Source organism: Bartonella sp. AC62GZZY, from assembly GCF_042196525.1.
Lineage (GTDB): Bacteria > Pseudomonadota > Alphaproteobacteria > Rhizobiales > Rhizobiaceae > Bartonella.
On record NZ_JBHIQN010000002.1, the window covers coordinates 283,141 to 333,872 of the forward strand.

The window sequence follows — 50,732 nt, forward strand, 5'->3', positions numbered from 1 at the left end:
GTACGCAAACTCCTGTAGATCAAGCACCTGGTTCAGAAATGCCCATGGGGCAGGGTCTAGGTACGCAAACTCCTGTAAATCAAGCACCTGGTTCAGAAATGCCCACGGGGCAGGGTCTAGGTACGCAAACTCCTGTAGATCAAGCACCTGGTTCAGAAATGCCCATGGGGCAAGATCAAAATACGCAGCAGTTTCCTGTGGAGTAGTTGTTAGAAATATCTACGGAGCTGATGCGGCATGTATCAGCTCCGTAGAAGAAATTCGTAGGATATAAAGCAGGAGATAAGTACAAGATATCAGTGGAATGAGTATTATTATTTTGAATATACTTTTAATTTAAAAGAGAAAGTCTGTGGGGTATTTAGTCAATCTTTAATTTTTGAGACAAATAGCTATCTGTAGAATATACAAAAAGTGATGTTTGTAAAATTTTACTACAAAGAAAGAGAATGTGCGCAACAAGTTTTTATATTGTGTGAGATAAAAAAGCTATGAAGCAGTAATATTTTTAGATTTAAAGAATTTATATTAAAGATAGCATTAAAATTATTTGTAATAATAATATGCAATTGAAATCAAAAATTTAGAGAATAATTAGAAAATTTAATGAAAACCGTTGCAATGACAGTTATAGGTGCTGGTTCTTTTGGTACTGCATTAGCGATAGCTCTTGCCCGTAATGGTCATAATGTTTTACTTTGGGGATATAGTCCTCAACATATCAAAGAATTACAGGAACAACGTTGTAATCAAGTATATTTACCCGATATTCAATTTCCTGAAAATTTATTACTTGAAGCTTCCCTTGAAATTGCAATAACGGCAAGTCACAATATATTAATCGCTGTTCCAAGCCATGTATTTCATCAAGTCTTGTATAATATTCAGCCTTATTTAGATCAGCATTCACGCGTTATTTGGGCTACAAAAGGTTTAGAACATGGGACTGGACGTTTCTTACAAGAGGTTGCTCGTGAGATTTTAGGTGAAAAAATTCCTTTAGCTGTTTTTTCTGGACCAACTTTTGCTCAAGAACTAGCTATTGGTTGGCCTACTGCAATGACGATAGCAGCTTCTGATGTTGAGTTTGGTAAAGAATTGCAGCAACTTTTTCATTGTGACAAAAGTTTTAGAGTTTATAAAAGTTCAGATATGATTGGTGTTCAATTAGGGGGGGCAGTCAAAAATGTTATTGCTATTGGTGCAGGAATATCAGATGGCATAGGTTTTGGGGCAAATGCACGAATAGCTCTTATCACACGAGGACTAGCTGAAATCAGTCGTTTAGGGGGGGCTATGGGTGCTGAGCTTGCCACATTTATGGGAATGACAGGCTTAGGTGATCTGGTTTTGACATGTACTGATAATCAGTCGCGTAATCGCCGTTTTGGAATACTTCTTGGTAAAGGAATAGATATAAAAGAAGCAGAAAAACAAATTGGTCAGGTTGTGGAAGGATACTTAAATACCAAGGAAGTACATACGTTGGCGCAGCGTATTGGGGTAGAAATGCCCATTGTAGAACAAATTTATCAAATTCTCTATTGTGGTAAAAACATAACTGAAGCGGCAAACACATTACTAGGCCGCGCCCTCAAGGACGAAATACAATGATATCCTGTTTATTAATAATTCCAATCGTAAAAAATAGAAACATGCTATGATAGACATATAAAATAGATTGTATTAATGGTTGTATAAGGCAGTCATATTCCAGCAAATTATAGATTCATATCATTCGATTCTTTATGAAACATGGCTGAAATATAAAAGTTTTTGCTTTTGTCTAAGAGCTATCTCTTTTAAGATAAATTATCGTTTCCACTTACACATGTTTATGTAATGTAATGAACAAGATACTTTTATTGTCTCTTAAATTCATCTCACAATGATATTTGCAAACAGAATAATACAAGACTCATTAGGTAGAAGCATCTTATTTATGTAACGTATAAGCTAAGAATATTGGGGAAGGGATATTGTGAATCTCTGTTTTTGTAATTTTTTAAAACAAGAAGACAATCTAATTTGGGAAGAAGATGAAATTTTAAAGCTGAAAATCAGTTCCCATTTCTACAATCATTTTTAAATTCAGTTTTATGCTATCTTAAAGCAATATCTTTTAAATAATGGAGATTATCTCACACCTTTATTTTCTCATTTTCTAATGAAAGCATTTCTCTGATGTATCAGGTAAAATAGAACGCCAAAAAAACACGATTGCTGTTGCATACTCACGTGCTTGTTTTAAAGAGACCTCTCTTAAAATTCCCAAGTCCAATTTGCGACGGTGACCGTGAATAGTGTAACGATAAAGCTATTGTGCGCATCCCCATCTTTACGTTTATGAAGGAGGAAGACGAGCATCATTACACCTCCCAATGTTGAGACAGCTCTTGGCACTTGAAGCTGTTCAGTAGAGATATTTAAGCCTTTTATTCTCTCACATGTCAATTTTGTTTTTTATATGCAAGAAATGATTTTTGGAATTATAACTTTGAAAGTCTAAAAAAATATTATTGTACTTGTTTGTGGCTGTCATTTAAGCTGAAAAATAATGTGATTATAAAGATAAAAAATTGATTTATATGAATAATTCATTTTATTTTTGTATTGAGTTAATTAAAAATATGTGTTTGCTTGTCACAAGCGGGTTAGTATGTGGATAAAAATTATTAAAAATACTTCTAATGAATCATCTCAAGTGTCAAGGGTTGTTTCAACATTAGAACATGGCAAGTAAAATGACAGTGTCAGTTTGTCATCTGTATAAACATTAAAATGGTGGTGAAAAAAGGATTTTATGTACTTCACAGGGATTTTTATATGTTTTACAGGTACCATTGTGAAATGGAATGGCGTGCATTGAGAGATATCTTTAAAAAAAATGCATGAAAGAGCAACAGCTATAGTATTTTTAGGCGTTCTATTTTAACTGATACATTAGAGAAATGCTTTCATTAAAGAATGAGAAAAATAAAGGTGTGAGGTAAAGCGTAACCTCCATTATTAAAAAAACATTGATGTAGATGCTTTTAAAATCGTAAAGTCTCATTAAAGAATAATAGTAAGATTAATGATTGATTTCTTTACGCCTTCATATTCTTCCTAAATTAGATTGTATTTGCGTTTCAAGAATAAATCAAACGGTAGGAATATTTTTTTCAATTTGCTATACAAAAGCTGAAACTAAGGGTTTTAATAATTCTCTAATCTCTGTTTCAAACTGGGGTGGCATGAGGGTTGGATATTGATTTATAAACAATGGCAAAAGCGTATGCTTTAGTAAGGTAAATAACGTCATAAAATACACACTTTATCAACCATGGATTGAAGAAATATTCCGACTTTTATAAAATATTTTGCGAAACAAGGCATAGTACATCTGGTTTTGTGTTCACTTATTCTTACAAACATTTGCACATATGCCTTACGTCATATTATTATAAGTCAATACACTTTATATAGCTGAGAACGTACTCAATACCCGACTAAAGCACTATGTACATGATTGATTTTATTTTTTAGTGCAATGAAATAAAAATTATCCTTCTTGGGAATCGTCACTTTTTTTTAGTTCTTCAAGTATTGGCATAGACATGATGTTATAGCCTGAATCAACATAATGGATTTCACCTGTAACGCCTGATGATAAATCAGAGAGTAGATAAAGAGCAGATTTTCCAATTTCATGAATATTCACGGTACGACGTAATGGGGCATTACGGCGTTGATGTGAAAATATTGCCCGTGCAGCTGCAATACCATTACCTGCTAAGGTTCTAACAGGACCAGCGGAAATTGCATTGACGCGGATATTTTGAGGACCAAAGTCCGCTGCTAAATAACGCACCATAGCTTCTAAAGCTGCTTTAGCAACACCCATGATGTTATAATTAGGCACAACTTGCTGTGAAGCACCATAGGTAAGAGTTAAAAGTGTTCCTCCATTGGGCATAAGTTTACCCGCGCGCTGGGCAATTTCAGTAAAGGAATAAGCTGAAATAACCATCGTGCGTTGAAAGTTTTCACGTGTTGTGACATCAACGTAACGCCCTTTTAGCTGATTTTTATCTGAAAAACCAATGGCATGGACAATAAAATCAATTGTTTTCCATTCTTTTTCAAGTTGCTCAAAGACGTAATCAATATTTTCACTTTTCTCAACGTCACACTCTAGCACTAATTTGCAGCCAAGTTTATCTGCTAGGGGATGAACACGTTTTCCAAAAGCATTTCCTTGATAAGTCAACGCTAATTCAGCTCCTGCTTGTGCGAGCTGACAGGCAATGCCCCAAGCAATTGAATGGTCATTCGCAATTCCCATAATAAGGCCGCGTTTGCCCTCCATCAAACCTTTCATATTATTCTCCGTAAGACCGTACTTTTTTCAATTACTAAGAACTTTTGTTTATACATAACGTTGGAAAACAAGCGTTGCATTGGTACCGCCAAAGCCAAAAGTATTTGACAATACGGTATTCAGTTGTTGATGATCACGTCGTTCACGAACGATAGGCATATCAGCAAAAGCTGGATCAAGTTCTTCAATATGGGCACTTTCACAAATAAAATTATGATTCATCATTAACAATGTATAGATTGCTTCGTGAACACCTGCTGCTCCCAGGGAATGTCCTGTTAGAGATTTGGTAGCGGAAATAGGGGGGCATTGATCACCAGCTCCAAAGACACGACGGATAGCTTTTATCTCAGGAGGGTCACCAACAGGAGTTGCTGTCGCATGGGGATTGATATAATCAATTTTATTATTGACTGTTGCAAGGGCCATGCGCATGCATCGTTCTGCTCCCTCTCCTGATGGGGCAACCATATCATGTCCATCGGATGTTGCACCGTATCCAACGATTTCTCCGTAGATTTTTGCACCACGTGCTTTAGCAAGTTCTAAATCTTCAAGAACTAAAACGCCAGCCCCTCCAGCAATGACAAAACCATCACGATTAACATCATAAGCGCGTGAAGCTTTGTGAGGGGTGTCATTATATCTGCTGGACATAGCGCCCATGGCATCGAATAAAACAGAGAGTGTCCAATCCAAATCTTCGCAGCCACCAGCAAAGATGCGCTTCTGTTTACCATATTGAATTATTTCGTAAGCATTACCAATACAATGATTGGAGGTAGCACAAGCTGAAGAGATTGAATAATTGATCCCTTTTATTTTAAAGAAAGTTGCTAATGTTGCAGATGCTGTAGAACTCATCGCTTTAGGGACAACAAAAGGTCCAATACGTTTTGGACCTTTTTGGCGTGTAATGTCAGCAGCTTCTACGATTGAATGTGTTGAAGCACCTCCAGAACCCATAATAATACCCGTGTGTTCGTTCGATACTTCATGCGGTTCTAGACCTGCATCAGCAATTGCTTGATCCATAGCGATGTGATTCCATGCTGTTCCACGCCCATGAAAACGGAGAGCACGTCGATCTACGAGTTCTTCTATATTAATATCAGGTTTGCCATAAACTCTGCTACGAAAGCCTAATTCAGCATATTGAGGTGCGTAAGAAATTCCGGATTTTGCTTCACGTAAACTAGTTAAAACAGCTCCAGGATTATTTCCAATTGCGGAGACAATTCCCATTCCGGTTACAACAACTCGACGCATTCATACCTCCTCGTTCCATACAGAATAGTGAAAAGTTTTTTCTGATGGAAACAATGTTCAATCTTCTTTGAATAAAGCAACGCGTAAATCGTTTGCCTTATAAATAGTCTCTCCATCTGCTTTTAGCCACCCATCAGCTATTCCTAAGACTAAATTTCCACGTCGAATACGCTTAAAATCTATTTCATATTCAAGAATTTTGGTTTGTGGAGTTACCATCCCTGATAACTTTACTTCACCTGTTGATATCGCTCTCCCTTTTCCTGGTTCGTTTAGCCAACCAAGAAAAAAACCTGTTAATTGCCACATACCATCCAGTCCGAGACATCCTGGCATAACGGGATCGCCTATAAAGTGACAATTAAAGAACCACATGTCTGGTGTAATGTCAAATTCGGCGCGAACCATTCCTTTATCGTATTTACCTCCAGTTTCACTAATTTGAGTGATTCGATGAATCATCAACATTGGCGGTGCTGGCAATTGCGCATTACCTCTACCAAACATTTCGCCGCGAGCGCAGCTTAGAAGCTCTTCATACGTGTAGCGAGACTTTTGTTCAGCCATTGTTACTCCATTTATTTGCATATATCTTTAATTTCTGCGCTTTTCCCAACCTACTTTTAGAGCAAATTTTAAAGAGAGGGAAATGGTTTTATATCATTTTTAATGACAAAAGCCTTTTTTTATGTATTCTACATAGGTAATTATTTAAAAATGGAATACAAGATTACACCATACTATTCCCATTTTTTTGTATTTTGATCTTATTTAGCAGGAATATATTTGAGTTTGTAATATGTCAGTGAGTGCAGACAATTTAGATATGAATGAAGAGCAACAGTCCACAAAAGAGTGTAGAAAAGTTGTGCAATATTATTCCATTTCTATGTTAGAAAAACGTTTGCGTCAAAATGGTCTGCGTCCAACACGTCAGCGGTTGGAACTTGCACATATGATTTTTTCTCAAGGAAATCGTCATATTACTGCTGAAGAGCTCTATGAGGAAGCGGTGAGGGCAGGTGTACCTGTGTCTTTAGCAACGGTTTATAATACACTTCATCAATTTACGGAAGCGGGATTATTACGGATTATTGCCGTAGAAGGCTCAAAAACTTGGTTTGATACCAATACCTCTGATCACTACCATTTTTATATAGAAGGCGAAAATCGTATTCTTGATATTCCTTATAATTTGGAAGAAGCTCCCATTATTAGAAATTTGCCTAAGCCACCAGAAGGTATGGAAATTTCACATGTTGATTTAATCGTGCGATTGAAACCAAAAAATCAATCTTGTGATAGGCAGTGAGGATATTCAATGAGGAATAAAAATTAAACTTGTTGAGTTTGAGCATTCACCAGCCTTTTACTTTTTCATCAGGATAGATTCCCCATAACTGGGGTTGTTGAAGCCATCCGCGTGTATTATTAATGTTTAGTTCGCACCATTGTCCATCACATTGGCGGATATTACCAATGACGTTAGGTTCTACTTCCGCCACAAGTTCTGCGTTGTCGGTGGGTTTTTTTCGTAGCATCAGCCTTTTTGTTTTATCTTTTTGCCATGGAATAGTTATAGCAGTTCGCTTTCCCGATAAAAGCGATTGATACACCCACCCCTCATCGCCTTCTGCATCACGAATTTTGCGCCATTGATCATATTCTTGGATGATTTCAATAGGTAACCCCTTCTTTTGGTAGGTAAAAATGATAGAATAGTTGCTTCCTGGTCCGACGCGTACATTAACACGGGTAGGTTTAATCGAAGCAAATCGCGGAAGTGGTAAACCACTGGGCCCTAAATTTTGATTAAATGTTTGTGCATGCAACAAATGAGGTGAAACTAATACAATGACTGTTGCTATTAAGATACATGATGCGAGTATTGAAACGCGAAACCAACGAGAACTTTGCACACCGAACTCCTTTATTTCATCATATATTGGAAATTTAAAATCTGAAAGATAAGACTGGAAACTGATAAAAAGTATGACACACTGCTCGTTAAAGAGATCTAAACGATGAAAAAATTGCTACAAAAATATCAAAATAAGGAAAACAAAAGGTTTGTATTTCTTAGTGCTTATCTTGTTTATGAGGGGGTAGATATAAATAAACATTGGATTTTTATGTAGCTGTGCGCGTGATAAAACAGTAAAGTGTACAGGAAATTAGGGCTAAAGTATTGCATCTCTTTTCTAAGTTTGTTTCTCGAAGTAAAAGTGCATGTATGCATATTATGAACAAAGAGCTGTTCAGTAAAGGGATTATTGTGTGGCTTGAAAAGAGTTTTGAATGAACAAAATAATACGGTAAATAAAAACAGTTAAGCGTAAAAATATGAGCAGCATTGTAGAGTAGATTGATATATGAAGGGCTAACAGGATACTTTTTCGTGATAATCCACTTTATAAAATTTGCTACATTATAATTTTATGCCATGATAATGCTTATTCGTATGGTAGATAAGCTGGCTCCATCGTTCTATTTACCAGCTTTCAATGTTATGCAGTTCCTATTATTTATGGTGTTCATAAGAAGCCTTTTTGTTTTTTCTTAAATAGCTTTTATTCTATTTGCATACGAATCCCGCTTATGATGTACAAGAAGATAATCTTGATTGATTCAATATGAGAGGGTGTATGATGAGAGCTTTACGGTATTCATAGTTATTATTTAAATTGTAAAAATATTTTCATAAAAAATGATAAGATAAGGCACATATTCACACATATTAAAATCACAGTGGTTTCTTTGTTTATTGTCAATTTTCTTTTATACTGAGTTAGAGAAAAAGAAAATTAAATGAAATATTCAGGGGAAGGTTTGCTCGATACGCTATGAGGTGAATAACATAATTGATGAGGGGAAGAAATTTATCAAGAAAAACCAAGCTGTAATGCAGTGGTTAAAATTCTTCCCTTTGTAAAGGGATAAAATCAAGAGATATCGAAAATTATGGAATCATTTCGTTATATAAGTGAAGGGAACGAGGATTATGTATTTGATATCATATCTCTACACATACATAATCGCATATTGCAATAGTGATTTGTGCTTTGCAATATAATCTAGAATTTTCGAAAGATACAGAATATTTTAATAGAAAAAAAGAAAACCAGCACGTGAGCGGTACATAAGAAAGAGCTATTTAAGAGATGAAAAACTACAGCAAAATGCCATTACAAAATATCCAGTACTCTCTCCTTAATTTTGTACAGCAATAAGTCGATTTAAAGAACCGAACTGCAGTTTGTTATGCAGTGCTTGAAATGCCGAAGAGTGAAATAAAAATCACTATATTTATAGACCCAAAACACCCATTATGCTCAGATAATTCTAAATACTATAACACACGCCTTATGAGAAAAATTCATTTACAACATCCTATAAGTACAAAATTTCTGATAGCCTATTTACACTACAATTCATGCCATTTTGATAACGCATACACAAAAGCATATTACTTCACCGCAACAGTTCGTCCGTTACTAACAAAACCCTCTCTTTGCGCACGCTTACGAGCGAGCTTACGTGTACGACGAATAGCCTCAGCTTTTTCACGAGCACGCCTCTCAGATGGCTTCTCATAATAACTACGCATTTTCATTTCACGGAAGATACCTTCACGCTGCATCTTTTTCTTCAACGCGCGGAGCGCTTGATCAACATTATTATCACGAACGAGTACTTGCACTATTTATCCTGCTTTTTTCAGTGTCACAAATAATAGGAAAACCTACGTCCTTTTAAAGGCATATCCAAAAGGACAAAAACTTATATCATATAAATAAGACATTTGTCTATATCGCTTTTAAAAATTCTATTTTTTTTGTAATAAAATGCTTTTTATAATGAATGATAGAGTTCATGATTATAAACTCATGAAAGTCCTTGTATTTGATCATTTTCATCAATATGAATTTTTTCAGCCGTGGGATAATGGGGTAGTCCAGGCATGGTCATAACATCTCCGCAAATGACAACGATAAAGCCGGCTCCCGCACAGAGACGAACTTCTCGTACGGGAATTTCAAAATCAACAGGCGCACCATATTGCTTGGGATCAGCAGAAAAAGAATAAGGTGTTTTTGCCATACAAATAGGGTAGGCGCCAAAACCTTCTTTTTCCCAAGATTCAAGTTGTTTGAGAATAGGGGCTGAGATAATGGCGCCACGCCCACCGTATAGCTTTGTTATAATACAATTAATTTTTTGAACGAGGGGAATATCATCTTGATAGAGAATCTTAAAATGAGATTTTTTTTCTTCAATCAAGGTAACGAGTTCTTGTGCAAGTTCTATAGCGCCTTTCCCACCTTGTTCCCAATGCTTACAGATAATAGCTTTGTGTCCAGTTGTTGCAACTATTTTCTGTAATGTTTTTATTTCGGCATCGCGATCGCTGTCAAAATGATTGATAGCCACAACACAAGGAATACCGTAGTGCTTCATATTTTTTATATGTCGTAAAAGATTAGCTGCTCCTTTTTCTAAAGCGGTGATATTTTCTTCTGTCAGGTTATTTTTATCCACACCACCATTCATTTTTAATGCACGAATAGTTGCGACGATCACGGTAGCATTTGGTACAATACCTGCTTGCCGACATTTGATGTCGAAAAACTTTTCTGCTCCAAGATCGGCTCCAAATCCTGCTTCTGTGACAACATAATCAGCGAGTTTTAAAGCAGTTTTTGTTGCTATAACTGAGTTGCAGCCATGAGCAATATTAGCAAAAGGTCCTCCATGAACGAGAACAGGGTTATTTTCAATTGTCTGTACGAGATTGGGTTGTATAGCATCTTTTAGAAGAACTGCCATTGCACCTTCTGCATTAAGATCAGCAACGGTGATGGGCGTTTTATCATAACGATAAGCAACAATAATTTTCTTGAGTCTTTGTGTAAGGTTTTCTAAATTTTCAGAGAGACAAAGAAGCGCCATAATTTCTGATGCAACAGTAATATCAAAACCTGTTTGGCGTGGAAAACCATTTGTTATGCCCCCTAATGAAATGACAATATCGCGCAATGCACGATCATTCATATCAAGAACGCGTTTCCAAACAATGCGACGTGGATCAATGTTTAGAGTATTTCCCCAATAAAGATGATTATCTATCATTGCGGCAAGAAGATTATGAGCAGCTGTAATAGCATGAAAATCACCGGTAAAATGTAAATTAAGGTCATCCATTGGAATGACTTGCGCATAACCACCACCAGCAGCACCGCCTTTTACACCAAAACAGGGACCTAAAGATGGTTCTCTCAAGGTAGCTATTGTTTTTTTACCAATAAGATTAAGAGCATCACTTAGTCCAACTGTTGTTGTTGTTTTGCCTTCTCCGGCAGGTGTGGGATTGATAGCTGTGACAAGGATAAGTTTACCATCTGGATTTTTATTAAGCGATTTTATGTATTCAGAAGAAATTTTAGCTTTATCATGGCCATAGGGAATGAGATTTTCATGTGAGATACCAATTTTTTGTGCAATTTCAATAATATGTTGCTTTTTAGCAGTGCGAGCAATTTCAATATCAGTTTTAGGCATGGAAAAATTCTTTAAATTCAGCTTTTATTAATGTTTGAAATCTGTACCCATGGATTAATTAGAAAAATTCATAGAGAACGGAAAAATATTAAGATATCATAGAAATCGATGATATGCCATGCAAGAGATAATGCTAAAGAAGCACAAGAAGAGTTTTATTGTTTTTTAGGAAAAAGAATCTTTTTGCTTTTAAGCAGTAAAAATACGTTTAATTCAATTAAAAATATTGCGAAAAGAAGCTTTGGTTTGCAACAAATGCTGATGATATTAATGGATACCATAAGTGTTTCATAGTAGTATGTTCGAGAAGTAGTTTATTTATTCTTTCCAACAACACACTGAAAAAGCTTCACATGGTGGTAAACCGGAATTTATGGCGGCACATCTGAAATCCCTCTTAAGATGGGACTGCTAGGAATAAAATATCTAGAAACATTCAGTTATGGAACAATTAGAAATAAGCACGTAAAAATTACCTAACTGAGTAGAGAGTATAATCCGGAAGAGACCAAAAACAAGCGCATAGATTGAAAAAAGAAAACAACAACATACGCTACTCATGTAATCGCTACGATTATAAGCTAATAAAAGCACCTTAGAGCTGAATTGAAGGACTCATAACATTTTATTCTAGCAAAATGGCTAAAGAAACGCCCCACAACAGAATGAAATAACAAAATACAAAATAATAGATCACAAAATAAAGAATTTAAAAAGTCTGACTTTATAAGTAAGATATTGATAGATGATAAGTAAGATATTGATAGATGGCGCACCCGAAGAGATTCGAACTCCTGACCCCCAGATTCGTAGTCTGGTGCTCTATCCAGCTGAGCTACGGGTGCATACATTTCAATTTTTTACATTGTCTAAGACAAAGGGTTCCTAATCGTTTCATTAAAGAAATGCAAGTGAAACTTGAGTCGTCATAAAAAAAATCTCTTTTTTTTATGTATATTTTAAAAAAGGATATAATATATTATGGCTTCAGTTGGTTTTGATATGAACATTTTTTTGTCATGACCATACAAAGCAATATGAACGATAGTTAACTTGACGTTTTAATCTATGAAAGATAGTCAAGCAGAGATGAGATGTGTTTTTTGCGGTGGGGTAAGATATATACACCCGCTGTTGGGTTTTTGTGTAAAACGCCGATATTACTGTTGAAAACTATTTCAGATGAACATGACACAGCAAGGGCGGATGTATGGCGTTATTAAAAAAGATCTTTCCATTAGTGTTTTTAATCGTTGTTTTAACGGTTACTTATTGGGTTGGAAAAAAGAGTGCAGACCAACCCATTTCTATGGTGGATAAAACAAGAGTATCGTATAAAGATTCAAATGGAAAAATGAGAAAACCACCGGTAAAGGTTGTCGTTGATCTTGTAAAAAATCAAGATTTTTATGAACAACTTAACGTTCTAGGGAGTGGACAAGCACTTGCAGAAGTCGAGCTCACCCCTTTATCTCCAGGTGTTATTGATAAGCTTTTTGTGTCAGCTGGTACAAAAGTACAAGTAGGTGATGTGATTGCAAAGCTTGATTCTAAAAAAGAGGAAATAGCGGCTGCAAAAGCAAAAGTACAACGTGATAATAATGCGTTAACGCTTTCGCGCATTCTTAAATTACGTGCTAGCAATACAGCAACAGAAGTTCAAGAAATTACAGCACGCTTAGAGTTGGATAATGCAAATTTAGTTTTGCGTAATGCTGAATTAGATCTCGATCGGCGAACAATTCGTGCACCGATTCCTGGAGTTGTTGGTATTTTGCCTGTTGATGCGGGGAATAACGTGACCCTTAATACTGTAATAGGCCGTATTGAGAATAGAGAACGTATTTTGGTCGACATATGGGCTCCTGAACGATATGTGTCGCGCATTCATAAAGGAGATGAGGTAACGGCAACATTAACTGCGCAGCCAGACAAATCTTTTGTTGGTCATATTTATGCGATTGATAATATCGTTGATCCAGAAAGTCGCACACTTCATGCTCAGGTTGAAATTAATAATGAAAAAGATACGCTTATGTCTGGTATGTCTTTTTCTGTTGCCTTGCAATTTCATAGTGGTTCTTTCCCTGTCGTTAATCCTCTTGCGGTTCAATGGAACAGTAAAGGGTCATTCGTTTGGCGTGTGAGAGAAGGGAAAGTAGAGGCTATACCCGTATCAATTATTCAGCATAAAGCAGATCAAGTTTTCGTAAAAGCACCCCTAGAAAATGGTGATCAAGTTGTCATTCAAGGAGTACAAATGCTTTATCCAGGAAGTAAAGTAACGATTGATGATCCAAAGTCTCATCAACAGCAATTACCAGCAGTTTACGGAACGGATATACAATGAGCCAAGAATTGAGCACAAAACAGCCGATGTCACAGGTCGAGCAAGGTGGTCTCATTACCTTATTTATTCGCAGACCGGTTTTTACTTTTGTTTTAAATGCTATGATCATCATTGCAGGATTTGCAGCATGGTTAAATGTTGATGTAAGAGAATTACCTGATGTTGATACTCCCGTAACAACGATTGTGACGGTGTTTTCTGGTGCGTCGGCAGAAACAATTGATCGTGAAGTTACAAAAATTATAGAAGATGCTGTTTCTCGTGTTTCAGGTGTTAAGACGATTTCTTCAACGTCTTCTTTTGGGCGCTCCCGTGTGCAGATTAATTTTAATGTTGGTGTTGATTTGAATGTTGCAGCATCTGATATTCGTGATGCCCTGTCTCGCATTACGTATACTTTACCGAAAGATGCGGATTCGCCTTTGATTATTAAAGCAGATTCCAATGCTGCTGCCATGATGTATTTGGTTGTGACGTCACCAACAATGAGTGTTGATGATTTAACCACGATTGTAGACGATCAGATTGTTGATGCAATTTCCGCTGTTGATGGTGTTGGTGATGTACAGGTTGATAGCGCTCGCACAAAGATTTTTCAGATTGATATAGATCAAGCAAAACTTGCAAGTTATGGATTAACCGTAGCAGATGTTTCTCGTGTTCTTGCTGATATGACAACGGATGTGCCAGTAGGATCATTACGCAATTCTACGCAAAATTTAGTTGTGCGTGCTACTGCACGTTTAACAACACCAGAATCTTTTGAACAAGTTGTTTTAAAACCTCATGTACATCTTGGTGATGTTGCGCATGTCACTTTATCGCCGGATATAGAAAAGGTTATTCTCCGTATCAATGGAAAGACAGGTATTGGATTAGGAATTGTGCGTAAAGCACAATCCAACACTCTTAATATTTCTGAAGGAGTGAGAACCGTTGTTGATAATCTCAAAAGTATTGTTCCTTCTTCTGTACATATAGACGTTATTAATGACGATGCAGTTTTTATTAAAAGCGCTCTTCATGAGGTTGAAGTTGCGTTGGTTATTGCTATTTTGAGTGTTATCTTGGTCATTTTTCTTTTTCTCAGAGACATTCGTGTAACGCTGATACCTGCTGTATCTCTTCCTGTCGCTTTGATTGGTACCATTGCAGCTATTTATCTTGTAGGATTTTCATTAAATATTCTCACATTTTTAGGACTTGTTTTAGCAACAGGGCTTGTTGTGGATGATGCTATTGTTGTTCTTGAGAATATTGTTCGGTGGCGCAACATGGGTTTAGGGTCTAGGGCTGCGGCGGTGATAGGAACACGTGAAGTATTTTTTGCTGTTTTAGCAACAACATTGACTTTAGTGGCTGTGTTTGTTCCTATTTCCTTTCTTCCTGGGCAAGTTGGAGGTCTTTTTAGAGAATTTGGTTTTGTTTTGGCAATTTCTATTTTGCTTTCTTCAGTTGTTGCCTTAACGCTTTGTCCCATGTTGGCTTCGCGTTTTCTCAAAGAACATATTGAGGAGAAAGAGGAAGAGTCCCATCATTTTGCTTTTTTATATAAATTAGGTACTTTTTTTCATAAGGCATATACTTACAGTTTGCATAAGTGTTTAGAAAAGCCTTGGGCTGTTGTTTTTGCTTCACTTATTTTTGCGGGTCTTTGTGTTGGAGGCTATACGAAGCTACAACAGGAATTAACGCCAGCAGAAGACAGAGCTGTGATCTTTTTGGTTATTAATGGACCACAAGGTATTTCAACACAATATTTGAACGAGCAAGTAGAGCAAATTGAAGCAAGTCTACAGCCATTACGTGATGCAGGGGAGATTGCTAACAGTTACTCTATTGCGGGTGCTGGTGGTTCACCCAATACTGCTTTTTTGATTTTATTGCTTTCGTCTTGGGATAAACGTTTACGGAGTCAGCAAGAAATCGTGAAAGATATTAATGAAAAGGTTAAACAGTTTCCCGCAGTTTTTGTGTTTGCTGCGCAGGGAAATTCTCTGGGTGTGAGAGGAACTGGGCAAGGATTACAATTTGCAATTCTTGGCAATGATTATGCAACATTACAACCCATTGCTGATAAGCTGGTGAGTACTTTACAAGATGATCCGCGTTTTATTCGCCCACGTCTTACTGTTGATGCAACACAACCGCAATTTTTCATTGAAATCAATCGAAAAAAAGCCTCCGATTTAGGGATTGATATCACCAATTTGGGCGATACATTACAAGCAATGTTGGATGGTAAAAAGATTGGTTCCATTAACGTGGATGATCATTCTTACGATGTTAAATTGATGTCGCGTAAAAATTCTATGAAGAGTCCTAGTGATTTAGAAAACATTTTTTTAAAGACCAAAGACAATCGTTATGTTCCTTTATCGGTTATTGCACGTTTACATGAAAAAGCTATCTCGCCCCAATTAAAACGGGAAAAACGCATGAGTGCTGTTATTTTAAGCGCAAATCTTGCTCCAGGTATTGCTTTAGGGGAAGCTTACCAAACGGTACAGAAAATTGCATCTCCTTTGTTATCGAAAGGAACCTATGTAGTTCCCTTAGGGGAAGCTGAAACGCTTAATGAAACATCCTCCGGTTTTATGATTGTTTTTGGCATTGCCTTTTTGATTATTTTATTGATTTTGGCTGCTCAGTTTGAAAGCTTTATTTCAGGATTTATTATCATGGCCACTGTCCCATTAGGGATTGGTTGTGCTGTAATTGCTATGCTATTGAGTGGTGTGAGTCTTAATATTTACAGCCAAATTGGATTAATTTTGTTAATTGGCGTTATGGCGAAAAATGGTATTCTTATTGTTGAATTTGCAGATCAATTACGTGATCAGGGAAGAAGCGTGCGTGAAGCCGTAGAAGAAGCAGCAAACATTCGCCTTCGTCCAGTTTGCATGACAATGATTTGTGCCATTTTAGGAGGTATTCCTTTGGTTTTAGCCAAAGGTGCTGGCGCAGAGGCGCGTATAGCTTTAGGTTGGGTTATCGTTGGTGGTTTAGGTTTAGCAACTATTTTTACGCTTTATGTTACACCGGTTGTTTATCTTTTTTTAGGGCGTTTTATAAGACCAAAAGCAGAAGAAGCTATATTATTAACAAAAGAACTCAATAAAGTTAAATGATGTATCGAGTGGAAAAGATTTAAAAGTTTATTCTTGTAAAAATATCATCTTCAAATCTTATTTTTTACTTTTATATTCCTTAGTTTTTATGTGAACAGTAAAGATAGGGAGCAATAAAGGAGATGCTTTCTGCTTTGTTATTGTTTGGGCATAGATTTCATTGTCAATAACTGTATAGGATAAGCTTATGGGAGATAGCTTTTCGATTCGAAATGAAAAGGCTTTTGAAGCCGCATTAAATGCTTTAAGGAGCCATGCCGCAAAGGATGGGGTCTATGATATTCGTCGACATTTTTTAGCAGATGAACAGCGTTTTTCCCATTTTTCTCTCAGACTTGATGATCTTCTTTTCGATTTTTCAAAATGTGGGGTAACATTTAAAACATTGCAACTTTTAGATGATTTAGCTGTTGCAGCAGATGTGTTAGGACGGCGTGATGCAATGTTTTCTGGTCAAGCGATTAATACAACTGAAAAACGCTCGGTTCTTCATATTGCATTACGTTTACCTGCTGACGAAATTTTCATGTTGGATGGCCATGATCTTATTCGCGATATTCAAGATGTTCTTGAAGACATGGAAAGATTTTCTGAAAAGGTACGTGATGGAAGCTATCAGGGAAGCAATGGAGAGAGAATAAGTGATATTGTAAACATTGGTATTGGTGGATCTGATCTTGGTCCTGCAATGGTTACATATGCTTTAAAACCTTATCATGATGGTCCACGTTGTCATTTTGTTTCTAACGCTGACAGTGCTCATATTTCTGATACTCTCTCTATTTTGAATCCAGCAACAACGCTGTTTGTCATTGCTTCTAAAACTTTTACAACGGCTGAAACAATGGTAAATGCTCAAGTTGCACGTCAGTGGATTTGTTCACATTTAGGAGAAGAAGCCATTTGCACGCATTTTGTTGCTGTTTCGAGTGCGCTTGATAAAGTGGCAGAATTTGGCATAGATTCGACAAGAGTTTTTAAATTTTGGAATTGGGTTGGAGGGCGTTATTCAATTTGGTCAGCCATTGGGCTTGTTGTGATGTTTGCAATAGGTGGTCGAAATTTTCGCCAATTTCTCAATGGTGCTTTGCAAATGGACCAACATTTTAAAACCATGCCTTTGCATAAAAATATTCCTATTCGTTTTGCTCTTTTAGGGTTTTGGCATCGTGTTATTTGTGGTTATTCATCACGCTCTATTATTCCCTATGCGCAGCGTTTAATACATTTTCCAGCTTATTTACAACAGCTTGATATGGAATCAAATGGTAAGCAAGTCTCGCTGGATGGAAAACCATTAAGTTTTTCAAGTGGTCCAATTGTTTGGGGTGATTCAGGCACAAATAGTCAACATGCTTTTTTTCAGCTTCTGCATCAAGGAACAGATGTTATTCCTGTAGAATTTATTTTATTTATAAAAGGGCATGAGAAAAATTTACATTCTATGTATGAGATGTTGCTAGCAAACTGTTTAGCACAGTCAAAAGCCTTGATGAAGGGGCGTAGTATTGAAGATGCTCAGCATATCTTGATAAAAAATGGAGTTGATGAACGTGAAGCAGGTTATTTAGCTCTTCATAGAAGTTTTAAAGGAAACCGTCCCAGCATTACGCTGGTTCAGGATTTATTAACACCTTTTGCACTCGGTCGTCTTATTGCGCTTTATGAACATCGTACTTTTGTTGAAGGGATTTTAATGAATATTAATTCATTTGATCAATGGGGTGTTGAACTTGGTAAAGAATTAGCAAATGAGTTACTACCAATTCTTCGTGGAGAAAGTAAAGCGGATAATCGTGATAGTTCAACATTAGGGTTGCTAGCACATATTCAAGTAAGACGTGCAAAATAAATATAATTTTACAGTAGTTTTTGTACTAACTAAGCAAAAGTAGAATGAGAAAGAAATATGAGATAATTCTTTAATTTTACTATGCGTTCTCTTATTATCTGGATTAGATTTATGTAACAGAAAATCAAAAAAGTGCAAAAATTGTAAAAATGAGAATTTATTCGCAAAAACGATAAAGACCTTTGAGAGGTCTTTGAAGACCCTTTGAGAACACCTTTAAAACTCTTTGAAAAAAAATGAATTGGTACAAAACCTAGTGGCAAAATATACAAAACCCGCTGGCAAGCTACAATCGCTTTATAAACTGTGGCGGAGAGAGAGGGATTTGAACCCCCGATAGAGTTGCCTCTATGCCGCATTTCGAGTGCGGTGCTTTCAACCACTCAGCCATCTCTCCATAATAAAGTGAAACAAAAATCGGTATTATTTGAGTGTATAAGAGGTAGATAACCTTCAATTGTTTTTGGTACAACCTTTTTTTCTTTTTTATGGGACTTTATTGACAGAGAATAGAAATTCCTTCATATATACAAAATATAAGCGTGGGGAAATCTGCGCATATTTGTGTTGAAGAAGGTTTTATCCTTCTTTGAGATCTATTACGACTGATAAAAAGCAGCCTATTTTCCCTTATTTCAAGGCAGAAATTAAATAAGAGCTGGAGTGAACGGAAGGATAAAAAATGTTCGCAGTCATTAAAACTGGTGGTAAGCAATACCGCATTGTTGCTAATCAAGTGGTAAAAGTTGAAAAAGTTAGTGGAAATGCGGGTGATGTAGTTGAATTCAATGACATATTAATGGTTGGGCAAGAAGGTAATGCGGTTATTGGTACCCCTGTCGTTGCTGATGCATTGGTGACAGCTGAGATTTTAGAACAGGCACGTGGGCGCAAGGTTATCGCATTTAAGAAGCGCCGTCGTCAAAATTCTAAACGCACGCGTGGCCATCGTCAAGAGTTTACGAGGCTTCGTGTTTTAGAAATTTTAATGGGTGGTTCAAAACCTAAAAAAGTTGCTGAGAAACCTATAAAAGAAGAAACTACACCAAAAGAAACAAAAGCTTCTGCTTCTGTTGAGAAGACGGCTAAAAAAACGGTTGAAAAAAAGACTGCGTCGCAGAAGAAAGTATCTGTAGCATCAAAGAGTAAGAAAGATTAAAGGAGAGCGTCTATGGCACATAAAAAAGCTGGTGGTTCCTCGCGTAATGGTCGTGATTCAGAATCGAAACGTCTAGGCGTTAAAAAATTTGGTGGTGAAACCGTTATTGCCGGAAATATTATTATTCGCCAGCGTGGTACACGTTGGCATCCTGGAAACAATGTCGGCATTGGAAAAGACCATACGCTTTTTGCATTATCAAATGGAAAGGTTTCTTTTCAACGCAAAGCGGGTAATCGTTCCTATGTTTCAGTCATTCCTATGGTGGAGGCAGCAGAGTAATCTGTAACACTCTCTAGCCATAAACAGGATTTCATTGAATTGTAGTTGTGGTTTTATAAGTATTAAAAGGGAAAGATGAATCTCATCTTTCCCTTTTTGCGTTGGTACTATAATAAATGTAGAAGATAAAAGGTAGAATTGGGGAAATTACTTTTCTCAATGAGGGAAAAAGTTTGTGCGTTGTTATGTTAGTATTTAGTTCTGAACATATTGATATTATGATAGAATTTGTTGATAAGTTTCTGTATAATAATAGTGAGGAGAGATTTTCTTTTTATGTATAAAGAAGTGTCGAGTAATTTCTTATAAGAGAAGCAGTTTGTTTTCAGAAAATTATGAGAAATTTAATGAGAGCATTCTTTATGTAATCATTTTGATAAAGATGGGTCTTTTTATCGGCATTGTGGTATTGATGAGTTGTCATACTGTTTTTAGGTGGTAGTGTGGATAGGTGGGGCTATTCATTTAAAAAGACATAAGGATAAAAAAATCCATAAGAAGGCAGTCAAAACTACTTTGAAAGTGACGTGTATTAAGGAATTTTCGGTAAATCGAGAGTGAAATTATATTTTTAAGGAGGACGGTGTTTAAAGATATAAAAATAACTAACGTGCAATCAGCGCCCTTCAAGAATATTTTTTCTGATTTCACTATTATTGTGTATTGTTGAAAATAAACAAGCATAAAAGCTAGGGTTAAGGCAATAACTGCTTTTCATTTTTTACTTTATTTATCTTATTTGTAGAGTTTTTCTTGATTTTAGTAGTTGGTGATGGTGCTTGAGGGTGTCGTACTTTGCAAATGTGCGACAGAGGGCATTGTGTATTTGCGATATTGATTGAAGTAAAGGTGTAGCTTAAAATATATAAATATTATATATCGAGAGTTTGATATCATAAGATGGGCAGTACGGAATTTTAAAGATGATAAGTTGCATGGAGCAATTTGTAATTATGTAATGAATTTATAAAGAGGGATAATAGGTTAAATAAACTTTGAGGAATCAATTAAAATATTAGCTGAAGTTACGGATGATTGGGAAGGATGCTTTCTTGTAGGGAGAATAATGGAAAGTTATGTTGAATAACTTAGGATAATGAGAACGTTTTGAAAGCATAGTTTTTCAGGTGATTGGTGCTGTAAAAAACGGTTTTTTTGTCTTTGTAAAGTAAAAGAGTAAGAGGCAGACTTGCTTATGATGATTTTAAGCACTTGGCTAGATAATAATATCCAATTGTTTTATCGGTTACATTGAGGTATTTAAGCACCTCACTTAGCTATATTCCGTAAAATATAAATAAAGCTGTGGTGGTATTTATAGCTTGTATTTTGGGAAATGCAGCTTTGAAAAGGAATTTATCAGAGATATTGGTGTTCAAATGTGAGGCAATTTGAATTCATGATGAGATATGAGAAAGCAGAAGCAATGAATGTAGATTTTACTGATGGTGAAATCTTGTCTATAAGATCTGTAAAACTTGCAGCTGCTTTTGATCATAAAAATGATGCAATTTATGCTGCTGCTGAATTGCTTGTGCAGGTTGGTGCCGTTGATAAATGTTATCTGGCAAGTATGCTGGCACGTGAAGAAACAACCAATACTTGGCTTGGAAATGGTATAGCCATTCCTCATGGTATGGCTGAAAATCGTGATTTAATTATCAAGGATGCTGTTGCTGTTATACAGGTTCCTGCTGGTGTTGAGTGGCAGGATGGCAAGAAAGCATATTTGGTTATTGCCATTGCAGCGTGTCCAGATCGCTATAGAGAAATTTGTAAAAAATTGACGTCTCTTTTATTTGATAAAAAACAGCTTGAAGTACTTGCAACAACTATGGACAAACAGCAAATTGTTACAACTTTGTTTGACAAAAATATGAAGATAGAAAAAACTTTTATTGGTGACCTTTCGGTGTGTCAGGAATGGATTTTAGATTATCCAAGTGGTCTTCATGCACGACCAGCTTCTCTTTGGGTTGATTTTGCGAAAAAGGCTCAAAGCTCTATCAGAGTTCGCCATGGTCAATATACCGTTGAAATGAAAAATTTAGTTGGTTTATTGCAATTAGGAGCAAAAAACGGTGATGTTCTGATTTTTTCTACAGATGCTGCAGAAGGAGCACAACTTCTCAATGATGCCATTGCTATTGCAAAAAAAGTGAGTATTAGCGAAAAATGTCTGATGAGAGCAATGGAATCTCAAACAAAGGCTTTTCATGGTTGGTATCCACGCTCTATGCAAAAAGGCATTTCTGGTGTTGGAGCGAGTTCAGGATTAGCATTTGGTAAGATTTTTGTTTTAAAGCAAAATGATATTTCCATAATAGATCAGCCAATTGATTTTGCAGCTGGTGCAGCATGTCTTGAAAATGCTCTTACAAAAACAAAACATAAAATGGCATCTGTGATTTCTGATATTACAGTGCGTATGGGAGCAGATTCTGCTGCGATTTTTTCTGCGCAAATGGTTTTGCTTGAAGATGAAAATTTAATAGCTCAAGCTTGTCGTTTTATAGCGGAAGGTCATGGTGTCGCTTGGTCTTGGGATAGAGCGGTTCATCAATTTTCAGATATGTTTTTTAAGGTAGATAATCCTTTGTTAGCAGCACGTGCTGTTAATTTAGTTGATGTTGGTCGACGTGTTTTAGGTGAAATCAATCCATCCTATAGATCGTTCTTTTTAAATGATATTCCACATGGTGTAATTCTGGTTACAAATGACCTTTCTCCTTCTGATGTAGCACAACTTGATTGTACAAGGGTAAAAGGATTAGCAACAGCATGGGGAGGTCCGTTATCTCATACAGCTATTTTGGCGCGTACTCTTGGTATTCCAATGGTTGTTGCTGCAGGTGATGATATTTTAGCAATTCAGTCTGATATTCAGGCTATTATTGATGGCGATAACGGGTTTATTTACCTTGATCCTACGCTTGAAGACGTTGAAGATGCTCAAAGGCATATTGATACTGTTGCGCAAAAACGTGTCAGTGAAATAAGTGCGTGTAGATTACCAGCGCAAACGACAGATGGTCAAAGAATTCGTATCATGGCTAATGTCAACTACGCAAATCAGGTTCCTGTTGCGCTTGATTTGGGGGCTGAAGGTGTTGGACTTATGCGCACGGAATTTTTGTTTTTAGAGAATCCATATATTCCGGATGAAGAGCTACAATTTAATATATATCGGGCGATGATTACAGCTGTAGGAGATAAGCCATTAATTATTCGTGCACTTGATATTGGTGGAGATAAACAGGTTACGCATTTACATTTATCTAAAGAGGACAATCCTTTTTTAGGTGTTCGAGGAACGCGGCTTTTGTTACGTCGACGTGATCTTTTGGTGCCTCAATTACGTGCTTTATATCGAGCAGCAAAAGAGGGTGGAGATCTATGGATTGTGTTTCCGATGGTCATGTCTGTTTCAGAGATTGTTGCTCTAAAAAAGATTGCAGAGGAAATCCGCAACGATATTGATGCACCAAAATTAAAACTTGGTATTATGATCGAAGTTCCAGCAGCGGCCATTATGGCAGATGTATTGAGCGCCCATGTTGATTTTTTTTCAATTGGAACCAATGACCTAACACAGTATACAATGGCTGTTGATCGGCAAAATCCGTACCTTGTGTCTGAAGCTGATAGCCTTGATCCAGCAGTTTTGCGTATGATTTATCAGACTATTCAGGGAGCTGCACAAAATAAGTGTTGGGTTAGTGTATGTGGTGGTATGGCTGGAGATCCTTTTGGTGCAATGATTTTGACTGGATTGGGAATTAATGAGCTTTCTATGATATCTTGCGATATTTCTCCAGTAAAGGCGTATTTACAGACTCATAGTTTTGAAGATATGAAAATTTTAGCACAAAAAGCATTACAATGTGAAACTGCACGAGCTGTACGTGCTCTAAGCAAGGATATAAGGTGATAAAGAACATTAAGGGGAAAGAACGAGCTCATTTTGCAGACTAATCAGATTTTTAGTGCTGTAAAACATTATCCTTTAGGACGATTATAGGCAGCATATTAATTTATAATGGTAATTTATCGTTTTACATAATGAGAACCCTGAATATTGTAGGGTTTTCTCGTTTTAAATTTCTCTATATTAAATTAATAAAAATTATTCTTTTATACATTACAAAGAGGAGTAATGTATAGATAAAAACACTCTAAGAAAGAATAAATTCCTTTTATGCATTCTCTCAAATAGCAATAGATATTGTAACATTAGGCGATAAATAGCGTGATGTTACTTGGCTTTTCCTTTTTATTTAAGGAAAGATGATGCTATCCAATAGATTTTATACCATTCATAGACACCGTATGAGTTAGATGTGACAAGCTTTAAGAGATGTTTTTTAACAAACGTGTGGATGAGAAAGAAAATAGTATTTTTAGAGTATTCTGTTTTGTGATGAGACCATATCACTCTTAAAGAATGCGATAATTAAAAGTATGAAGTAATACGTAACCTCTTTTAAATAATTGAGATTACTTTAGATATTTTGAAAACTGTAAAGCTGAATTTAAAAGTATATGGTAAAAATGAAAACAGGTTTGCATTTTTATGATTTTGTATTTGATCAAAACGAGACTATTTTTTCATTTTAGAAAATAAGATATATTCATACATATTAAATTAAAAATGCAAAGTTTTTTGTCTGAATTTTATTTTCTTTAGTATCAACTAAATATAGAAGTGTGAAATTGAGTAGAGGATTTAGAGTAGGGCTTATTATGGATCCTATGAAAGAGAAAACTGATACCGTCACACTATTTTACAGCTCTCAATGTTGCAAAAATTCGTGCTATTTAAGAAAATGCATAAGAGCCACTTATCCTCTCTTAAAATGTTCTCCCCCCACATACCATCCCTTCCTATTAAGCAAGTGATTTTAATTAATTCAATATGAAAGGGGTTATGGTGAGAAAAAATTACGATATTCGAGGTTTTTATGATGTGTAAACGATGGTTCATCATTATAAATCAATATGTTATATATTGTCTGAAACATAAAAGTGATTAGCTGGTAGATCTCATTTCAAGAGAGAGTTGTTTGTAATCAAAGTTATAGTGATTAAGGATTTTCATCCTTGGAGGCAAGAAGGAGGTCGAGAATGATTTTATTGAAATGAAATTTATTATCTGAATAAACAATTTTAATATTAGGGATATAAGAAGTTCATATCGTTATTATTCTATTTATTATTAGGGTAATCAATGCTGTGAAGCGAGAAATATTTAATTATTTGGTTGCGTAAAACCATGGACTGTATGCCAATTTTAAGAGAAGTATTTTTTTGTGAAGCAGAAAGTGCGTAAATGAGCATGAAAGTTTATAACTGGTGACAATCTTTTTATTCCCATTATTGTATTCTACAAACCTATCCACGAAAAAAGTTTTTTCTTAAAAAGAAGAGATGTGCTTGTTATTCAACAGATAAAAGCTCTTATTTTAATAAATGAATTTGTTTTTTGGGTTTTGAATGTATAGTTTAGACTTGCACGTTATTTCTTTCTGGGTATAGTGCAAACTTCTGGAGAGGTGGCCGAGTGGTTGAAGGCGCACGCCTGGAACGCGTGTATATGGGAAACCATATCGAGGGTTCGAATCCCTCTCTCTCCGCCATTAATTTAAAACGAACTTTCATATGCTTGATATGACATAGTTTAAAAAGCTCAGCATTTGCAGGATTTTTTATTGTTTGAAATTGACTAGTTCGCGCCGATCTATGCCTGTCATTATGTACACTTAGAAATTACTATTGAATTTTCATCAATTTTATAATTTCTAAGCTCCTCTTCTCTCGATCTTTAGATAACCTGATCTAGCATAAACGATCTCTTCAAATATCATTAAAGGATTTTTGCCATTATCACTAACTTCTGGTAGAGCTTTTAGAATTAATGGTGATCATAGTGCTATTTGCAATTTTGTTGATTAACGGGCTAAATGCGTTTTATCCACATCAGAGATAACGAATACCTCAGCTTTTTTCACGCAATGTGCTCATTTAAAATTAATGTCATGAATATTTGTACAAAATTTTTATCTATACGATAATCAAAAAAAGGCTGACGTAATATAATAATTGAACATCATTCATGCGGCACTTTCTTTTATCTCTAAGCTTTGTATGTAAATAGATAGTCCGTGCAAAATAAATAAAGGGGCGCAAAAGCCTATAAATACACACAGGACGTATAATATAGAAAATGAAAAAAATTTTCCTGCATATAAAAGCACAATAGAGAATAAAGCTGTTATAATGCGCACACTGGCATCGCCTGCTAAAATAACCTCGGCTAAATTTTCACTAGGTGTGATAGCTTGTCCAATTGTTATTCCCGATACCCTAAAATAAAATTGCCCAATACCTAATAAAAACCCCATAATATAAAGGGAATATTGAGTAAAATTTAAATATAAAACAAAAGAGATTGCGATCACGGCAAAAGCCGGTGCCCCCCATACAAAAAAACGAATTAAAGATGGAAATTTCCGTAAATAATAAGATGAGATAAGACCATTGATCACAAAACCCAGTGCTGACAAAGCAAAAATAGAATTTTGAATAGCTGTAAATTTTATGTTATCTGATGTTATAGAAGCAAGAGCAAGTGGCAATAAAACAATAGGCCCCGTATAGAGAGAATTATTCAAAATACGATTAATCGTTAAAAACCGCAACGCAGAAATCCGCCAAAGGCATCTAAAACCAACTCCATAAGCCTTTTGAGATGGCTTTTTTAATAGCTCTTTTACTCTGTTTAGGTGTTGTATAGACTTTATACGAAACCATAAGCTGGCATTCAAAAGATAGATAAATACAATAAAGGCTATGGCTATTTTGTGCCCCAAATGCGCAATTATAAAATATATAAGCAACGGGGATATAATAACAAAAAACTGACAGCAACTAGTATAAAATGCAAAAATTCCAGCTTTTTGTTTGGGAGCTGGAACCAGCAGATTCAAGGCACTATTGTTATTTGGATTATCAGCCCCCATCAAGAGAGAAAGTAAAAAAAATACAAATAAAATAAGTACCGGATTGTTCATAAATAATAAGAAAGACAATAAACAAGCGCAAATAATTTGACTATAAAACCCAATTATAAAGCCTTGATAGTGCGCCAACACATTTCCCAAACATAAACCAGCAATTCCAATTGCGATTAAATTAACGACATTTAAAGTAGCAGACGCTTTTCCCGTTGTATCTTGGAATTGTAACAAAGAAAGGCCAATAGATAATACACCACTAGCACAAAAACTCGTCAAACAACCAATCACAATCATAAGAAAAACAGAATTACGCAATAGCCTCTTCCCTCTTAAATAGAGACTCAAGCCATTTTACGATTTTCTCCATTATCGAATATGGTTCGGGACTAAATTCCAGTTTTTCGTAAAATTTTAGTCTAAATGCGTTATAGACACTTATTTTTCGCAAGTCATCTGTCAGCATGAATTCTATACTTGGTAACGTTGTACGCATAGATTGAGACAAATAATAGGAAATTACTTTCCAATACATATAGGTACGCTCTCTTGCCAAATAATTTTCCAAGGCATATTTCAAGTGACAACCACTTAAAATATATTTCGGACAATGGTGCAACGGATAATAAATACAAATAGCACCGGCTTCATGTACGGTACAAGAAGAAATATTAATATTTTATCATTTCATAATATTATAAAAATATTCAGTGAGCAGATCTTCCAAATTTAGTCTAGTCACAACAAGATTGGTTGCTAATTTTTGAGCAACATGAGACAAAACCAATCTTACTGTTAAAGTTCCAATAACCTTTAAGTCAGATTCTGAATAAGCTTTTTTAAAATTCTCCACCTCTATGTTTCTGTGACATATAATAACGAGCTCATCTCGTCTGAATGAACAAGATGTAATTCTAAACCAATATTATCACAAAGTTTTGAGCTCTTGAATTCTCCGTATCCTAATCTGGTATTCTTAAATCATTATAGGAACTGAGAATTTTTAAGTATTCCAACTTTTATTAAACTTTGTAACAATCTATAGGAATCTTCCCTTCACTGAATTCAACAATTATTTTCTCACCACTACAAGAACAAAAAATTATCTTTGAATTTGCTTACTTTTAGAAAGAAAAATGAGCAATACTCTTCCTTAACTAAAAGAAACACGCTCTATACCTTTTTCTTTATGATTATCAAAAAACTATTCCGTTACAATTAACCATCAATCATTAGGATAAATATTCTGCGTTTAGCCTAATAAACTGTTATAATCAATGTTTCTCTCTGTTCTAAAAATCAGCGCTTTTCATTCTAGAGATACTCGTAATTGCTGTAAAATCTTTCCAAAAAAAGCCCCCTTAAACATTGCTATTAACACGATCATCCTGAGAAGTTTTATACATACACACTACATTATACGGAATGCTATGTATTTTAAAACTTACTCAACTAACCAATATTTTCTAATGGGCAAAATAAATCACGAAATTTGTGTGCTGTCACAATTAGAAAAACAATCATATATCTCCCTCTATAATTCAAGAGAATTTCATCGACCTTGTGAATATGTCAATCGCGTATTTTTTTGGAAAATCCCTTTGTATCTTTATAGAGCCTTGTTTTGGCAGCATAATTTTTAATATATCATAAATATTTTTATTTAATTTAATTTTAGAAAACTTAGTCATTATCGTGTTTCATTAAATGATATGAGTAAGGTAGGGATTCAATAGTGTTGTTTTGCAGAAAATATTGCGTCCATTCTCTATTTTGGGGTTCGCCATATTTTCCTAAAAAAGGAGATTTTGTGATAATATCAAAAGGTTCAAGCTTTTTTCCTATAACGAGAATGCATTTTGTTCTGTAGAGAGAAGATCAGAAAAAACACTTAAGCTGGAAAGTTAACATAAATATAGAACTTACTTAATTCTGTTTATATAAGACGGGGTATTGCAAACTATGAATATAGGTTCGCTATGAAAGCAGAACTCCCATAGACGATTGTACATATTTTTTGTATATACTTAGGTCATTCTCGGTTGTCAAAATCTCGCAAATTTTTAAGCATAGATCAGAATTTTTCTCTATAAACTTCGATACTTTGTATGGGGCTGGCTCCTCGAATGCAATAAAAGATGTGTTCTTTCCAAAACTTTTATAATTATCGCAATAAGTTATCAGGTCTTCCATCATATTTTTTGAGGTTAGCTTGTTGTAGAACCCAAATCTAAGCATATTTTTTGAGTATCCATTTACACCAAATAGGCAGAAAAGGCCTAATTGTGTTATTCATGGTTGCATTGAATTCTTTAAAAATGACTTGCTTCCATTTTTAATATTTGTCTATATTTTCAATTATTTGCGCTTCTGAATCCATGTTTTCCTCCCCATTGCTGTATTTTATAGAAATTGCTACGAATGATCCTCTCCAAAGCTGATAATTCATCATCACTGTGTCCCCAAATTGCTATAATAGCTGGGCAGGTATTTAAATCGATGGTTAGGGGGAGGGGCTCGTTTTCTTTAAAAAAGAGCATAAAATGAACCACATTTTCCCAGGAATAAAGCTTTTGCCGCCATACGTTAACATCTTTTATAATATGACCGTCGATCTCGTTGATAAGGAAGATAATACGCCCTTTTTTCTTAAAGCGACTTGGTGTTTGCGAAAACACGCCTGCAATAAGGTTAACGGAGCTTTCAAGTAAACCATCTTCATAGCAATGCGCGAACAAGGTGGGTGCAATTCCTCCGTGGAGGCGGGCTCCTACTTCGATCATCACTGGACCACGAGCTGTTTGCATGATTTCCATATGCGCAGGTCCATATTCAATCCCCAGCGCGCGAATGCATTGTTTTGCATAAGAGATAAGAGGGGCATAAGAGGGATCTTGAGAATCAAGCACATCAAGTGTTTCATAAACAAAAGTACTTCCATTATGAATACCTTTTTTATATCGTGACAAACTACATATTTTTATAGCCTCTCCCTTTACAACGGCATCGACGATGTATTCTTCTCCCTCCAATCTTTCTTGGAGCAAATAGGCCTCGTTAGGTGCGCCAAAAATATTTTTTTTCTTCCAGTCTATTTCAGAGGTCCACATTACTACTTCCTCAAGATTAGAGAAAAATAAAACACCATCACTCCCTGCAGAATCATTTGGCTTTACCACATAGCCGCTGTGGCTTTCAAAACCATCGAAAGTACAATCGTTTTTTGTAAGAATCTTTGATCGGATGTAAGATAAACCATTTTCACAAAGGCGTTTTTGCATCGCTGCTTTTTTCCGTCGCCAATCGGTAGTCAAGGGGTTATTCCCAAGACAACCATAATAAGCCGCCAATTGCTCTGCACAATAGATACCTCTTTCGGCACCCGCTATTACAGCCTCTATCGTGCCGATAGGAAAGCGTTTCTTTATCTCATCTACACTATGAAGCTTCGTTTCTGCCATGCCCTTTCCCTGATAAGAAAGCATAAAGTGTGAAAAAGATGCTGCTTGAGAGACAACACCATAACAAGCATAGCCTAATTTTTGCAAAGCAGGGCCATAGAGGGCACCTGTGGAGAAAGGGTCGACAATAAGAATAGGTTTTCTCATACTTTGTTCCGCTGTGATAAAAGGAAAAGAACATAAATAAAGATTATCAATCCTATAAGGGGCAGAAGATAAACAGCTGCTTGAGGACCCATAAGGGCAGAGCTTGTAAGAAGACCAAGGATAACATAACCTGCCGACTGGGAGAGAGTATAAAGCATGCCGCTATAGCTTCCCACCAGCTCTGCTTGAGCCTCTGTTTTGGTGGCTTCAATCGTATGTTTGCGGGCATTAATTCGCATGGTATTCATTGAAAAACCAATAAAAAAGCAAAAGGCCACAGCTAAATAGGGCGATTGTGTGGTGCTAAAAATAAGATCAGCTACGCTCAACATAAGGGCTGGGAGAATAAATTCAAAACGAGGGATTTTGATAAAAGCAGCCAAAAAAGCGCCCATGCCCGCAACCGCACTGCAAAGCCCATAGTATTCAGAGCCAAAATTTTTCACACTCTGAAAAAGAATGGTTGCCAGCGTATTATAAGCGCAAATATGAAAGCCAATAAGTCCTATGCAGACGCATAAAAGTTTAAGCTCACGGGAGAGTCCATCCGCTTGCGGTGTAGGTGCTGGCTTCTTACCTGTTGCAAGTGCTGTGGTATCTGTAGCGTTGTATTCATCGCAAAATATAATATATCCGGCTATAAGGCTTATAATGATGTCAAACACACAAAGTGTCACAATCAAACCATTATAACCGATTTCAGCCGCTGCCCCTCGAGGGCTGGTCGCTTCTAAGAGATAACCACTTAGTGCTGCTCCCAAAAAAGCGCCAATTTGCACCACTGTTTGCATAATTCGGGAAGCCTTTTGGGCGCTAATATAACCACTAAGTGCTAGTTTAGTATTATAAGTCTCGAGTGTGCTTAAGGTAATCAAAGAGAGATAGCCGATAGAGATAGAGACAGCGATAAAACCAAAGGGGGAATCAGCGTAATGGAAAAGAGCAATCAATAAAAGAAGGCTATAGATAATGATCCGCCTTTTGTATAAATCGATCAACCGCAGTGAGGCTTTAATGTGCACAAGTCCGCTTTTTTTCAAAAGATAGGGCATAAGGGTGCCTAAAGCCATGGTTACGCCTAGGAAAACCGATGAGGATGTTATGCGATAAGCATTCCAAAGATTACTTAAAAATAAAACCATATCAGAAAGATACAGCAGGACAACAAGCCCATAAAACCGAAACATCAGTTGTTTGTGCACATTATCCCCCCCATTTCAGAATCTCTTCAAAACACACAGTATTATAAATCAGCATACATGTTCAAAAGCTATAAACGTGTACATGTATTGCTGTGCATGTCAAGTTTTTTCGGTAGGAAAAATTGAACGCTGATGTTTATGGTAGAGATAGCTTATTTTCAGGAGAATGAGTAGGATGGAGGCTGGTATTTTTACTGTGTTTCTTGGCAGGGGGCTTGCCAATAAGGGACTATGTCCTAGAGATATATTTTGCACTTTCAAGTTGATTTTGTTTATACTCAAGGTTGAGGTTTTTCTATTGACCGTTGTTAGATGTTGTTGTGACGAATAAACTTCGTTATCTATCAGAAACATTTATGGCATTAGCGCTAAGGTATTGTATTAAAACCTTTACATAGTAGTCTTTTTATAGAGAGAAGGTATTATTGGTTCAGTTTTAGGAGGCTTTATTACGGCTGATTTTGGCGTCGTCGTTGTTTGAGGGCTTATTATAATATTCTTAGTTTCAGTTTATGAATATAGCGAAAATATAGTGAAACATTTGATTCAAAAGCTTTTGCTAGGCATATTTCAATATCTCAGCGATGTTTTCCAAGAATTGCTCTGCTGCTTTTTAACGGAATCGGATATCAAATGCTTATAGCGAGGGAAGTGGTTTGAGAAAAGATAGAGTTGATTTCATTAGATTCCTATGTAGCGGAATCTACTACCAGCTCTTAGGGACAATAAATACTGAGATCGAACTCATTTCTCTACACTTACACGACGCTATAGGAGTAATCCTCGGAAACTCTACTAGAATTCGTTAAAAAATGGCAGGTTATGGAGTGTGATCAAAAAATATATTTTTTACAAATACTTAATCTCATTTTAAGTTGTCTAAAATATAACCTTATCTTAAAACTAAGTCGATATACCGCCATTTATCATAAAGTTAATAAGTTATACAAAATGCGGGAGTATTGTGTTTTTCTGTTTAGAGACGAGTAAAAAAAACACCTTATTAAACATTAAGAGATTTCAGACATAAAACAATTTAACTTATGGAAAGTATATAGACAAAATGTATTTTGATAAAAAAGTTTATAATTCCATGTGGTCTTCAAAGAAATTTCTCGCCATTACTCAACAGAAAAACATATAATACAAACTTTTCAACCCAGTTATTGGTATAGAAATAATCCAGAAATTAGAGATTACTTAGATAATGGAAAAGCAATTGATCCGTTGCTTTTAGCACTCTTATCAGCGACAGATAGACGCAAACATACGCTTGAAATTATTGAACCTTCCTTAACGTCATCGTAAAATTTATTAATTAGGATCGATATGTTTATTCTAGTCTTGCTTATTTTTATGCTCGAGAGCTTTCTGTTGAAAGTGCCTTTAAATTAAATCAATCTATTCTAAGACCTCATATTACATTTTATCTTCATTTACCGCCCATTACTATACTGGAACGGTTGCAGAAAAGGGATGGTTTAAACTTAAAATACGAAGAAAAACTCTCTTTTATTGAAAAAATTTATTTGGAAAGCTAACTGTAATGGGCTTGTTTTAAAAGATTTAGAGAAGAGGAATAGAAAAGTTATCAATATTTATCGTGAGGATAATAGTGTGTTTATTCTTTTAGAGCCAAAGTGTGATGATAGAAGAACGACATGGAGGAGTATACTCGAGCATATTTTAATGCACGGAATAATAAGGGCAATGATGTGAGTGCAGCTTCCATACCGTAAAATTGTTTCACATATGTATAAAGGTGTAGCTTCTGAATAAAACGCACATAAAATATTAAATTTGTTTTTGTCCATAAATGTTCTGTTTTCATAGAAGAATTAATCATACAACAGCACAAAGATTGTAAAAGCCTCAAAAAAGAAATTTTGCTTTCTTAAATTTAATGATCTAAAATGAAAATCGTAAGAATGCCTGTTTTTAAACAGGATGTATCATGCATATCGACTGAGATTCATTTTAGAGGATAATTTATGTTCACTTCAAATTTGAAGGAACGCATTGCTTTATTTGAAAATAGAACTTTTCTCTATTTTACTTTGAGTGGCTTATTTGCTACATTTGGAAGTGGACTAAATTATATTACATTGTCGTGGCTCGCTTACAATCAGACGGGCTCAATCCGTGGTGTAGCGTTGATGATGCTTTTTCTTTGGACGCCTGGCATTATTTTTGCGCCTATTTTTGGCATATTGGCAGATAAATATAACCGTAAAACGCAGATTATTATTTCAAATCTTGTGAGAGGTTTGGTAATCGTAAGCTGGGTAATGCTTTGGCATTTTGGTATAAAAATTGAATTGATGGTCTTATCTGCTCTTTTGGGTATTTTTATCCCTTTTTATATGCCATCAGCTATTTCTTTAATTCAAAGTATTGTGCTGAAGGAACAGCTCATCAATGCAAATGCAACCATCGATATGGTTTATGAACTTGGCACTATCGTAGGTATGGGCTTAAGTGGATTTATACTATCCTATGCAGGAACAAAAGGAACTCTTCTAATAGGTGGTATATTCTTTATCATTGCTGGTTTATTTAATTTTGTAATGAAGGTACCTAAAAACCGAAGATCTAAAAAACAAAACCAGCAAAATTGGTGGGAAAATTATACAGCGTCCCTTCATTATTTTAAACAGAATCCGGCTCTTTTTGTACCTTATATAAGCCAGATGATTATTATGACTCTTTTGATGACCATTCCTGTTATTCTCGTTCCTTATATACAAGAGGTTTTACATGCTGATAACAGGACCTTTGCAATATTTGAGGTGCTTTATTCTATGGGCGTATTGACAGGTGCGTTTTTTTCACCACTTCTTTGTAAAGTTTTATCGATAAGGAAAACATTAGCCATTTTATTAGCTTTTATGGCTATTGGCCTCGCTATTTTATCTGTTAATACACACAATTTTGTTGTTTTTCCTGTTTACTTTATGATTGGATTTGGACTTTCGAGTTGGGCTCTTTCGATTTCTTTATCACAACTCTCTTGTGATCCTGAATACCAAGGAAGATTGCAGGCAAGTTTTAATGGTATCTCTGGATGCTTGATCCTCGGATTCTATCTCATTATGGCAAGCGATAACAGTAGCATATCACCTCAATCGATATATTTTTTTCAAAGCATTGTTGCGTTTGTTGGAATTCTCATTGTACTGTTTTATAAACATGAAAAACAATAAATTGGCTTTAAGTGTGGTAAAATACGCTATTTTATAAATATTTACGCTGCAGCACATTTCACATTTTGTTTTTAAAGGGGTGGTGAGCAAATGGAAAGTTGGTGCTTAATAAATAAAGCATAAATTGATGTATGCTAGAGAATACCCTTCACTTTTTGATAATGATCCAAAAGAATTGATGCGTTTCTTTAATTCACCTCAGTGCTGTTAAGAAGACGAAAACGTAACACTTTAAATCTTCTTGAAAGTTTTTTGTCTAAGCGTAGCAGAAAGTAAAGCGATGAGGTAATATCTTATCATACGAGGAGAGTATTGCATTATTTTTGTTTTTCAAAATCCATATGAAAAATTGTATCAATTTCATCTTCATTGGAATGGGTGTTTCTACGACGATGCAAGGTTTGCACAATCTCTTTTTTTAAAACAGCATCTGTTTCACTTAAACGGTGAATACTGAGTTCCAATTCAAGAGATAATGCTAAATCCACGCACAGTTTAAGCTCTTCTCCAATGTCGAAACCGCGTTGATAGTCGTCATAAAGACCAACCAGTGTATCAGATAATTCTTTATCGCATAAAGAGGTCATGCTTAATTCCTCAACGTTGCGGGTTTCCATGCAGCTTTTTTAAGTATCACTCCACTATCATCACTTAAAATTGCCATGTATACGAACCTCATGGTTTTGTCAATTTTCTGCAAAATACGCGCTTTTAAATCAAAGCCTATTAAAGATTTTATTACTCCAAGATTTTGAAGCGCCCAATTGTAAATATGGATGGCAATGTGTTTACTATAGAATTTATAGCATTTAAAATACATTGCCAAAAGGCTTTTAATATGCGTAGAGGAAGAGTATTCTGACGATAAACCAAAAAACCTGAAATCTCTATTGCCAGTTACAGCTAAATCAGTGCCATTAATATATAAAATAAGCAAACAGGGTTTGTAAACGTCTAACTTTTTAATAACGAGTGATAATCTCATTTTTTGTAGAATACCAATTATTTTGCCTATTTTATATTGATTTTTAGACATTGATAAACTTTTTACCTTATAAAACCTATGGGAAATGCATTAGCATATTTTTGTAATAAAATTTCAGTGGTATATTGCACAGCATGAAATGAAGAGAATCGTATTAGGCTTTTTGCTTTTGAAAGAATATGACTGCAACTTTTGAGAAAGCAGTTGGCAAGAATTGGCTTGGCATGCAAACTGATAGAGTTGGCATTGGCGCATTTAGTTTTTTCATTGGCCTGTGTCCAAATGTTTTTGACTCTGGAAAATAGCCTCTGATAGGCTTGAGTTTTTCCAAGGTTATATTACAGGGGCGCAGCTCAGAAAAATACCACGGCGATTGCATTTTTTGTAATTGTCATAATTTTCGCTCCTGCTTAAATGGATACTGTAACATCCGTTTTTGTGGGGTTATGTATGTGATAACTGCTCTTCTTAAGGGGCAGTAACGAGAGGTATAGTGCAAATATTGAATTAAGTCAACGCAATATTTGTATTATTATGTAATTTGGCAAAAAAAGAGATTGAACCCAAAACAGAACAAGCGAAGCGATTACGTTTGATACGAGAAAGTTTGCTATTTAGTAGGCACCAAATAGCAAGCCGTTTAGGTATTAATAAAGCCATTTATGATCACGCTGAAAGAGGCACGACCTTTCCCAATGTAGAATTTTTGGCTGTTTTATCACAGAAATTAAAAGTCAATTTAAACTGGCTTGTAACGGGTGATGGTGAGATGTTTTCAGATGTGGCAAAGGCGAAAGCAGCTGGTTTTAAACCGCAGGCGATTCCTGCTGGGCTGATGAAAAAGCTTGGACATTTAGTTTATACGACCTATCATGATGCAAAAATAACACTTTCTCCTGAAGATGTTGCGGAATTAGCAGCAGAGCTTTATGGAAGATTGCAAGAGCTTATTCAAAACCTCAATGATATAGAAGAAATCGAAGCCACTTTGCCGCTTTTAAAATTACATTTAAGACGTAAAATCGAAGCTGAAAAAACACCTCTAGAAATTTCATAAGATATGAACGAACAGCTCTTTTAAAAAATGGAGCTTTTTTGATTTTCTACTATATAACCAAGTTTGGAATGTAAAAATCTCACAATTTTTGAGTCTTTTATTCAACCTGAATAATAATAAATTATCATTATAAATCAATACATTGCTCTAATACAGATAAAAAATGACGAGTAGTGATATAAAAAAACTCTTTCAAAGGTGTGCATCATATATTGAAACAGATTACTTCGCAGCAAAGAGTGATGTTATCATGATAATTGTCATTATTACATTATGCTATAAGTTAAAAAATCATAAATTTGTGCTTATAAGAACAGCTATTTTATTGAGAAGTATTTTTATAAATTTATAAAAAATTATTTTTACACTCTTGCCATTCTTTTAATGCGCTTTATTTGAAAAATAGAATTGCTCTTTAGTGAAACTATTTTTGTTAAGAGATAAATCGCAGTATTTTTGAATGGAGAGAACGGTATATTTTCAAAGTTTTGTGTTTTTATTTATTTTTTAGCTTGAATCCCTCTAGCTAAAAGGGTTGGGGACTTTTCTAGATTCGATGTTGTTGCAAAGATTTTAGGGCGATGCCGTAAAAATAGCGGTATCGTAGGGGGAGGGTTTTGTCTTGATTTATTGGTTTTTGAAGTGCGCAAACTGAGGGTTTTGCCATGAGTGTTTCCGCGCGTTGTAATGATGTTGAACTCTGTTGGAGGAGGTTCTTATGAAAAAAAAATATTCCACACCAAATTTAATTAAAGTTGTCTCTCTTAGTACGGTAATGGCGACACTCTTATCGAGTGTTTCTCCTGTTTTCGCTGCCGGTCTTTCCATTAGAGGAGCGACTGTTCAGAGTTCGAATCTTGGTGATGTTCCTTACATATATGGTAGTCATGGAAGTATTGTTTTTGCTGGTGATGATGACTTCTGTGGTGCGGATAATGTTAAGGGACGTGGTGGCAAGCAACAAGAAGGAGTTTCTGATAATCAACGAATAACTGCAGAAGAACAATATGAAAGATTTGTTGGTGAGAAAACTTTTGGAGGTCGTAGTCCTTATGGTACGACTACAGAAAAGGCTGTTTGGGTTGGTGACGGAGTTACAAGTAATAATGGTGCTTATATGGGGGCGCCAACTTTTGGTAGTGTTAATGCTATACCTGAGGCTTTTGGTATTTATTCTTTTGCAACTGGATGTGGTTCTTCTGCAACGGGGAATTATTCAACAGCGTTTGGTGCTGGCGCAACTACAAAGGCAGGGGGTGCACAAGCCTTTGGTGTTTCCGCACTTGCAAGTGGTATAGCAAGTGTTGCTATGGGTGTTGGTTCAGAGGCATCGGGGAAATCTGCTGTTGCTATTGGAGGACTTGCAACTGCTTCTGGTGACAGTAGTATTGCTTTAGGTACAAAGGTGAAGGCAGAAAGTAATTATACGATTGCTATAGGTACAGATGCTGAAGCTCAAGCTTCAGGAGCTATTGCAATAGGGGGTAGGCGCTCTGACAGAACTGAAGAAAATAATCCTAACAGAAAAGTAATCGCGAAGGCAGAAAATGCCATTGCTATAGGTACACAAGCTTATGCTGAAACAGAAGATTCGGTTGCCATTGGTGTAAATTCACAGGTGCTTGTTAAGGATGGTGTTGCTGTAGGTGGAGGATCTATCTCTGATAGAAAAAAGGGGACTGTTGGTTATGACCCTAGCTCGAATGGTAATTCGACAAAAACCGATATAGCATGGAAAAGCACTACAGGCGCTTTCAGCGTTGGTGAAGTTGGTGGTACTGGTAATGGTACGCTAACACGACAAATTACAGGGGTCGCTGCTGGAAGTGAAGATACCGATGCGGTAAACGTGGCGCAACTAAAAGCCATGAAAGATTTAGTTTCAGGAGCTTGGAAACTTTCTGCTAATGATGCAAATCCTACAGACGTGAATCCAGGTAGTACGATAGATTTTTCAGTGAAAGATACAAGAGTAGGAAAAGATAACTTAAAGATTAAAAGAGAAACTGCAGATAATAAGCATAAAATTGAATTTACTTTGAGTGATACTCTTAAATTGACAAAAGTCACTACAGGACAAAGCTCTATGAGTGACGATGGTTTTATAATTACTAATGGGGCAAAAATAACTATAGATGGTATTGATGCTGGCAATCAACAGATTACCGGAGTCGCAGACGCAACTGAAGATGACGAGGCAGTGAATTATAAACAGCTGAAGGAAGTAAAAGATGGTTTTAAAACAAGTTGGCAACTTTCTGTTAATGGTGAAGATGCTACGCATATTGGTCCAAACGGTGCGGTAAATTTACAATCAGCTGGTCGCGAAAGTAACCCGAATATCCAAATTACCAAAAACAGTGACAACACTGTGGAATTTGGTTTGTCTGATAATATTAGTGTAAAGAGTGTTACAGCAGGAAAAAGCGTAATGACTGCTGATGGCTTTATGTTTACTGATGGTAATGGACCAAGCATAACTGTTAATGGTATTGATGCTGGCAATCAAAAGATTACAAAAGTGGCAAGGGGAACTGAAGATGCCGATGCAGTAAATTTTGCACAACTGAACGAAATCAAAAATGAAATGGCAGGAAATAGTCTTGTTAAATGGGACGAAGAGAAGAAATTTATCACCATTGGTAAGGAAAAAGATGGCACGAAAATTGATATTACAGGCAGTGAAGGAGACAGAACTATCTCGGGTGTAAAAGCAGCAGTGGAGGATAATGATGCCGTTAATAAAAAGCAACTCGAAGACACTATAAGAGAGACAGCTGAAAGTATTAAACTTAACATTCTTGTGAAACAAGATGGGGAGAATGCTCCTATTACTGTGGGTAAAGAAAGAGGTGGCACAACAATTAATATTGCAAATAAATCGGGTGATGCTCGGACAATTTCTGGTGTAAAAGCAGCGGTAAGCCCTGATGAAGCTGTTAATAAAGAACAACTTGATGGTCAGATTGCAGATATTACTGATATTGTTAACAATATTAAGATAGACAGTGCTTTTGCAGTTCGTTATGATAAGAATGAAGATGGCAGTATTAATTATAACAGTGTAACTTTGGGTGGAGATAAGAGTGATGGTTCCGTTGCTCTTTTGAATGTCAAAGATGGTAAAATTGCTGATAATTCGCATGATGCAATCAATGGCAGCCAAATTAATAAGATCTCTCAAGATGTAGCGAAATTTTTTGGTGGAGATGCAGCGTTTGAAGGCGGTGCTTTTAAAGGACCAAAATATAGTTTATCTGTTATTGTTGAAGATGGTACGATAGAAAATGCTAATTATCGTGATGTTGGTTCTGCATTGAAAGGACTTGATGGGAATGTCAAAAGTGTGAATAATCGTTTGACGAATGTTACTAATGAATTTACTCAGAGATTTGATACTCTCTCTCAAGATGCGTTACTTTGGAGTGAAGAAGAACAAGCGTTTGTTGCACGGCATGGTGGGGAGGGTAATAAAACAAAAAGTAAGATTAGCTATCTTATGAATGGGGAAATTCACGAAGAATCAACAGATGCAATTAATGGCAGCCAAATTAATAAAATATCTGGAGATATCGCGAGTTTCTTTGGTGGTGGTACTTCATTTGAAAATGGTGTTTTTATTGGACCGCAGTATAATTTATCTACCGTTTCTGCAGATGGTAAGGTAAAACAGAAAACTTTTGAAAATGTTGGTGATGCTTTGACAGGAATTGATGCAAATGTCAAAAATGTGAATAGTCGACTAACATATGTAGACAATAAATTTGATAAATTTTCTCAGGATGCCTTATTGTGGGATGAAGGTAAGCAAGCGTTTGTTGCACGCCATGAAAAGGACGGGCGTAAGACAGACAGTAAGATTACCTATCTTTTGAATGGCGACATTACTGAAGACTCCACTGATGCTGTAAATGGTTCTCAGCTTCATTCGATGGGTGATCATATTGCTAATTATTTTGGCGGTGGTGCTAAATATGAGAATGGAGAATGGACGGGGCCTAAATTCAAAGTTTCTCAGCACAATGCTGATGGTAATATTGTTGAGAAGAGGTATAAGGATGTTGCCAATGCTTTTGAAGGAGTCGATGCTTCTATCACGGATATTTATAATCAAATTAACAATGTGACAGAAAATAGTCTTGTTAAGCAAGAAGAAGAGAATGGTTCTATCACCATTGGTGCGAAAACAGGTGGTAGTGTAATCAGTATCATAAATAATGAAGGTAGTGTTCGTATTATTTCTGGTGTTTCAGGTGGGAAGATTACTGAAGATTCAACTGAGGCGGTGAATGGTGCTCAGCTTTTTGAGACCAATGGTGCAATCCAAGATCTCTATGATAATTTTGATAATATAAGTACGAATATATCAAATTATTTTGGTGGTAATGCGGATGTGGTTAACGGTATAGCACCAACTTATACAATTCAGGGCAATACACATAATGATGTTGGTTCTGCTTTTAATGCTGTTGATGCTTCTATTACGGATATTTATAGTCAGATTACCAATGTAACAGAAAATAGTCTTGTGAAACAAGAAGGAGGTTCTGAAGGTCTTATTACCGTTGGTAAGGCGACAGGTGGTACTGAAATCAGCCTTGTAAATAAAGATAATCAAGAAAGAACACTTTCCGGTGTGAAAGATGGAGAACTTTCTCAAACATCAACGCAAGCGGTAAATGGTTCACAGCTTTTTGCTACTAATCAAAATGTTAACGATGTAACAGGTAATTTAAAAAAGGTTGCTCAAAATACATCGAAATATTTTGGTGGTAGTACGGATGTGCTTGCAGGTATAGAACCAGCTTTCCTTATTCAGGATAAGGTATATAATAATGTTACAGAGGCATTTACGGGTGTGAATGTTTCTATTACAAATCTTGATAATAAGATTATTGAAATGAAAGAAAATAATCTTGTCCAACAAGACAAAGCGTCAAATATTATCACTATCGGTGCTAAAACGGCTGGTACTGAGATCAATATTGCGGGATATGCTGGTGTAGCGCGTTCTATTTCTGGTGTTAAGGCAGCAGAGAAGGGCGATGAAGCTGTTAACAAAGACCAACTGGATAAAAGCATAAAGGATATTACGAAAGATATTGAGACAGTAACTGCTACTGCGGTTCTTTATGATAAGAATGACGATAATAGTGTTAATTACGGTAGTGTAACTTTGGGCGGCGATAAGAACAACGGACCAGTTGCTCTTCGTAACGTGAAAAATGGTAGCATTTCTGAAAATTCCAACGATGCAATCAATGGTAGTCAGATTAATAAAATATCAGCAGATATTGCAAAGTTTTTTGGCGGTGGTGCAAAGTTTATTAACGGTGCTTTTGAAGGGCTGAAATATACTTTATCCGCTATTGTAGGTGGTGAAGTAGGGAAGGCTAATTTTTACAATGTTGGTGATGCTTTAACAGGTCTTGATAAAAATGTTCAAGATGTGAATCAACGCTTAACGAATGTATCCAATGAGTTTAATCAGAAAATTGAAGATTTCTCTAAAGATGCTTTACTGTGGGATGATGATGAAGAAGCATTTGTTGCACGTCATGAAAAAGATGGGCAGAAAACAAAGAGCAAATTGAAATATCTTTTGGATGGTGAGATTGCCGAAGGTTCAACGGATGCCATTACAGGGAACCAGCTTTATCTCATGAGCAACAAGCTTGCTAATTATTTTGGTGGCGGTGCCAAATATGAGAATGGCAAATGGACAGATCCTACTTTTAAGATTGTTCAAGTCAATGCTGATGGTACAACTGTTGAGAAAGAGCACCATAATGTTGCTGAGGCGATTGGTGGTGTTAATGGCGGTATGGTAAACATAAATAACCGTATTAATGATGTCATCAACAAGGTTGATTCAGATGTTTTACACTGGAATAAGGAGAAAGGAGCCTATGACGCTAACCATGATGGTCAACCAAGTAAGATTATCAATGTAGCCGATGGTAAAGTTGAAAAAGGTTCGAAAGATGCGGTTAATGGTGGACAACTTTGGGAAACCAATGAACGTATCACTGGTGTTGAAAAAGATGTTCAGCATCTTACCAACAGAGTTGATAACATTTCCAATACGATTGCTGATATTGGTGATACAGTTATCAATATTGATGCCAAAGTTGATAACATCAATAATAGAGTTGACAACATTGAAGAGGATGCTGTTCGTTATGATAGAGATGAAAACGGCAAAAAAACCAATAAAATCACATTAGCGGGGGGGGATGCCAGTGAACCTGTTCTGATTGATAATGTCTCTGATGGTAAAATTGAAAAAGGTTCGAAAGAGGCTGTAAATGGTGGTCAACTCCATGATTATACTCAAGAACAGATGAAGATTATTCTTGATCAATCCAAGCAGTATACAGATCAACGGGTTAATAATATTAAGATTGATGCGATTGATGATGCTGTTGATCGGGCTAAACAATATACAGATATGAGGTTTGACGTTTTAAACTACAGCATTGAGAATGTGAAAAAAGAGGCTAGACAAGCAGCGGCTATTGGGCTAGCGGTTTCTAACTTGCGCTACAATGATACACCTGGAAAATTAAGCGTTGGATTTGGTACTGGTTTATGGCGTAGTCAGTCTGCATTTGCCTTTGGTGCAGGTTACACCTCGGAAAATGGAAAATACCGTTCTAACATATCCGCAACAACTTCTGGAGGTCACTGGGGTGTAGGTGCGGGATTCAATATGACATTGAATTGATAATAAACAAAATATATAAAAATTCCTTTTCACCCCTGTCTCATGAGGCAGGGGTGAATTGTTGTTACGTATGTAAAAATACATGTATACAAATTGATAAGCGCTATAATAATAAATACAGGTTTAAAAAACAGAAAAAAACCTATACACTTTCAACAAAATGAACTTCTTATTTCAAAATAAGATAATGAGTTCTTTCATAAATTATAAGTTCATTATTTTCTTTTTTAATTTTTAAATCTAAAAAATCTGTAGCACTCTACAGATAAAAAACTTTTGCTCTCTACAAATCTATTAAAAAGTTTTCTACTAAGATAAAATTATACATTCAAATGTATTCCAACTTTACTGGAAGAAGTTATAAAACAATACGCTAAATTAACTCTACCCCTTGCAAAAAACAACCAATAAGTTTAAAGGTTAAAAAACCAGTCACCAAAAATTTACTTTCTTAGAAAATGTAAAAGAGCAAAACGTATTAATCTTAAAAAACAACTTCTTTATCTTTTCAGTCAGGTACTAAATTTTTTGAATACGTTTAGAAAAAACAACTTTAAAAGACTGTATAGCGTTTAAATGTGTCTTTTTTGTGTTTATAGTTATTTCTTTCATTGGGGAGTTCACTATGAAAAAATTATATACAAAATTAGCAGGGAGCGATTTAAAATTTTCTCGTTTTTCTTTTGTTAAAGTTCTTTCGTTGGCTACAGCGGCTACATTCTTATCGAATGTTACACCTGTTTTTTCAGCAAATCCTGATTTTAGAAACACGTTTCTTGAAGGTGTAAAAAGTGCCGGCGTGTCTTATCTACAAAGCATTCTCTCTGTTGCTGGTTTGAATAATTCTGAAGACTATGCAAATTTTTTAACTAAAACTCTTACTGGTGTAAGTGATTATAGTCCTATAGTGAATGTTTTGCCAGAAGCCAGCGATTCGATACGTTCAATTGATATGAATGCTGGAAGTAAAAAAATAACAAGAGCAGATTTAACTCCAAGAGTTGTAAAGGGAGATCAGATAACTAGCAAGCAGGATTTGGGTAATCCTCTTGTTTATGGTGAACGAGCTCAGGGAGAAGCGCATGATGCTATTGTTTTCGGGCAGGTAGCGCAGACGAAGGCTGACCAAGGGATTGCTATCGGCTTAACTGCTTTAGCTGGTAGTAGTAGAAATACTAAAAATAGCATTGCAATCGGCTCTTCTCTAACCGATAGTTCTGATGAAAAAGAGAGAACAGTTTCATTTGGTGATTTTTCAATAGCCTTCGGTAGTAAAGCACATAGTTATGCAAATGAAGCGATTGCTATGGGATACAATGCATACGCAAAGGAGCGGGCGCCGCAGGGAGTTGCTATAGGCGCTAGATCTAATGTGACGGTTGCGGGAGGTGTTGCTCTAGGAAGCGATTCTATATCCGATAGGGCTGCTGGTGAGTTTGGCTACACTTCTTTGTTACAGGGGCCTGCAACAAACATCGAGGCGCAATGGAAAAGTACGCGGGGCTCAGTTAGTGTTGGTGATTATAGTAAGGGTATAACCAGACAAATTACAGGCGTAGCTGCTGGTTCTAATATTACCGATGCAGTGAACCTTAGACAGTTGCAGGACTTAGAAAAAGTTGTAAGACAAAACGGTTGGAAACTCTCTGTTGGAGATAAAAATGCTACCACTGTTCTCATGAATAGCGGAGTAGATTTTTCTGCTGGAAGTAGCAACCTAAATATTACAAAGGGCGGAGATGACAATAATATAAAATTTGATCTAGCTAAGGATATTGCACTGGAGAGCGTAAAGATAGGTAAAAATACCTTCGATGCCACGGGCTTAGTAATTGCTGATGGTCCGAAAATAACCACCGGTGGTATTGATGCTGGAAATAAAAAGGTAACGGGTGTTACATCTGGTGATCTTAGCACAAGTTCGACAGATGCTGTTAATGGTAGTCAGATTCATACAATCACTGAGGATTTATCAAAAATTTTAGGTGGAAATGTATCCTTTGATGGAAAAAACTTTAAAGTACCAGAGTATAAATTATCGAATATTGATGAAAAAGGTGTTGTAACAGATAAACCGCATAGCGATGTTGGTTCTGCTTTTAAAGGGCTTGATGAGAATATCAAAAATGTTAACGCTCGCATTAAGGAGATCTCAGAGGGAGTTGCACAAGATTCTTTATCTTGGAGCGTTGATGAAAAAGCTTTTGTCGCTCTGCATGGGGAAGGTGATGACAGAAAAGCAAGCAAGATCACATCACTTGCTGCTGGCTCTATAGTATCAGGCTCGAGTGATGCGGTTAATGGCGGGCAGATTTATGATCTGAATCAGTCGCTAGCAAAGTATTTTGGTGGTGATGCTAAGTATGATGGTGATGGCTGGGTTCTTCCAGGTTTCAAGATAATGACTTTTCAAGAAGATGGAAGCTTTGTAGAGGAAGATTATGATAGCATTGCAGCCGCGTTTTCCGGTGTAAATAAGGTTTTCAAGAATCTTCATAATGAGATTTCAGACAACATTGAGCAAAATGCGTTGTTGTGGAGTGATGATGCAGGTGCGTTTGTAGCACAGCATGAAGAAGAAGGTAAAAAGGAAAACAGCAAGATCACGTTCCTTGCGAAAGGAAAGATATCAGAAGATTCTACGGATGCGATTAATGGTGGTCAGATTTATACTCTTCAACAGACATTTGCCTCATATTTTGGTGGAGGATCTGGTTATGATAAGGAAGGAAACTGGCAAGGACCAAAATTCTACGTTCAGGTCTTTAATAAGGATGGTACGAAAGGTGATAAAGAGGAGCGTAATAGTGTCTCTGAAGCATTTGATGTTGTTAATGACAGCATGAGCAATATCAACGATCGTATAAAAGAAGTTGAAAAGGATACCTCTTCGAATAGTCTGAATTGGAATAAAGAAAAAGGAAGCTATGATGCATCTCATGTTGATTCTCAGGGTGTTAAGAGTCCAAGTAAGATTATCAATGTAGCGAATGGTAAGGTAGACAGAGATTCAAAAGAAGCAGTGAATGGAGGACAGCTTTGGGAAACTCAGCAGATGATTACAGATCAGGTAAAGGATATTGAAAATAAAGTTACGGAGGGATCTGTACAATATGATAAAGATAAAAAAACGGGCAAAAAGACCAATAAAGTTACATTAGTTGGTGTAGATGACAGTTCTCCAGTATTAATAGACAATGTAGCCGATGGAAAGATTAAAAAAGATTCGAAAGAAGCGGTTAATGGCGGTCAATTAAAAGATAAGATGGATTTTGTGCTTGAAAGTGCCAATAAGTATACGGATGAGCAAATTTCTCATCTTGTAAAAGATGGCGTTAGTGGGGCTAATTCATATACGGATATGAAGGTTTCGACATTAAGTTATGTTGTTGAGGATGTTCGAAAAGAGGCAAGACAGGCAGCAGCTGTTGGTTTAGCGGTATCTAGTTTACGCTATAGTGATATCCCTGGAAAATTAACTATCGCATTTGGTAGTGGTTTATGGCGTAGTCAATCTGCTTTTGCTTTTGGTACAGGTTATACTTCAGAGAACGGTTATATTGGTTCCAACTTGTCAATTACTACTTCTGGAGGTCACTGGGGTATAAGTGCAGGAGTTAATGTGATACTCAACTAATAAACGACTAAATCCATAAAATTGATTTGCCTTTTTCTTATTTAAGAAAAGGGCAATTTTTTTACTTTTTTCCAGAGCTCTCTAAAGCTATTCTAAATGTATAAAACACCCGTAATTATATAAAATCCGAATATAAAAAGCCTATGACAACTTTTGTTGAGAATAAAAGACCTTAGTGGTAAAGATTCAAAAAATTGATTGCTATTATTTTTATTTGTTAAAATGCTTCACGCAATGTAAATACGAATATACCCTTTATAAAATGAGACAGTTTTAGCTTTTATTTTCGTATAGTTTTAAACGTATGCTTTATAATGAAACGATCTACAGATATGCAACGTACTCCAAACATAAGTATTGCTTTAGATAGTGGAGCGCAAACGGAAAAAGAATGGAGCGTTGCTGTATGCAATATGGCTCACGCTTTAGAGAAAAGCAGATCGCAATAGGTGGTGAATATAATAAGAAGAGCGAATACGGGGAAAATGATTATACAACTTGCGAAGAGTGATTATTCAACAGTAGTGGGAACTGTTTCTAAAACTTTAGAATATGGTTCGATTTCACTTGGTCACCCGTGTATATGCATTTGCTCAAGAAGCTATTTCTATGGGTTTCTATTCAAAAGCAAATGGGGTTGGAAGTATCGCTTTAGATTCCTATTCTAAAGTGACGGTTGATGGGGGCTATTGGAGACAACTCTGTGTCCGGTAGGGCTGATGGCGTTTTTGGGTATACGTCTCTTCTGCAAGGACCGGCTAAAAACACTGAATCTCAATGGAAAAGTATGAAAGTTGCAATAAGTATTGGTGTTCCTAGTAAGAACATAACGCGAAAAATTATAGGTGTAGCAGCTGGTAGCAAACCTGCCGATGCAATGAACCTTAGACAATTGCAGGATTTAGAAGAAGTCGTAAGAAAAAAGGTTGGAAACTGTCTATTTCTGGTGAGGAAGCTAAAGATATGGGTGCTAGATAGTACAATAAATTTTTCATCTGGAGGAAGTAACTTCACGGTTAAAAGAGATGAGGACGATGAAAATAAGCTCATATTTGGTTTGGCTAATGATATATCATTGAAAAGCATAACATTAGGAGAGAAAACAAAAGTCGATGCAACAGGCTTAGTAATTACTGATGGCCTGCAAATAACCACCGGTAATATTAATGCGGCAAGTAAAAAATGTTGTAGAAGGAACTAGCAATACTGATGCAGTGAATTTTTCACAACTGAAGGGAATAAAAGAACAAGTAGCAGTGAGTATTTTTGTAAAACAGGATACAGCAACGAGATACATTACCATTAGTAAGAATATAAATGGTGCATTTTAGTAAAAAGCTTTCATAAATCCTCTAATGAAATAAAAAAATCTTATTCACGAAAAATAAACTGATGCCTAAGCGGATGATCAATAGGCACAAAAATTATATCTCTTTCAAAGAGATCAAAGCTAAAAAACGATACACAACCTTTGATAGAAAAAACGAAAGCTATTCTAATATTAAGTATTTTTTTACCTTCCTTAAATTGACTTTCATGAACCTACCCCTAATTACTCTTTAAAGTCGCTGCAGAAACAAAAGCTTACGTCTTAATTTTATTGATGTCCTAAAACACGCTGTAAAAGTAGGAACACGCAAGGGAAATAGGAAAGCTTTAGAGCTCTAGATCATACCTTTTTTGTGTTTTTAATCTATTATTATGAAGGGGGGTATTATGAAAAAATTATATACTACACAAAATCTGCGTGATTTGAGTTTTTCTCGCTCACATCGTCAATCATCATTGTTTAAAGTAGCTTCGTTGGGAACTGCGGTTGCCTTGTTTTTATCGAATGCTGCTCCTGTTTTTTCAGCAAATTTCGATTTAACAAAAGCATCTCTTGAAAATGTGAAGAATGCTGCCGTGGTTTATCCGCAAAGCATTATCTCTGCGTATGATTACTATAATGGTGATAAGGAAAATTATTTAACAGCATTGAATGTAGCAATGATGCCAAAAGTTAACGCTTCCGATAACTATGTAAATTTTTTAACCAAAACCCTTTCTGCTATAAGTAATGATGATCCTATTGTGAATGTTTTGAGGGCAGATGGTAAAAATTCATCTGAAAGGACATTAGATGCAGGCTGGCAATATAAAAAATCGATTATCAGTGTACAGAATGGTGAGAATACAGCGATTATTGATGCATTGAATCCTTTGCGTAATGACTCTATGACTAGAATGCAGCGCGATACCGGACTGCAACGTGACGTAGAGGGTACTAATGTCATATTTGGTAATGATATAACAAAGGCTGAAAAACTCCATGGAAAGAGTGATATTGTTGCTCTTGGTGCCAAGATAATAGTAAACGCTCCAGATTCGGTTGCTGTTGGTTATGGCGCGCAGGTGGATAATAGCTTTACTGTTGCTGTAGGTCATTTGGCGTACGCTGTAGGTAAAAAAAGTATCGCAATAGGTGGTGAAGGTAGAAGTGGTAGTAAGCCGATTCCTACTGAGGGCCGTACAATAGCGACGGGCGAAGAATCAATTGCTATTGGACATCGTGCTAAGGCGGACAGTGAGGAATCTATAGCTTTTGGTGCTTATTCAAAAACGACGATAAATTTAGGCGTTGCTCTTGGGAGCGAGTCTGTGGCTGATGTTGCTGCGGGCGCTATCGGTTATAATTCTTTAACTAAAGGCCCTTCAGATTCTGACGACATGATATGGGCGAGTACACTAGGTGCAGTAAGTGTTGGTGATGCTAAATCAGAAAAAACGCGCCAGATTGTAGGAGTGGCAGCTGGTAGTGGCGACACTGATGCCGTTAATGTTGCACAGTTAAAATCATTGCAAAAATACGTAGACCAAGGTTGGACACTATCTGTTGGGGGTAAAAATGCTAAAGCTGTTGGTGTACAAGATACTGTAGATTTGTCGGCTGCAAGTGACAATCTTAAGATTACAAAAGGTGAGGAAAACAATAATGTAACATTTGATCTAGCTAATAATATTACAGTGGAACGAGTTACCGCTGGGAGAAGCTCTATCAGTGATGATGGCATTTTGTTTGCTGATGGGGCTAAAATAACTGTGGATGGCATTGATGCTGGCAATAAGCAGATTACAGGAGTGGCAGCTGGGGAAGAACCTGATGATGCAGTGAATTTTGCTCAGTTGGAGCAGGTTAATCGCGACGTTGCAGGTGTAAGTCAAAATATATCACAATATTTTGGTGGTGGTGCAGATGTATCTAATGGTAAAGTACCAACTTACACAATTCAGGGTAATTCTCATAATGATGTTGGTTCTGCTTTTAATGCTGTTGATACTTCTATCACGAATAT

29 protein-coding genes, 3 tRNA genes and 3 pseudogenes are annotated in these 50,732 nt (G+C 36.1%); 19 read left to right on the forward strand and 16 right to left on the reverse strand.

The annotated features are described in order from the left end of the window. A pseudogene (locus ACFIML_RS02665) lies at positions 1-206 on the forward strand (cytochrome o ubiquinol oxidase subunit IV); the annotation flags it as partial. Positions 207-606: 400 nt separating this feature from the next. Beyond that, positions 607-1,614, forward strand: a complete 1,008-nt coding sequence (gpsA, locus tag ACFIML_RS02670; protein ID WP_375606193.1) for an NAD(P)H-dependent glycerol-3-phosphate dehydrogenase — start codon at positions 607-609, stop codon at positions 1,612-1,614. Positions 1,615-3,544: 1,930 nt separating this feature from the next. Here gpsA and fabI read toward each other — a convergent pair. From fabI to fabA, 3 genes are read right to left on the reverse strand one after another with little or no spacing between them, the layout of a single operon-like run. Continuing rightward, positions 3,545-4,363, reverse strand: a complete 819-nt coding sequence (fabI, locus tag ACFIML_RS02675; protein WP_375606194.1) for an enoyl-ACP reductase FabI — start codon at positions 4,361-4,363, stop codon at positions 3,545-3,547. A gap of 48 nt (positions 4,364-4,411) precedes the next feature. Beyond that, on the reverse strand, positions 4,412-5,632 hold the full coding sequence (gene fabB / locus ACFIML_RS02680; RefSeq protein WP_375606195.1) for a beta-ketoacyl-ACP synthase I: 1,221 nt from the start codon (positions 5,630-5,632) through the stop codon (positions 4,412-4,414). Between the two features lie 57 nt (positions 5,633-5,689). Further along, complete coding sequence (fabA, locus tag ACFIML_RS02685; protein WP_375606196.1) at positions 5,690-6,199, reverse strand: 3-hydroxyacyl-[acyl-carrier-protein] dehydratase FabA; 510 nt, start codon at positions 6,197-6,199, stop codon at positions 5,690-5,692. 232 nt (positions 6,200-6,431) lie between these two features. Between fabA and irrA the strand changes: the two genes are divergently transcribed. Next, on the forward strand, positions 6,432-6,944 hold the full coding sequence (gene irrA / locus ACFIML_RS02690; RefSeq protein WP_375606197.1) for an iron response transcriptional regulator IrrA: 513 nt from the start codon (positions 6,432-6,434) through the stop codon (positions 6,942-6,944). Between the two features lie 46 nt (positions 6,945-6,990). Here the strand turns inward: irrA and ACFIML_RS02695 are convergent, their stop codons facing one another. From ACFIML_RS02695 to ACFIML_RS02710, 4 genes are all read right to left on the reverse strand, one after another. Further along, on the reverse strand, positions 6,991-7,551 hold the full coding sequence (locus ACFIML_RS02695) for an SH3 domain-containing protein (protein ID WP_375606198.1): 561 nt from the start codon (positions 7,549-7,551) through the stop codon (positions 6,991-6,993). 1,547 nt (positions 7,552-9,098) lie between these two features. Next, positions 9,099-9,332: a 30S ribosomal protein S21 gene (gene rpsU, locus ACFIML_RS02700; protein WP_273717519.1), complete on the reverse strand. Its 234-nt coding sequence runs from the start codon at positions 9,330-9,332 to the stop codon at positions 9,099-9,101. 185 nt (positions 9,333-9,517) lie between these two features. After that, positions 9,518-11,191 (reverse strand): formate--tetrahydrofolate ligase, encoded by a 1,674-nt coding sequence (locus ACFIML_RS02705; RefSeq protein WP_375687312.1) that lies wholly within the window; start codon positions 11,189-11,191, stop codon positions 9,518-9,520. Between the two features lie 768 nt (positions 11,192-11,959). Then, positions 11,960-12,036: transfer RNA gene (locus ACFIML_RS02710), tRNA-Arg, on the reverse strand. 365 nt (positions 12,037-12,401) lie between these two features. On the opposite strand from ACFIML_RS02710, the gene ACFIML_RS02715 reads away from it, so the two are divergent. From ACFIML_RS02715 to pgi, 3 genes are all read left to right on the forward strand, one after another. Beyond that, the gene (locus ACFIML_RS02715) at positions 12,402-13,541 is read left to right on the forward strand and encodes an efflux RND transporter periplasmic adaptor subunit (RefSeq protein WP_375606200.1); all 1,140 of its coding nucleotides are present in this window, start codon (positions 12,402-12,404) and stop codon (positions 13,539-13,541) included. Next, on the forward strand, positions 13,538-16,672 hold the full coding sequence (locus tag ACFIML_RS02720; protein WP_375607841.1) for an efflux RND transporter permease subunit: 3,135 nt from the start codon (positions 13,538-13,540) through the stop codon (positions 16,670-16,672). The genes ACFIML_RS02715 and ACFIML_RS02720 overlap by 4 nt, the downstream gene beginning before the upstream one ends. 187 nt (positions 16,673-16,859) lie before the next feature. Then, the gene (gene pgi / locus ACFIML_RS02725; protein WP_375606202.1) at positions 16,860-18,524 is read left to right on the forward strand and encodes a glucose-6-phosphate isomerase; all 1,665 of its coding nucleotides are present in this window, start codon (positions 16,860-16,862) and stop codon (positions 18,522-18,524) included. Between the two features lie 307 nt (positions 18,525-18,831). On the opposite strand, the gene ACFIML_RS02730 is transcribed toward pgi, so the two are convergent. Next, positions 18,832-18,921 (reverse strand) — tRNA-Ser (locus tag ACFIML_RS02730). A 285-nt stretch (positions 18,922-19,206) separates the two neighbouring features. Here ACFIML_RS02730 and rplU point away from each other — a divergent pair. The 4 genes from rplU (at position 19,207) to ACFIML_RS02750 (ending at position 25,601) form a co-directional block, all read left to right on the forward strand. Continuing rightward, positions 19,207-19,683 carry a 50S ribosomal protein L21 gene (gene rplU, locus ACFIML_RS02735; RefSeq protein WP_375606203.1) on the forward strand — a complete coding sequence of 159 codons (477 nt, stop codon included), beginning with the start codon at positions 19,207-19,209 and terminating at the stop codon, positions 19,681-19,683. Between the two features lie 12 nt (positions 19,684-19,695). Then, complete coding sequence (gene rpmA, locus ACFIML_RS02740) at positions 19,696-19,965, forward strand: 50S ribosomal protein L27 (RefSeq protein WP_273723965.1); 270 nt, start codon at positions 19,696-19,698, stop codon at positions 19,963-19,965. A gap of 1,399 nt (positions 19,966-21,364) precedes the next feature. Beyond that, a complete protein-coding gene (gene ptsP, locus ACFIML_RS02745; protein WP_375606204.1) occupies positions 21,365-23,896 on the forward strand; it encodes a phosphoenolpyruvate--protein phosphotransferase in 2,532 nt (843 codons plus the stop codon). A 1,615-nt stretch (positions 23,897-25,511) separates the two neighbouring features. Continuing rightward, a tRNA-Ser gene (locus ACFIML_RS02750) sits at positions 25,512-25,601 on the forward strand. 474 nt (positions 25,602-26,075) lie between these two features. Here ACFIML_RS02750 and ACFIML_RS02755 read toward each other — a convergent pair. From ACFIML_RS02755 to ACFIML_RS02780, 6 genes are all read right to left on the reverse strand, one after another. Further along, positions 26,076-27,296: an MFS transporter gene (locus tag ACFIML_RS02755; protein ID WP_375608754.1), complete on the reverse strand. Its 1,221-nt coding sequence runs from the start codon at positions 27,294-27,296 to the stop codon at positions 26,076-26,078. 1,365 nt (positions 27,297-28,661) lie between these two features. Then, the gene (locus ACFIML_RS02760; protein WP_375606230.1) at positions 28,662-28,832 is read right to left on the reverse strand and encodes a YqcI/YcgG family protein; all 171 of its coding nucleotides are present in this window, start codon (positions 28,830-28,832) and stop codon (positions 28,662-28,664) included. 68 nt (positions 28,833-28,900) lie between these two features. Next, positions 28,901-28,990: a YqcI/YcgG family protein gene (locus ACFIML_RS02765; RefSeq protein ID WP_375606207.1), complete on the reverse strand. Its 90-nt coding sequence runs from the start codon at positions 28,988-28,990 to the stop codon at positions 28,901-28,903. Further along, entirely contained in the window at positions 28,956-29,216 is a 261-nt protein-coding gene (locus ACFIML_RS02770; protein ID WP_375606208.1) for a hypothetical protein, read from the reverse strand. The genes ACFIML_RS02765 and ACFIML_RS02770 overlap by 35 nt, the downstream gene beginning before the upstream one ends. A gap of 116 nt (positions 29,217-29,332) precedes the next feature. After that, a complete protein-coding gene (locus ACFIML_RS02775) occupies positions 29,333-30,586 on the reverse strand; it encodes an ATP-grasp domain-containing protein (RefSeq protein ID WP_375687315.1) in 1,254 nt (417 codons plus the stop codon). Continuing rightward, entirely contained in the window at positions 30,583-31,773 is a 1,191-nt protein-coding gene (locus ACFIML_RS02780; RefSeq protein WP_375606231.1) for a hypothetical protein, read from the reverse strand. The genes ACFIML_RS02775 and ACFIML_RS02780 overlap by 4 nt, the downstream gene beginning before the upstream one ends. Before the next feature lie 1,110 nt (positions 31,774-32,883). Here ACFIML_RS02780 and ACFIML_RS02785 point away from each other — a divergent pair. The 3 genes and pseudogenes from ACFIML_RS02785 to ACFIML_RS02795 all read left to right on the forward strand — a co-directional run bounded on the left by ACFIML_RS02785 (position 32,884) and on the right by ACFIML_RS02795 (position 34,991). Continuing rightward, a complete protein-coding gene (locus tag ACFIML_RS02785) occupies positions 32,884-33,096 on the forward strand; it encodes a hypothetical protein (RefSeq protein ID WP_375606210.1) in 213 nt (70 codons plus the stop codon). A 26-nt stretch (positions 33,097-33,122) separates the two neighbouring features. Beyond that, positions 33,123-33,329, forward strand: a pseudogene (locus ACFIML_RS02790) (hypothetical protein); the annotation flags it as partial. A 450-nt stretch (positions 33,330-33,779) separates the two neighbouring features. Beyond that, complete coding sequence (locus ACFIML_RS02795; RefSeq protein ID WP_375606211.1) at positions 33,780-34,991, forward strand: MFS transporter; 1,212 nt, start codon at positions 33,780-33,782, stop codon at positions 34,989-34,991. Between the two features lie 317 nt (positions 34,992-35,308). On the opposite strand, the gene ACFIML_RS02800 is transcribed toward ACFIML_RS02795, so the two are convergent. After that, the gene (locus tag ACFIML_RS02800) at positions 35,309-35,578 is read right to left on the reverse strand and encodes a hypothetical protein (protein ID WP_012754562.1); all 270 of its coding nucleotides are present in this window, start codon (positions 35,576-35,578) and stop codon (positions 35,309-35,311) included. Positions 35,579-35,580: 2 nt separating this feature from the next. Then, complete coding sequence (locus ACFIML_RS02805; RefSeq protein WP_375606212.1) at positions 35,581-36,027, reverse strand: hypothetical protein; 447 nt, start codon at positions 36,025-36,027, stop codon at positions 35,581-35,583. Positions 36,028-36,517: 490 nt separating this feature from the next. Between ACFIML_RS02805 and ACFIML_RS02810 the strand changes: the two genes are divergently transcribed. From ACFIML_RS02810 to ACFIML_RS02840, 6 genes and pseudogenes are all read left to right on the forward strand, one after another. Then, on the forward strand, positions 36,518-37,033 hold the full coding sequence (locus tag ACFIML_RS02810) for a helix-turn-helix transcriptional regulator (RefSeq protein ID WP_375606213.1): 516 nt from the start codon (positions 36,518-36,520) through the stop codon (positions 37,031-37,033). A gap of 718 nt (positions 37,034-37,751) precedes the next feature. After that, positions 37,752-43,760, forward strand: a complete 6,009-nt coding sequence (locus ACFIML_RS02815; protein WP_375687317.1) for a Vomp family autotransporter — start codon at positions 37,752-37,754, stop codon at positions 43,758-43,760. Between the two features lie 625 nt (positions 43,761-44,385). Then, positions 44,386-47,397 carry a YadA-like family protein gene (locus ACFIML_RS09420; RefSeq protein WP_404977318.1) on the forward strand — a complete coding sequence of 1,004 codons (3,012 nt, stop codon included), beginning with the start codon at positions 44,386-44,388 and terminating at the stop codon, positions 47,395-47,397. Between the two features lie 679 nt (positions 47,398-48,076). Continuing rightward, positions 48,077-48,598: a hypothetical protein gene (locus ACFIML_RS02830; protein ID WP_375606216.1), complete on the forward strand. Its 522-nt coding sequence runs from the start codon at positions 48,077-48,079 to the stop codon at positions 48,596-48,598. Then, on the forward strand, positions 48,564-48,728 hold the full coding sequence (locus tag ACFIML_RS02835; RefSeq protein WP_375606217.1) for a hypothetical protein: 165 nt from the start codon (positions 48,564-48,566) through the stop codon (positions 48,726-48,728). Before ACFIML_RS02830 ends, ACFIML_RS02835 begins: the two co-directional genes overlap by 35 nt. A 421-nt stretch (positions 48,729-49,149) precedes the next feature. Then, positions 49,150-50,732 (forward strand): annotated as a pseudogene (locus tag ACFIML_RS02840) (hypothetical protein); the annotation flags it as partial.

What these genes read in the sequence shown, in the direction of transcription:
- ACFIML_RS02795 (WP_375606211.1), top strand. Translation starts at nt 33,780, where the DNA reads ATGTTCACTTCAAATTTGAAGGAACGCATTGCTTTATTTGAAAATAGA.
- ACFIML_RS02780 (WP_375606231.1), bottom strand. Translation starts at nt 31,773, where the DNA reads ATGTTTCGGTTTTATGGGCTTGTTGTCCTGCTGTATCTTTCTGATATG.
- ACFIML_RS02775 (WP_375687315.1), bottom strand. Translation starts at nt 30,586, where the DNA reads ATGAGAAAACCTATTCTTATTGTCGACCCTTTCTCCACAGGTGCCCTC.
- ACFIML_RS02705 (WP_375687312.1), bottom strand. Translation starts at nt 11,191, where the DNA reads ATGCCTAAAACTGATATTGAAATTGCTCGCACTGCTAAAAAGCAACAT.
- fabB (WP_375606195.1), bottom strand. Translation starts at nt 5,632, where the DNA reads ATGCGTCGAGTTGTTGTAACCGGAATGGGAATTGTCTCCGCAATTGGA.
- pgi (WP_375606202.1), top strand. Translation starts at nt 16,860, where the DNA reads ATGGGAGATAGCTTTTCGATTCGAAATGAAAAGGCTTTTGAAGCCGCA.
- rplU (WP_375606203.1), top strand. Translation starts at nt 19,207, where the DNA reads ATGTTCGCAGTCATTAAAACTGGTGGTAAGCAATACCGCATTGTTGCT.
- fabA (WP_375606196.1), bottom strand. Translation starts at nt 6,199, where the DNA reads ATGGCTGAACAAAAGTCTCGCTACACGTATGAAGAGCTTCTAAGCTGC.
- ACFIML_RS02835 (WP_375606217.1), top strand. Translation starts at nt 48,564, where the DNA reads ATGCGGCAAGTAAAAAATGTTGTAGAAGGAACTAGCAATACTGATGCA.
- gpsA (WP_375606193.1), top strand. Translation starts at nt 607, where the DNA reads ATGAAAACCGTTGCAATGACAGTTATAGGTGCTGGTTCTTTTGGTACT.
- ACFIML_RS02715 (WP_375606200.1), top strand. Translation starts at nt 12,402, where the DNA reads ATGGCGTTATTAAAAAAGATCTTTCCATTAGTGTTTTTAATCGTTGTT.
- rpmA (WP_273723965.1), top strand. Translation starts at nt 19,696, where the DNA reads ATGGCACATAAAAAAGCTGGTGGTTCCTCGCGTAATGGTCGTGATTCA.
- ACFIML_RS02800 (WP_012754562.1), bottom strand. Translation starts at nt 35,578, where the DNA reads ATGACCTCTTTATGCGATAAAGAATTATCTGATACACTGGTTGGTCTT.
- fabI (WP_375606194.1), bottom strand. Translation starts at nt 4,363, where the DNA reads ATGAAAGGTTTGATGGAGGGCAAACGCGGCCTTATTATGGGAATTGCG.
- ptsP (WP_375606204.1), top strand. Translation starts at nt 21,365, where the DNA reads ATGATGAGATATGAGAAAGCAGAAGCAATGAATGTAGATTTTACTGAT.
- irrA (WP_375606197.1), top strand. Translation starts at nt 6,432, where the DNA reads ATGTCAGTGAGTGCAGACAATTTAGATATGAATGAAGAGCAACAGTCC.
- ACFIML_RS02770 (WP_375606208.1), bottom strand. Translation starts at nt 29,216, where the DNA reads ATGCTTAGATTTGGGTTCTACAACAAGCTAACCTCAAAAAATATGATG.
- ACFIML_RS02765 (WP_375606207.1), bottom strand. Translation starts at nt 28,990, where the DNA reads ATGTACAATCGTCTATGGGAGTTCTGCTTTCATAGCGAACCTATATTC.
- ACFIML_RS09420 (WP_404977318.1), top strand. Translation starts at nt 44,386, where the DNA reads ATGAAAAAATTATATACAAAATTAGCAGGGAGCGATTTAAAATTTTCT.
- ACFIML_RS02830 (WP_375606216.1), top strand. Translation starts at nt 48,077, where the DNA reads ATGGGGGCTATTGGAGACAACTCTGTGTCCGGTAGGGCTGATGGCGTT.
- ACFIML_RS02805 (WP_375606212.1), bottom strand. Translation starts at nt 36,027, where the DNA reads ATGTCTAAAAATCAATATAAAATAGGCAAAATAATTGGTATTCTACAA.
- ACFIML_RS02815 (WP_375687317.1), top strand. Translation starts at nt 37,752, where the DNA reads ATGAAAAAAAAATATTCCACACCAAATTTAATTAAAGTTGTCTCTCTT.
- ACFIML_RS02720 (WP_375607841.1), top strand. Translation starts at nt 13,538, where the DNA reads ATGAGCCAAGAATTGAGCACAAAACAGCCGATGTCACAGGTCGAGCAA.